The 57,671-nt window shown below is 54.7% G+C and carries 48 protein-coding genes and 1 pseudogene (2 of these 49 cut by a window edge); 43 read left to right on the forward strand and 6 right to left on the reverse strand.

The window, feature by feature from the left end; translation table 11 throughout:
- The 16 genes and pseudogenes from FRY98_RS12930 to FRY98_RS13000 form a co-directional block, all read left to right on the forward strand.
- On the forward strand, window positions 1–285 hold the final stretch of the coding sequence (locus FRY98_RS12930) for an ABC transporter permease (protein ID WP_148452324.1). 681 nt of this gene lie to the left of the window's left edge; only the last 285 of its 966 coding nucleotides appear in the window; the start codon falls outside the window, past its left edge; the stop codon is at window positions 283–285.
- Window positions 286–313: 28 nt separating this feature from the next.
- Window positions 314–1,201: a carbohydrate ABC transporter permease gene (locus FRY98_RS12935; RefSeq protein WP_148452326.1), complete on the forward strand. Its 888-nt coding sequence runs from the start codon at window positions 314–316 to the stop codon at window positions 1,199–1,201.
- 50 nt (window positions 1,202–1,251) lie between these two features.
- Window positions 1,252–2,973 (forward strand): extracellular solute-binding protein, encoded by a 1,722-nt coding sequence (locus FRY98_RS12940; protein ID WP_148452328.1) that lies wholly within the window; start codon window positions 1,252–1,254, stop codon window positions 2,971–2,973.
- Window positions 2,974–2,990: 17 nt separating this feature from the next.
- On the forward strand, window positions 2,991–4,412 hold the full coding sequence (locus tag FRY98_RS12945; protein WP_148452330.1) for a glycoside hydrolase family protein: 1,422 nt from the start codon (window positions 2,991–2,993) through the stop codon (window positions 4,410–4,412).
- Window positions 4,413–4,536: 124 nt separating this feature from the next.
- Window positions 4,537–6,354 (forward strand): ABC transporter substrate-binding protein, encoded by a 1,818-nt coding sequence (locus FRY98_RS12950; protein WP_148452332.1) that lies wholly within the window; start codon window positions 4,537–4,539, stop codon window positions 6,352–6,354.
- A 779-nt stretch (window positions 6,355–7,133) separates the two neighbouring features.
- Window positions 7,134–7,682: a TetR/AcrR family transcriptional regulator gene (locus FRY98_RS12955; protein ID WP_412066985.1), complete on the forward strand. Its 549-nt coding sequence runs from the start codon at window positions 7,134–7,136 to the stop codon at window positions 7,680–7,682.
- Window positions 7,683–7,726: 44 nt separating this feature from the next.
- Window positions 7,727–8,107, forward strand: a complete 381-nt coding sequence (locus tag FRY98_RS12960; RefSeq protein ID WP_148452334.1) for a VOC family protein — start codon at window positions 7,727–7,729, stop codon at window positions 8,105–8,107.
- Window positions 8,108–8,322: 215 nt separating this feature from the next.
- Window positions 8,323–9,771, forward strand: a complete 1,449-nt coding sequence (locus tag FRY98_RS12965; protein ID WP_249043398.1) for an ABC transporter substrate-binding protein — start codon at window positions 8,323–8,325, stop codon at window positions 9,769–9,771.
- Window positions 9,772–9,849: 78 nt separating this feature from the next.
- The gene (locus tag FRY98_RS12970) at window positions 9,850–10,809 is read left to right on the forward strand and encodes a carbohydrate ABC transporter permease (protein WP_148452336.1); all 960 of its coding nucleotides are present in this window, start codon (window positions 9,850–9,852) and stop codon (window positions 10,807–10,809) included.
- Window positions 10,806–11,639 (forward strand): carbohydrate ABC transporter permease, encoded by an 834-nt coding sequence (locus tag FRY98_RS12975; RefSeq protein WP_148452338.1) that lies wholly within the window; start codon window positions 10,806–10,808, stop codon window positions 11,637–11,639. The genes FRY98_RS12970 and FRY98_RS12975 overlap by 4 nt, the downstream gene beginning before the upstream one ends.
- A 105-nt stretch (window positions 11,640–11,744) precedes the next feature.
- The gene (locus tag FRY98_RS12980) at window positions 11,745–13,343 is read left to right on the forward strand and encodes a response regulator (RefSeq protein WP_170287082.1); all 1,599 of its coding nucleotides are present in this window, start codon (window positions 11,745–11,747) and stop codon (window positions 13,341–13,343) included.
- Window positions 13,340–15,226, forward strand: a complete 1,887-nt coding sequence (locus tag FRY98_RS12985; RefSeq protein ID WP_148452342.1) for a cache domain-containing sensor histidine kinase — start codon at window positions 13,340–13,342, stop codon at window positions 15,224–15,226. Before FRY98_RS12980 ends, FRY98_RS12985 begins: the two co-directional genes overlap by 4 nt.
- A 68-nt stretch (window positions 15,227–15,294) precedes the next feature.
- Window positions 15,295–18,009: pseudogene (locus FRY98_RS12990) on the forward strand (DUF5695 domain-containing protein); the annotation flags it as partial.
- A 72-nt stretch (window positions 18,010–18,081) separates the two neighbouring features.
- On the forward strand, window positions 18,082–18,453 hold the full coding sequence (locus FRY98_RS29295; RefSeq protein ID WP_338114598.1) for a discoidin domain-containing protein: 372 nt from the start codon (window positions 18,082–18,084) through the stop codon (window positions 18,451–18,453).
- Window positions 18,454–18,973: 520 nt separating this feature from the next.
- Window positions 18,974–20,503 carry an ABC-F family ATP-binding cassette domain-containing protein gene (locus tag FRY98_RS12995; RefSeq protein WP_148452344.1) on the forward strand — a complete coding sequence of 510 codons (1,530 nt, stop codon included), beginning with the start codon at window positions 18,974–18,976 and terminating at the stop codon, window positions 20,501–20,503.
- Window positions 20,504–21,093: 590 nt separating this feature from the next.
- Window positions 21,094–21,243, forward strand: a complete 150-nt coding sequence (locus tag FRY98_RS13000; RefSeq protein ID WP_211373285.1) for an aspartyl-phosphate phosphatase Spo0E family protein — start codon at window positions 21,094–21,096, stop codon at window positions 21,241–21,243.
- A gap of 73 nt (window positions 21,244–21,316) precedes the next feature.
- Here the strand turns inward: FRY98_RS13000 and FRY98_RS13005 are convergent, their stop codons facing one another.
- From FRY98_RS13005 to FRY98_RS13015, 3 genes are all read right to left on the reverse strand, one after another.
- Window positions 21,317–22,495 carry a MalY/PatB family protein gene (locus tag FRY98_RS13005; RefSeq protein WP_148452348.1) on the reverse strand — a complete coding sequence of 393 codons (1,179 nt, stop codon included), beginning with the start codon at window positions 22,493–22,495 and terminating at the stop codon, window positions 21,317–21,319.
- 82 nt (window positions 22,496–22,577) lie between these two features.
- Window positions 22,578–23,141: a beta-class carbonic anhydrase gene (locus FRY98_RS13010; RefSeq protein ID WP_148452350.1), complete on the reverse strand. Its 564-nt coding sequence runs from the start codon at window positions 23,139–23,141 to the stop codon at window positions 22,578–22,580.
- Window positions 23,142–23,172: 31 nt separating this feature from the next.
- Complete coding sequence (locus FRY98_RS13015) at window positions 23,173–23,502, reverse strand: iron-sulfur cluster biosynthesis family protein (protein WP_148452352.1); 330 nt, start codon at window positions 23,500–23,502, stop codon at window positions 23,173–23,175.
- A gap of 133 nt (window positions 23,503–23,635) precedes the next feature.
- Here FRY98_RS13015 and FRY98_RS13020 point away from each other — a divergent pair, with 133 nt between their 5' ends.
- Complete coding sequence (locus FRY98_RS13020) at window positions 23,636–25,153, forward strand: carboxypeptidase M32 (RefSeq protein WP_148452354.1); 1,518 nt, start codon at window positions 23,636–23,638, stop codon at window positions 25,151–25,153.
- Between the two features lie 57 nt (window positions 25,154–25,210).
- On the opposite strand, the gene FRY98_RS13025 is transcribed toward FRY98_RS13020, so the two are convergent.
- Window positions 25,211–25,441, reverse strand: coding sequence for a hypothetical protein (locus FRY98_RS13025; RefSeq protein ID WP_148452356.1), 231 nt, complete (start codon window positions 25,439–25,441; stop codon window positions 25,211–25,213).
- 43 nt (window positions 25,442–25,484) lie between these two features.
- Between FRY98_RS13025 and FRY98_RS13030 the strand changes: the two genes are divergently transcribed.
- The 20 genes from FRY98_RS13030 (at window position 25,485) to glnA (ending at window position 50,716) form a co-directional block, all read left to right on the forward strand.
- Window positions 25,485–27,104, forward strand: coding sequence for a sensor domain-containing diguanylate cyclase (locus FRY98_RS13030; protein WP_148452358.1), 1,620 nt, complete (start codon window positions 25,485–25,487; stop codon window positions 27,102–27,104).
- Between the two features lie 172 nt (window positions 27,105–27,276).
- Window positions 27,277–28,269 (forward strand): ABC transporter substrate-binding protein, encoded by a 993-nt coding sequence (locus FRY98_RS13035; protein WP_148452360.1) that lies wholly within the window; start codon window positions 27,277–27,279, stop codon window positions 28,267–28,269.
- Window positions 28,270–28,307: 38 nt separating this feature from the next.
- Window positions 28,308–29,093, forward strand: a complete 786-nt coding sequence (locus tag FRY98_RS13040) for an ABC transporter ATP-binding protein (protein WP_148452362.1) — start codon at window positions 28,308–28,310, stop codon at window positions 29,091–29,093.
- Between the two features lie 15 nt (window positions 29,094–29,108).
- Window positions 29,109–29,936, forward strand: coding sequence for an ABC transporter permease (locus FRY98_RS13045; protein ID WP_148452736.1), 828 nt, complete (start codon window positions 29,109–29,111; stop codon window positions 29,934–29,936).
- 158 nt (window positions 29,937–30,094) lie between these two features.
- Window positions 30,095–31,087 carry an aromatic acid exporter family protein gene (locus FRY98_RS13050; RefSeq protein WP_148452365.1) on the forward strand — a complete coding sequence of 331 codons (993 nt, stop codon included), beginning with the start codon at window positions 30,095–30,097 and terminating at the stop codon, window positions 31,085–31,087.
- A gap of 166 nt (window positions 31,088–31,253) precedes the next feature.
- A complete protein-coding gene (cotE, locus tag FRY98_RS13055) occupies window positions 31,254–31,799 on the forward strand; it encodes an outer spore coat protein CotE (protein ID WP_148452367.1) in 546 nt (181 codons plus the stop codon).
- Between the two features lie 190 nt (window positions 31,800–31,989).
- On the forward strand, window positions 31,990–33,411 hold the full coding sequence (locus tag FRY98_RS13060) for a putative amidoligase domain-containing protein (RefSeq protein WP_148452369.1): 1,422 nt from the start codon (window positions 31,990–31,992) through the stop codon (window positions 33,409–33,411).
- Window positions 33,412–33,468: 57 nt separating this feature from the next.
- Complete coding sequence (gene mutS, locus FRY98_RS13065) at window positions 33,469–36,231, forward strand: DNA mismatch repair protein MutS (RefSeq protein ID WP_148452371.1); 2,763 nt, start codon at window positions 33,469–33,471, stop codon at window positions 36,229–36,231.
- Between the two features lie 594 nt (window positions 36,232–36,825).
- Window positions 36,826–38,865 (forward strand): DNA mismatch repair endonuclease MutL, encoded by a 2,040-nt coding sequence (mutL, locus tag FRY98_RS13070; protein WP_148452373.1) that lies wholly within the window; start codon window positions 36,826–36,828, stop codon window positions 38,863–38,865.
- A 17-nt stretch (window positions 38,866–38,882) separates the two neighbouring features.
- Complete coding sequence (locus FRY98_RS13075; protein ID WP_148452376.1) at window positions 38,883–39,665, forward strand: class I SAM-dependent methyltransferase; 783 nt, start codon at window positions 38,883–38,885, stop codon at window positions 39,663–39,665.
- Entirely contained in the window at window positions 39,652–40,626 is a 975-nt protein-coding gene (miaA, locus tag FRY98_RS13080; RefSeq protein ID WP_148452378.1) for a tRNA (adenosine(37)-N6)-dimethylallyltransferase MiaA, read from the forward strand. Before FRY98_RS13075 ends, miaA begins: the two co-directional genes overlap by 14 nt.
- 25 nt (window positions 40,627–40,651) lie before the next feature.
- Window positions 40,652–40,891 carry an RNA chaperone Hfq gene (gene hfq / locus FRY98_RS13085; RefSeq protein ID WP_148452380.1) on the forward strand — a complete coding sequence of 80 codons (240 nt, stop codon included), beginning with the start codon at window positions 40,652–40,654 and terminating at the stop codon, window positions 40,889–40,891.
- 156 nt (window positions 40,892–41,047) lie between these two features.
- Entirely contained in the window at window positions 41,048–43,717 is a 2,670-nt protein-coding gene (locus tag FRY98_RS13090; RefSeq protein WP_148452382.1) for a transglycosylase domain-containing protein, read from the forward strand.
- 138 nt (window positions 43,718–43,855) lie between these two features.
- Window positions 43,856–44,431: a ribonuclease FAU-1 family protein gene (locus FRY98_RS13095; RefSeq protein ID WP_148452384.1), complete on the forward strand. Its 576-nt coding sequence runs from the start codon at window positions 43,856–43,858 to the stop codon at window positions 44,429–44,431.
- Window positions 44,418–45,092: a YdcF family protein gene (locus FRY98_RS13100; RefSeq protein WP_225038435.1), complete on the forward strand. Its 675-nt coding sequence runs from the start codon at window positions 44,418–44,420 to the stop codon at window positions 45,090–45,092. The genes FRY98_RS13095 and FRY98_RS13100 overlap by 14 nt, the downstream gene beginning before the upstream one ends.
- Before the next feature lie 168 nt (window positions 45,093–45,260).
- Complete coding sequence (locus tag FRY98_RS13105; RefSeq protein WP_148452386.1) at window positions 45,261–46,238, forward strand: AAA family ATPase; 978 nt, start codon at window positions 45,261–45,263, stop codon at window positions 46,236–46,238.
- Between the two features lie 13 nt (window positions 46,239–46,251).
- The gene (gene hflX, locus FRY98_RS13110) at window positions 46,252–47,565 is read left to right on the forward strand and encodes a GTPase HflX (protein WP_148452388.1); all 1,314 of its coding nucleotides are present in this window, start codon (window positions 46,252–46,254) and stop codon (window positions 47,563–47,565) included.
- 29 nt (window positions 47,566–47,594) lie between these two features.
- On the forward strand, window positions 47,595–48,848 hold the full coding sequence (locus tag FRY98_RS13115) for a methionine gamma-lyase family protein (protein WP_148452390.1): 1,254 nt from the start codon (window positions 47,595–47,597) through the stop codon (window positions 48,846–48,848).
- Between the two features lie 110 nt (window positions 48,849–48,958).
- A complete protein-coding gene (locus FRY98_RS13120; RefSeq protein WP_148452392.1) occupies window positions 48,959–49,369 on the forward strand; it encodes a MerR family transcriptional regulator in 411 nt (136 codons plus the stop codon).
- An 18-nt stretch (window positions 49,370–49,387) separates the two neighbouring features.
- Complete coding sequence (gene glnA, locus FRY98_RS13125; RefSeq protein WP_148452394.1) at window positions 49,388–50,716, forward strand: type I glutamate--ammonia ligase; 1,329 nt, start codon at window positions 49,388–49,390, stop codon at window positions 50,714–50,716.
- An 864-nt stretch (window positions 50,717–51,580) separates the two neighbouring features.
- Here glnA and lexA read toward each other — a convergent pair.
- Window positions 51,581–52,207 (reverse strand): transcriptional repressor LexA, encoded by a 627-nt coding sequence (gene lexA / locus FRY98_RS13130; protein ID WP_148452396.1) that lies wholly within the window; start codon window positions 52,205–52,207, stop codon window positions 51,581–51,583.
- 185 nt (window positions 52,208–52,392) lie between these two features.
- On the opposite strand from lexA, the gene FRY98_RS13135 reads away from it, so the two are divergent.
- The 5 genes from FRY98_RS13135 (at window position 52,393) to FRY98_RS13155 (ending at window position 55,028) form a co-directional block, all read left to right on the forward strand.
- Window positions 52,393–52,752 (forward strand): LysM peptidoglycan-binding domain-containing protein, encoded by a 360-nt coding sequence (locus tag FRY98_RS13135; protein WP_148452399.1) that lies wholly within the window; start codon window positions 52,393–52,395, stop codon window positions 52,750–52,752.
- Window positions 52,753–52,952: 200 nt separating this feature from the next.
- Complete coding sequence (locus tag FRY98_RS13140) at window positions 52,953–53,126, forward strand: DUF896 domain-containing protein (protein ID WP_148452401.1); 174 nt, start codon at window positions 52,953–52,955, stop codon at window positions 53,124–53,126.
- A gap of 52 nt (window positions 53,127–53,178) precedes the next feature.
- Complete coding sequence (locus FRY98_RS13145) at window positions 53,179–53,712, forward strand: hypothetical protein (RefSeq protein WP_148452407.1); 534 nt, start codon at window positions 53,179–53,181, stop codon at window positions 53,710–53,712.
- A 60-nt stretch (window positions 53,713–53,772) separates the two neighbouring features.
- Window positions 53,773–54,567, forward strand: coding sequence for an HAD family hydrolase (locus tag FRY98_RS13150; protein ID WP_148452410.1), 795 nt, complete (start codon window positions 53,773–53,775; stop codon window positions 54,565–54,567).
- Window positions 54,568–54,605: 38 nt separating this feature from the next.
- Window positions 54,606–55,028: a FixH family protein gene (locus FRY98_RS13155; protein ID WP_148452412.1), complete on the forward strand. Its 423-nt coding sequence runs from the start codon at window positions 54,606–54,608 to the stop codon at window positions 55,026–55,028.
- A gap of 68 nt (window positions 55,029–55,096) precedes the next feature.
- Here FRY98_RS13155 and FRY98_RS13160 read toward each other — a convergent pair whose 3' ends face one another.
- Window positions 55,097–55,636 carry a 1,2-dihydroxy-3-keto-5-methylthiopentene dioxygenase gene (locus FRY98_RS13160; protein ID WP_148452414.1) on the reverse strand — a complete coding sequence of 180 codons (540 nt, stop codon included), beginning with the start codon at window positions 55,634–55,636 and terminating at the stop codon, window positions 55,097–55,099.
- Window positions 55,637–55,828: 192 nt separating this feature from the next.
- Here FRY98_RS13160 and metH point away from each other — a divergent pair, with 192 nt between their 5' ends.
- Window positions 55,829–57,671 carry the 5' portion of a methionine synthase gene (gene metH, locus FRY98_RS13165; protein ID WP_148452417.1) on the forward strand. 1,595 nt of this gene lie beyond the right edge of the window, so 1,843 of the gene's 3,438 nt are visible here — the first part of the coding sequence; its start codon is at window positions 55,829–55,831; its stop codon lies beyond the right edge, outside the window.

A 57,671-nucleotide genomic window follows, 5' to 3' on the forward strand; every position in this document is an offset into this window, starting at 1 on the left:
CTGCACGTCACGCTGCCCGCCCTGGCGCCGGTCATGCTGCTGCTGATGGTGCTCGGTATCGGTAATGTGCTGCAGGCCGGCTTTGACCAGGTATATAACTTGTACAGTCCGCAGGTCTACAGCACGGGAGATATAATCGACACACTCGTGTACCGCATCGGGATCGTGGACGTGCAGTTCGGCCCTGCCACCGCCGTCGGCTTTTTCAAATCGGTCGTGTCCTTCGTGTTGATCGTGATCGGCTATAAGCTGGCCAACAAATGGGCAGGATACAAGGTTTTCTAGCCGCTTATACGAAAGGGGGGTTACGGCTATGGAAAATTCCGCATCCAGAAAAGCATTTGTGGTTTTTAACGCTCTGCTCTTGTCGTTTATGGCCTTTATCTGTCTGCTGCCGATTCTGAATTTGATCGCGGTCTCGTTCAGCTCTCGCTCGGTGGTCGAGGCCAATCAGGTCGGACTTTGGCCAAAAGGCTTTAATACCAGCTCGTTTCAATACATTTTTGCAAATCCGCAATTTTTCAAATCGCTGTGGATTACAGTGGAACGAACCTTCCTGGGCTGGGCCATGGAACTTGTGCTGACGATTCTGGTCGCCTACCCTCTGTCCAAGTCCAAAAGGGTGTTTCGCCTTAGAGGGTTCTATGTTTGGTTTTTCATGGTGACCATGGTGTTCAACGGAGGCCTGATTCCCACGTACCTCGTGGTCAACGAGCTTCATCTGGTCAATTCCGTTTGGGCGCTGATTTTGCCGGAAGCGGTGGCGATGTTCAATGTCCTGCTGATGCTGAATTTCTTCCGGACGATTCCCGGCGAGTTGGAGGAGGCGGCTCTGATCGACGGAGCCGGGTGGCTGGTTACGATGGTAAGGGTCTATTTGCCGCTCAGTCTGCCTTCATTGGCAACGATCACGCTCTTCATCCTCGTCCGCCATTGGAACAGCTGGTTCGACGGGCTGATTTTCATGAACATGCCGGACCGTTATCCGCTGATGACCTTTTTGCAAACGATGGTCCTGAACCTGGATCTGTCGCAGCTTTCGTCGACGGCGCTCGCGAACAATCCGCAGCTTTTGGAAATCACCGGCAGGTCGCTGCGATCGGCGATGATTCTGGCCTGCACGCTGCCGATTTTGCTGGTCTACCCGTTCTTGCAGAGATTTTTCGTCAAGGGGATGCTTTTGGGGAGCGTGAAGGGCTAGAAAGCCAGTATTTCGTGTCATAACCACATTTGATCAAGGGGGAGAGAAATTTGAAAAAACGGAAAACGAGAGCGCTGAGAGGGTCACTGATTGCCATGCTCGTTCTGACGATGGCCGCCATGTCGGCATGCGGAGGCGCGACAAAGTCGGGCCAGCCGGAGCAGCCCGATACCGGGGCCGTTTCAACGCCGGCAAACGACGGTCCATTGGTGAAGTACGAGCCGGCCATCGAGCTGTCCGCGATGAAGAATCTGTACGGGGATGAGAGATACCTTCCCGGCGACGATCTGAACAACAATGTTTGGACCCGGGCCTACGAGAACGAACTGGGCATCAAAATCAATTATCAATGGGCGGTAGCCGGCGAAGGCTTCCAGCAAAAGGTGACGATGGCGGTGGCCTCCGACGATCTGCCCGAGCTGATGACGCTTCCGGCAAAGGATTACTTTACACTTGCCAAGGCGGGCAAACTGGCCGACTTGACGCCGTATTTTGACAAATACGCTTCGGACACGTTAAAGGCCACCTTAAACGCGGACGGCGGAAATCAGATGAAGACCGCTTACGTGGACGGCAAGCTTTACGGGATTCCGCAGACGGGCGGCTTTGACGCCACGGCAGACATGATCTGGATTCGCCAGGACTGGCTCGAAAAGCTGAATCTCCCGGTTCCCAAAACGTTGGATGATGTCGTAAAGATCGCCAAAGCGTTCCGTAATGAAGACCCTGACGGCAACGGGATCAAAGACACGTTCGGCATCGGTTTTCAGAAGGATCTGGTCAGTTCGACCGGCAGCTTTGAAGGCTTCTTCGCCGCCTATCATGCTTACGGCAAGGCTTGGATTCGGGGCGAAGACGGGGTGATTTCCTACGGGGCTATCAAGCCGGGGATGAAAGAGGCTCTGGCGAAGCTGAGGGAGCTGTTTGCGGAGGATCTGATTGACGTGGAGTTCGGCGTCAAAGATTGGAAGAAGGTCGGCGAAGATATCGCGGCCGGGAAGGTCGGCCTGTTCTATGGACGGGAAGGATTGCCGTGGATGAGCGCCAAGGACGCCATCGTGAACAATCCGCAGGCCGATTGGATTTGCGTACCGATCGTTTCGGCCGACGGCCAGCCGGCCAAGCCCGTTACGACCGTGACGATGGAGCGTTATTTTGCCGTACGTGCCGATGTGAAGCATCCGGAAGCGCTCTTGAAAATCATCAACCTGTTCCAGGACAAAATCAACAATCCGAAAACGACCATGGAAACGCTGAATACGTTTGGCGTGGATCCGAAAAGCGGGATTAATTTCGCCGCTTACGCCTTCGGCGGACTCGATCCGTCCGAGGATAAACCGAATAAATACTTCAAGCAAATCAACGACGTGCTGCAGGGCAAGGAGAAGGTGGAAAACATCCATCCGGAAGCGATCCGTTACTACAACACGATCAAAAATTATATGGACAACGGGATGGATAAGGGAGCCGATCCGCTGGGCTGGAACTACTATAAATTCCTCGGTCCCGATAGCTCCTGGAAGGTGATCGGCTATTACCGCGACAACCAATTGCTCGAACGGTCGGCCTGGTTCGGCTTGCCGACGGCGACGATGGGCCAGAAGGGCGCCACGCTGGACAAGTTGCAGGAGGAGACGTTCATCAAGATCATCACCGGCAGCGCTCCGGTCTCCGACTTCGATGCGTTCGTAGAAAATTGGAAGAAGCTAGGCGGTGACCAGATTACCAAGGAAGTGAATGAATGGTACAACGCTACTTTTGAAGCCAAATAGGAGGAGGCCAGCTATCGATGAAACAGGGAAGCAGACACCGATTTTATTTGCACGAGGCCGAGCGCGAGAATATGCCGGGGCCGGATACATGCGGCGACTTTATGCCGTTCTACCATCAGGGAATCTTTCACTTGTACTATTTGCACAAGTACTGCGTTTATGAAGTGCTCACGACCGATTTCGTTCATTACGGAGAGCCGCGGATGGCGATCCCTTGCGGAAGTCCGGAGGATCAGGATTGGCATATCGGCACGGGGAGCGTCGTGGAACGCGAAGGAGTTTTTCATTTTTACTATACGGGATTCAACGAGAGCTACCGGGACACGCCGGGCAAGCATGAACAAGTGCTGATGCGGGCCATCAGCACCGATCTCATCCATTGGGAGAAGGACGCCTCGTTTCACGTGGCGCCTGACACGGAGCATTACGGCGGGTTGCATTGGAGAGATCCCCAAGTGTTCTGGAACGATCAGGAGCAGGAATATTGGATGGCCGTGACGGCGACCGAGAAGGACGCGGATCACAACCGCGGCGGGTGCACCCATATTATGAAATCTTCCGATTTGGCGAACTGGCGTGCCGGAACGGCGATCTATGCTCCGGGAAGCTTTGCTACGCATGAATGCCACGATATATTCAGGATGGGCGATTGGTGGTACATGGTCTTCTCCAATTATACGCGCTGGTGGGAGACGCGTTATCGGATGGCTCAAAGTCCGAAGGGGCCGTGGATCACGCCGGCGGTCGATGATATGTTTGACGGCCGGGGCTTTTACGCCGCGAAAACGGTCTCGGACGGAAAAAAACGCTATCTGGTCGGCTGGCAGGCCTTCCGCACCGGTATGGACGATAGGAAGCCGTACCAGTGGGGAGGAAGCACTCTGGTGCACGAATTGGTACAGCGTCCGGACGGCACACTCGGCGTAAAGCCGGTACAAGCTTTGGAGGATTCGTACCGTAAAGCGCTGCCTCAAGCAACCGTGGCCCGCCGCGGGACTTGGACGGTTGAAAACGGGATACGCGGCCGTGAACCTTTCGGTTTCGGCTGGGTTGAAGTGGCAAGAATGACCGAAGCTTGTCTGGTTAGAGCGAAGCTAAGCTGGACACCGGAGACCCTCGCTTGCGGGCTCATGCTGCATACCGAGGGAGAGCGGCTTGAGAAATGGTGCCAGGTTCGGCTGGAGCCTTCAAGGAACAGGGTGATTTTTGACCGCTCCAACAAGTTTGATGGGGATCAGCAGTTTGTCGAAGAAAGGTATGTTCCGTTAGCGGGTGAGCATGAGGCGGAAATTAAGGTAATCACAAGCGGAAATATTGTGGTCCTTTATGTCAACGATACGGCGTTGGCCGCCCGAGCTTACGATTACCAACCCGGAGGGCTGGGGCTCTTCGTCGAGCACGGGGAAGCGGTCTTCACGGAGCTGGACATCATGGAATAGCGCAGACTGAGGGAAGGGACCGGGCGTAGGTATTTACGTCCGGTTTTCTGCGTTCCTCTGAAGGCTGTCTTGGCGACTTTTTCTACCCGATCCGGTACAATATCGGATAGAGGTGGTTTTTTCGATGCTCTCAACCAACGACTATTATTTTCTCAAATTAAGGCAGGTCTATCGCCACTGCCCCAATCATCAAGAGATTCCGGTGTCCTCCCAGGAACTGGCCGGAATTTTTGTTTGTACGCCCCGCAACGTCAAGCTTATTGTGAACAAGCTGGTCGAAGACGGATTGCTGGATTTCAGACCGGGGAGGGGGCGCGGGAATACGTCGAAGCTGATTTTTTACCGGGAATTCGATTCATTTCTGCTGTTGAAAACCGAGGCGCTTCTGAAGGAACAGGCGATCGGCGAAGCTCTTGAGCTGGTGAAGGAATTTGGTGAAGGGACGGAAGCCGATCGTTTTCTGGTAGGCTGGGTGAACTCTTTTTTCGGCTACAAAAAACTTCAAGCCCCCCATCAGGAAGCCCAAGACGCGCTCGTTATCCCGATTTACCGGACGATCACGACGCTGGATCCCACTCGGGTGATCTTTGACTCGGATGCGCATCTGATTATGCAAGCGTTCGATACTTTGGTGAAATACGACGCGGAGCGCGAAGCCTTCTCGGGTGCTTTGGCGCATGCCTGGGAAACCAATGGATCGTATACCGAATGGCTTTTTCATTTGCGAAAAGGCGTCGTTTTCCACAATGGCCGGCCTCTAACGGCCGAAGCGGTGAAGCAATCCTTCGCCAGATTGTTCGATTCTCCGCACCGCTGGGTGGTGGACGACATTGACGTGATGGAAGTGAAGTCGAGGCATGCTCTGCTGTTTCGGCTGAAACGCCCCAATGCCTTGTTTCTGCATTTTGTCGCTTTCACTCCCGCGTCGGTGGTGGATACATCCGGGATTTCCGATGGCTTTGTGAGATTTTCGGTGGGAACGGGACCCTTTGTCCTCGAAAAAATAACACCGGACCACTGTATTCTGTCCGCCTTCGATGCTTACTACGGTTACCGGCCCCATTTGGACCGGATCGAGGTGGTCCGGGTCTCGGAATATTTCAAGGAGAGTTTGGACGGATCGGGGCAGTTGTTTATGAATTTGGGGGAAGGGCAGCTGCCTCCGTTTCCCACCCGGTTGGGCCAGTCGGAAGCCCGGTATTCCGGAACGAATGTGCTGACGCTGAACATGCGCAAGAAAGGCCCGCTTCAGAACAAGTCGTTTCGCCGGGTTCTCGACCGGATGATCGACCGCGAGGCACTGTTGGCGTTGGGGGGAATCCGGCATGAGATCGCCTGCGGCTTTCCTTTTAGCGAGACGGCGGGCAGGGCGCGGAATGTGAACGCGAGTACCTTGTCGTCCGCGGCAGATTGGGGACAAGAGCTGCGGGACGCGGGATACCTGGGGGAAACGCTGGTGCTTACGACTTATCAACGGCATGAGCCGGATGCCGTATGCATTCGCGAGACCTTACTCCGCTATGGGGTGCGGATTCAGCTGCAAATTTTGGATTGGGCCGACGTCCCGAATCCGGAAATCCTCCGGCGAACCGATATGCTTCTTTTTGAAGCGACACCGCACGAAGGCGTGATTTCGCTGTTTGACCTGTTTTTGTTCGAATGGGGGTTCATCTATCCGTTCCTTGATCCCGAGCACAGGCACAGGCTGGAGGACTACGTCAACCGCCTCAAAAACGAAGAGGACCCGGCGGCGCGTTTCCGTGAGTACAAGGAGATGGAGCAGTACTTTGCGGATGAAGGGGCCATGCTGTTCCTCGTACATAAAATCATCGATATTACGTACGATTCCTCGCTGGAAGGCGTGGCGTTCACTTCGCGGGGCTGGGCGGACTTCCGGGAGCTTTGGTATAGGCACGAACAGGTGCAGAACGAGCAGGCGTAAGGCGCGGACAGGAGTAAAGTGTAGGCAGGGGTAAGGCGTGAACAGGAGTAAAGCGGGCGGGTGTAGAGCAGGCAGGTTTAGTATGAACTGGGGGAAAGATGAGCAGGAGGAAAGAAGGACAGGAGAGCGGTGTGAACAGGAGTAAAGCGCGGGCAGGGGTAGTCGAAGTGGGGGAAAGATGAACAGGAAGAAAGACGGACAGGAGACCGGTGTGAACAGGAGTAAAGTACGGATAGGTTTGTAAAGCGTGAAAAGGGTGCAAGGTTTGATCTGATCAGGCGTAAAGCACGAACAGGTGTAAGGGTGGCGGGGTGAAAAAGGGCGGACTTGAACCGAGAGCTGACATAAGAAGCGCACTGGAACGAAAAAGATGCAAATCTGCAGGAATTTTTTGATTTGAACGGTCGGGAACAGCAAATTCCTGCAAATCTGCAACAATTTCCGGGACTATTCGCCGATTTGGCTCGTCCTGCCGAAAAAACCTGCAGATTTGCAGGTTTTTTTAATTTTCGCCCGAAACGCGGGAAAAAGCCTGCAGATTTGCAGGAATTTTTAAAGCCAGCCAATTGCGGCAGAACATCGTGGAAGAATATATTGACAATTGGGTACAGATCATATAGTTTAATGATAGTGAGTACTAACAAACGTTGATGGCAGACAAATACGACATCCAACAAACCAACCAAACAAACAAAAGGAAGGAGGAAGGAGGAAGGAGGAAGGAGGAAGGATCCACTTTGCCAACCAAATCATCTGTTAACAAAACGAAAGACAAATTAATGACCCAGGCCATAGAGCTGATGGCCGAGAAAGGGTACAAGGGCGTGTCGACGAAGGAAATCGCCGCAGCCGCCGGGCTTAGCGAGATGACCCTGTTCCGGAATTTCGGCAGCAAGATGAAGCTGCTGGAAAGCGCAATTGACCGTTACCATTATTCCGTCGAGATGTCGAAAATTTTTGAAGAGAACATTCAGTGGGACCTGAAAGCGGACCTGGTGATGATCGGCCGGATGTATCATGAAATGATGGATCGAAACCGCAAGTTGTTTCTGATTGTTTTAAGGGACGAGGAATTGAAGGACATACGCGAAAACGCACAGAAGCATCCTTTGACGCTGCTAGAGCTCCTTAAGAATTATTTTCAGGAGATGCAGCATAAAGGGAAGATGATTCCAACGGATGCGGAGGCCCAGGCTATTCACTTTATGTGGATGAACTATGGAGCGTTTATGTCCAGGCTGTTAGGGGGGCCGTCGATGTCCCGGTTCTCTATTTCGGCTTTTATCGAGTCCAGCACGGATTTGTTTGTCAGGGGTTTAAAGCCGTAGCATATGGTTTGCTATAACCAACGAAATAAGGAGAGGATTCCGAAATGAACAAATACAGTCATATCGACCTGCGGGTCACCAGTTGGGAGGCGGCTTCCCATTTTTACGAAAGCCTGCTGCCCGAGTTGGGATTTACGCAAACTTATCATAGTGCTGATTGGAAGGTGTTCGCCGGGGAGGGCGTGCTTCCGGACGTACCTTATTTTGCCATTACCGAGGACCCTGAGCATCAGCCGAACGGGAATCTGATCGGCTTTTGGGCGAGCGGTCGTGAGGAAGTGGACCAGATCGCCGAGTTGGTTACACGGAGCGGCGGGACGATCAATGCCGGTCCGCAGCTTTTTCCGATCAGTCCGACCTACTACGCCGTCTATTTCGAAGATCCTTGCGGAAACAAATACGAGATGGTGCACCGATTGAATTAAATTGGCTTTAAGAACAGCAAACGGCAGCCAGGCTTATAGCCCGACTGCCGTTTTTTGCTGCGAGCGGTCAACGAAGGCCAGCATGAATCTAAGAAATGTCCACCAATCTGAAAATTTTACAATTTTTCAAATAAAGCGTTTACATTATAATGAAGCCAGCTTAAGCGAATCGAAAAGAACAATGAATCCAGGTAAAACAAAAGGGAGGAACAAACATGGTCATGAAGAGGAATTGGTTTCTTCTATTAAGCTCATGGCTTCTGATCATCGCTGTGGCTTTATCGGGCTGCGGCGGAGCAAACGGCGGCAGCGGGACGACCCCGGCCGCGACGAACGGAGCGCAGGAGTCCGGCGGCGGCGGAAAGGATGCACCCGTTTCGGGAGCGGATGACAAGGAACCGGTCACGTTGAAATACACGTTCTGGGGGAGCCCGCAGGAGAAGAAAGCGGTGGAGGAGGCGACGAAAAAGTTCACCGAGAAATACCCCTGGATCACCGTCAATGCCGTTCATATTCCCGAAAGCGATTATGACGCCAAAATTACGGCGATGGTCGCGGCCAATGAAACGCCGGATGCCGGTTATGTCCATGGCGAGCTTGGGGAAGCGTGGCAGAAGGAAGGGAAGTTCATCAACTTCAACGACATGTTCGCCAAGGACCCGGAGTTAAAGAAAGAAGACTTCCTCGACTATATCTGGTTTAACGGGGACGACCCGAACTACACTTGGGGAATCAGCACGGCCGGCGAAACGTTCGGGCTATTTTACAACAAGGACCTGTTCGAGGCGGCCGGAGTAGAGACGCCGCCGGCCAAGGCGGAGGAAGCCTGGACCTGGGATGAGTTCGTGGAGGCCGCGAAAAAGCTGACAATCGACAAGAACGGGAAGAACGCGTCCGAACCGGGCTTCGACAAGGACAACATCAAGCAGTTCGGCGTCTCGTTCGAGAACTGGTACGGACCGGTCATGGCGCATATCGTCAACAACGAAGGCGATCTCGTCTCCGCGGACGGGACTAAGTTTGCGCTCGACCAGCCGGAGGCGGTGGAGGCGATCCAGAAGTTGGCGGATCTGATCAACGTCCATCACGTCGCGCCGAATCCGGTGCAGGCCAAGTCGATCCCGTCCCAGGCGGTCGCCCTGCAGTCCAGATTGGTGGCGATGAGCATGCACGGCCAATGGATCAACCTGGACCTCGGTGCCGCGAAAGTGAACTATGACGTCGGCGTTCTGCCGAAAATGAAGCGGAGCGTGGCCATGGGCATCAGCGGTGTGAGCGCGATGTTTAAAGCCACCAAACATCCGGAGGAAACGTGGCTTTTGACCAAGTTTCTCGCCGACCCGTCCGGGGCGCTGAATCTGTATCGGGATGGGCTCTGGATGCCGACGCTCAAAAAGTGGTACACCGATCCCGAGCTGGTGGCCCAGTGGGCGGAGAACAACCCGGCGCACCCGGCGGGCTTCAAGGACGCGTTTATGAACAATCTGCTGAACAACAGCACCCCTTCGCCGGTCTACTATGTAAAAAACTTCGGCAAGGTCAGCTCCCTGGCCTTCTCCGCCCTGGATCCGGTATGGCTCGGCAAGCAGAGTGCGGAACAGGCGATGAAGGAGGCGGCCGCCAAGATTCAGCCGGAGATTCAGGGACGATACGATAAAAAGTAGATGGAGCAAGCCGGACCGGCGCGCTGCACGCCATATCACGATATGCGCGCCGGTTCTTCGGCGGAAGGAGATAAACCGATGAAAACGTTGGCTGATGCGCAACACACGATCACACCCGCCCCTGCCCCCTCGGAAGGGATCCGAAAACGCAAACGAACCGAGCTGAAATACGGGCTGCTGTTCGCTTCGCCCGTGCTGCTTGGCTACCTCGCCTTCGTGCTCGGGCCCCTGGTCATCACCTTCGCTCTCGGGTTTACCGAGTACAGTATGGTCGGCACCCCGAAGTTCGTCGGGCTCGACAATTTTACGAGGCTGTTTACGGGCAAAGAGCCGCTCTTTTACGACGCCGTCGTCAGCACGTTTTACTACGTGATGGTCAGCGTTCCGCTCGGCATCGGCTTTTCGTTCGTGCTCGCCTTGCTGCTGAACAGCAAGATCAAGGGGAGGGCTTTTTTCCGCGGCTTGTTCTATTTACCCGTCATCATCCCGCTCGCCGCATCCTCAGTGATTTGGCTCTGGATGCTTCAGCCCGACTTCGGCGTCGTCAACTATGTGCTGGGCCTGTTCGGAGTCCCGAAAATCCCCTGGCTGTCCTCGGACTCGACGGTGATTCCGACCCTGATCCTGTTCAGCTTGTGGCTGACGGGGAACACGATGGTCATCTTCCTCGCCGGTCTGCAAAATATCCCCTCGCATTTGTACGAAGCGATCGAAGTGGACGGAGGAAATACGCTGCACAAAATTTGGTACATTACGCTGCCGATGAGCTCGTCGATTATTTTTTTCAATACCGTGATCGGGTTCGTCAACGCCTTTCAGACGTTCGTGCAGCCGGCGGTGATGACGCAGGGCGGCCCCAATAACGCGAGCTATCTGATCGTTTACTACCTGTTCAAGGAAGGATTTCAGTTTACGAAATTCGGCACGGCCAGTGCGGCCGCGTTCCTGCTGTTCCTGATCATTCTGCTGTGCACGGCGGTTCTGTTCAAATTTTCGGATTCACTCGTTTATTATGAAGGGCAGGAGAGAGGAAAATGAAGCTGCGCGCGTTTGCCAGACGTCTGGCGTTATACGTGATTTTGTCCCTGGGCGGTCTGCTGTTTGTATTCCCCTTCTATTGGATGCTGCGGACCGCGTTCATGGGGATGGACGGACTGTTTCAGATTCCGCCCGCGTTTGTCCCGAAGTCGTTCGAACTCGATAACTTTGTGGAGGCGCTGTCCAGCAATCCGTTCGGCCGATACTTCTGGAACAGCACGGTCGTCACGGTGCTCTCCATCGCGGGAGTCGTCCTGTCCAGTTCGCTGTGCGCCTACAGTTTTTCGCGGATTTCATGGACCGGGCGGGACAAGGTGTTCGGTTTTATTCTGACCGGGCTTATGCTGCCTTTCTTTGTCGTGATGATTCCGCATTTTCTCGGATGGAAGTTTCTGCATCTGACCGATACGCTGGTTCCGCTCATCGCACCGGCCTGGTTCGGCGGCGGCGTGTTCAACATCTTCCTGCTCAGGCAGTTCTTCCTGACGATTCCCCGCGACATGGATGAGGCGGCAAAAATGGACGGTGCGGGTCATTTCCGGATCTACTGGAACATCATTATGCCGATCAGCAAACAGTCGCTCATCGTCATCGGGATGCTGACCTTTCTGGCCAACTGGAACGATTACCTGGCTCCCATGGTGTTCATTTCTTCGGAAAAAAATTACACCCTGATGCTCGGTTTGACCCTATTCCAGGGGACTTACTCGGCCCAGTGGCATCTCATGATGGCGGCGACCGCGATCATCGTGCTGCCTTCCTTGATCGTGTTTCTCATCGGCCAGCGGTATTTCGTAGAGGGCATCGCGATGAGCGGCGTCAAGGGATGAGTGAAGGTTGACCCCTCACCGCTTTATAATGATTAAGCAGTCGTCATAATCCTGTCCGTTTCGCACCGTTCTTTCTATATAATGGGGCTAAAAGGAGGGAGTAGGATGATGCATGTTCTGTTGGTGGACGACGAACCCGGTCATGTTCTCGGTTTCAGCAAGCTGCTGCAAAGGCTGAAGCCGGACGTCGCCGTCAGTTCGGCACGAACCGGGGAAGAGGCGCTGCGGCTTTGCGAAGCCCGGATCTTCGATCTGATCTTCACGGACATTCAAATGCCGCGAATGAACGGGCTTGAATTTATGGAACGGTTGGAACCGGGCCAGCGGGGGAAGGTCGTTGTGCTGAGCGGGTACGATTTTTTTGAATACGCCAGGAAAGCGCTTACGTTCGGCGCGTTCGATTATTTGCTGAAGCCGGTCGACGCCGGAAGGCTGGAAGAGGTGTTCCGCCGGGCGGAGGCGCTGAATGAGCGGGAGCGGCTTGAGCGGATGAGGCAGCAGGAGCTGGCGGCGAGGATCGACCGCATGGAGCCGGCCTACAGCGGGAAGCTGCTCCAAGCTTGGGCGGATGGAAGTCTGGAGGCCGAGCGGATGACGGAGCTCCGCGCGCTGCTCCCTTTTACTGGCCAGGGCGCGGCCTTATCGATCCGGAGCCGGTCAAAGTTCGGCCGGGTTGAGGCGGGCGAACTGCAGTCCCTCCTCGGACGGCGGGGAGGACAAAGCTTTTGCTTTGTCAGCGAGCAGGACGAGCGGGAAGTGATTTGCCTGCTCGGCGGCGATTCGCCGTCGGCGGCTTGCGAGACGGAGGCGGCGGAAGTGGAGGCCGTGATCGACGAGCTGGCGGGACGCCATGGCTCGGGAAGCCTGGCCGCCGGGATCGGAAGCCGGCGGGAGAGCTTGCTCGCGGAGGCGCATCTCAGTTTGCGCGAAGCCCGGCTTGCCTTGCTGGAGCGGTTTTATGAGGAGCGGATAAAGGTGTTCCCCGCCGGAAAATCACGCCTGGACGACAGCCGGCACCCGGTCGTGCCGACGGCCGCCGAGTCGGCCCTGGCGGAAGCGCTGCGGGCCGGCAACGAGGCGGCGTTGAAGGCGGCGCTGCATGCGTGTTTTGACCACTGGCGGCGCCCTCCTTTTCCGCTGCCGCACCGGCTGCGGGCCAAGTGCAAGCTCCTCCTGATCAAGCTGCTGGAAGGCCACGAGGTGCTTAGGGAGAGCGGGACCCATGAACATTTCCTTTGGGAAATTGACGAGGTTTGCGACCAGGCTTCGGGTTTTGCGCAGCTTGAGGAAGGCTGTCTGGAGGTGCTGCGGAAGGCCGTCCGTACGGTGGCGACGTGGAAAGAGGATCGGCGAAACCGGCTCGTCCAGCAGTGTCTGGATTTTATCGATGAGCGGTATGCGCACGATATTTCGCTGGAATCCACGGCGGAACGGTTTGGGCTTAGCCCGGGATATTTCAGCCAATATTTCAAAAACAAGCTGAACATCAATTTTACGGCCTACCTCACCCAGGTCCGGCTCAGCAAAGCCAAAACCTTTCTGGAGCGGGAGAACAAGCGGATCTACCAGGTGGCCGAGGCGGTCGGATATTCGGACGTGAAATACTTTAACCGCGTCTTCAAAAAAGAGTTCGGCATGACGCCGGAGGAATACCGCAAAACGCTCCGGCTGCTGCAAGGAAAGCGGGGCCGGTCGCCGGAATGATGCCGTTCTTCCGCCGGTTCGCCCGGCTAAAATTTCGCACCAAGCTGATCGTCTACTATGTTCTCCTGATCACCCTCCCTATGATCCTGATCAGCTACGCCTATTACCGGACCAGTTCGGACATTATTCTCAAAAATGCCAGCGACAGCATGCGGGAGGTCGTGAAGAAGAACAATCAGTACAACGACATTGTCCTCAACCGGATCAAGGATCAATCGCTATCCCTTCTGGCGGACCCGGATTTGTTCCGGCTCTTCGACAGACCCCGGCCCACGGATCTGCTGGAGCTTCTTCGGATGGACCGGGAGGTGTCCGAAATTTTGAACAAATATTATGCCTCGGAGCCGGGAATCGGCAGCGTACAGCTGGTGACCAGCTATTACAGCTTCGGCGGCATGGCTTCGTCGACGTCCCGTCCGACGTTCGTTTCCGTAAGGCCCGAGAAGCTTCACGCTTCAGGGGTGTATCAGCAGGCCGCGCGGGCGGACGGCAGGCTGATCTGGGTCCCGACCTACGATTTCGCCAAGCAGTTCGATCAGCAGGAGCTGGCGGACATGGATCCCGGGTACAGGTACGTGTTTTCGGCGGCCCAACTGCTCAAAAGTTCCATCGTGCAAAACGGAGTCGTCCACAGTTGGGGAGAACGCACCGAGAATCCGCTGCTGCTCATCAACTTTAACGAGAGCTTCTTCCGTTCCTCCCAGGTAAGCGGAAGTGCCATCGAGGGCGCAACGATGTACGTCGTCTCGGAACGGGGCGACATCGTGGCTCATCCGGACGGCGGGAAAATTGCCCGTACGGAAGCCGCGGATTGGCTGAAGGCCGCGGTGCGGACCGGGACGGGAACGTTGGTTTCGCGCGTGAATGGGGAGAAGGTGCTGATCTGCTACGATACCTCCGAAATCACGGGCTGGCTCAGTGTCCTGGTTGTCCCCTACGGCAGGTTGATCAGCGATTTGCCGCTGATTCACACCTACAGTTTGTATATCGCGGCCGTATTAATCGGGGTTTCCGTGGCGGTGGCGTACATGATTTCGGGCCGGCTTACGAAACCGATCAAGAAGCTGCTGGTGGCGATCCAGTTGACCGGCAGCGGCGTGTTTTCCACCAAAATTCCCGAGCAGGACGATGTCGAGTTCGGCATTTTAATCCGGAAATTCAACCAGATGAACGAGAAGATCAGCGACCTGATCGATGAAAACTACAAAACCCAGCTTCGGGAGAAGGAAGCGGAAATCATGGCGCTCAACCTGCAGTTGAATCCGCATTTTCTCTACAATACGTTGAACGTCATCAACTGGATGGCGCTGGAACGGAACGAAACCGCGATCAGCCAAATGCTGGTCAGCCTGTCGACCATGCTTCAATATACGGTCAAAAACAAACAGGAACTGGTGAGTTTTGGCGATGATCTGATCTGGCTCAAAAGCTATCTGCACATTATGGAGATGCGGTACTTCGGCGTGTTTGAAACCCGGTACGAGCTGGACGAGATCCCGCTGGACTGCCGGGTGCCGAAAATGTTCCTTCAGCCGGTGGTCGAGAACGCCATCATCCATGGTTTTTCCTCCGTTTCGAACGGAGGCTTGCTGCGCATCGCCGGGCGGGATGCAGGGGACCGCCTGGAATTTATCGTGGAGGACAACGGCAGGGGGATGGAAGCGGAAGCGCTGGAATCGCTCTGGCGTCCTGAAGCGGCCGGGGTGGGCCTGAAGAACGTGAATAACCGGATCAAATTGTTGTATGGCGAATCCTACGGGATGCAGGCTTTTTCGATTCCCGGGGGAGGGACGCGGATGAAAATAACGCTGCCGAAACAAAGCGGGATGGAAAGGCTGCCGGAACCCGGAAAGGAGGTGATGCGGAGGTTGGGCGAGCGATAGAAACGAAGGATCGGATAAAGGGAGAGGGCTGTTCTGGTAAATTGCGATTAGATGAGGAGGAGCGGCGCATGAGAGGACACGGCTTAGGATTGGCTAAACCTTTGAAGGTACTATTCGGGGTAGTTGTCGCCAGTACGCTGGCTTTCGTTATCCCCCAAGCGGCTTCCGCCTACACGCTCTCCAATGGCGACTTCCGGGTGACGACCGGGGAGCATGGCGAGATCACGAACCTGCAAATCGTCGGGGATCGTTTTCCTACGAATTACGTGATGAACGCATCCAACGCCCCGCAGCAAAACACGCCGGACCATCAGTGGCTGGGTGAATTAATGTTTAAGTACCGGCTGAACAACGGCGCCTGGACGACCGCCTGGACCAACCGGTCCGCCGACGGACGGACGCAGAGCCAGAACGGCAACACGGTCAACGTGACGTATCAGAATTCCAGCCATCCCGAAGGGATACGCAATTTTAAAGTCGAGCAATCCTACGCTTTGAACGGGGATCATTTGCGCTGGGCGATCAAGGTGACGAACACGAGCGGCCGGACGCTGGAAATCGGCGATTTCGGCTTGCCGCTTCCTTTTAACGAGTATTGGTCCGGAGGCAACAATGAACAAATTTACGAGTCCCGGGTCGTGACCCATTCCAACGTGGCGAACAACAATTCTTACATCACCGTGCAGCGCCCGAGCGGTATCGGCGACACCTTGCTGATGGTTCCCGATTCCACAACCGGCGCCGGATTTGAATATATGGACAACTGGCGGGTCGAGGAGCATCCCGGAAGCAAATGGGCCGCCGATCAAGGGGGCTGGTCCGAGGGTTTGACCGTGTTTTATATTCACTCCAACGTCATCAAAAGTACAAACCGCGGTTACCTGCCGAATACCAGCCTGATTTTGAAACCGGGCGAGAGCAAAACGTACGCCTTCAAGTTTTTTAAGGCCGCAAACGAGCAGGCGGTGAAGGATCGGCTGTACGAGGAAGGCCTGATCGACTTCACGGTGGTTCCCGGCATGATTGTGCCGACGGATCAAACCGCCAAGTTCAGCTTGCGGACGAAAAAGCCGATTCGCTCGGTTCAGGCGCAGCATCCTGCGCAAACGACGCTTGAGCCGATCGGTACGGAACCTGGAGGCCATCATTTGTACTCCCTGCGTCTCGGTAAACTCGGGACGAACGACATCACGGTCCACTACGGCGACGGCGAGAAAACGGTGCTGCAGTTCTACGCCATCGAGCCGATTGCCGATGCGCTGCAGCGCCATGCGACGTTTATGGTGGAGCATCAGCAGTGGAATGTTCCCGGAGACCTGCGCGACAAGGTGTTTGACGACTGGATGATGCAGACGAACTCGAAAAGAAATGTTTTTAACGGGTATTGGGGATGGGGCGATGATTGGGGGCTCACGCACGGGCAGTTCCTGGCCGAGAAAAACGTGCAGAAACCGGTCGCCTCGGAAATTATCGCCGTGGATGAGTATCTGGAGACCGCGATCTGGACCCATCTGATGAACGGCCACCACGAGGATTATTTGATTCACGATTTCCTGATGCCTGAGCCGAACACGACGCCGACCTACCGGGGTTACGCTTATCCGCATGTGTACAACACGTATTTCAGCATGTACAAAATCGCGAAGCTGTACCCGGATCTGGTGGAATACCAACACCCCCGGTCCACGTACTTGCTTCGGGCCTACAATATTTTCAAGGCGCTGTATGAAGGACCGGTCGCCTACAATTGGAATACCGGGCTCATGGGCGAACTGTCGACGCCGGACATCATCAAGGCGCTGCAGGACGAAGGCTACACGGCGGAAGCCAACGATCTGAAGAACAAAATGGCCACGAAATACAACAATTTCAAGAATACGACATATCCTTACGGATCGGAGTACAACTACGACAATACCGGCGAGGAGTCGGTTTATACGTTGGCCAAGATGTACAACAATCTTTCGATGATGGAAAAAATCAACACGAAGGTGCGGGCGACGCGCGGTCATATGCCGCTGTGGTATTTCTACTCCGTCCCCGTGACGATTACGGGCGAGCCTTGGTGGAACTTCCAATATACGGTCGCGCTGCAGGGCTACGCGATGGACGATTGGGTCCGTAACCATTCCAAGCAGCCCGAAGTGGAGCAGCGTTTGACCTACGCCTCGAAGATCGGCAATGTCAGCGCGATCAACTCCGGGCAAATCAGCTCCGATCCGGCCGATATCGGCGCGGTGGCGTGGACCTACCAGATGACCAAAGGCAATCATGGGGCCCTTGGCGTCGGAGGCGGGCCGCTCTTTAACGGTTGGCGGGGGATGTCCGGGGAAGCCGATCTCGGCTTGTGGGGCGCGATCCAAATTTTGAGCGCCGACGTGGCGGTCGACCCGCTTTTCGGGGTGTACGGCTACGGCGCGGAGGTGACGGATGAGGGTAGCCGGTACGTGGTCGTTCCGAAAGACGGCGTCTTCCAGAAGCTGAATCTGATCACCGAGAAGTTCGGCATGGTCATGGAGCGGGATAAGTACACAGAGGCAGCGGTTTCGAAGGCGAAGGACGGTATCCGGTTTACGCTCGCGAGCGCAACGCCGGGGACGGCGCATACGACGCATGTCACATTTACCGGTCTCGCGCCGGGCTCCTACGATATTCTGATCAACGGCACCAAGGCGGGGACGGTGAGTTCGGTCGGCGGTAAACCGGCCGTGGCCGCGCTGTCGATCGGCGAGGCCGCCCGGTACGAGATCGAGCTTCAACAAGGCGACGGACCCGGGGAGCCGGAGCAGGTTGATCTGGCCCTGTCGGCGACGGCATCCGCCTCCTATGTATCCCCGTGGGAAAGCCTTGCCGGACTGAACGACGGCTATGAGCCGGTCCATTCGGCCGACCGCGGCCACCCCGTTTACGGAAACTGGGACAATCCGGGGACGACGCAATGGGTCCAATACGATTGGAACGAGAACGTGACGATCGACCGGGTGGACGTGTATTGGTTCGACGACGATGCCGGGATCGACCTGCCGGCGTCTTACTCGATCCAATACTGGAACGGGTCGGCCTGGGCGGAGGTCGGCAATGGATCGGGTTACGGGCTGCTGCCCGACCGGTACAACACGACCACCTTCGCGCCGGTAACGACGAACCGGATCCGCTTAAACGTGAAGGCCAAAGAGGACTTCTCCACGGGCATCCAAAGCTGGCGGGTTTACGGACCTCAGCTGTAACCTCATAGAACCGGGGCCTTTCCGGGTTGGAAGGGCCCCGGTTATTTTTGTTTCAGGGACGATTGCAGCATATCGCAAGAGGCCGATCCTCCCAGAGAGCGAGGCGGCCCCTTTTCTAAACCGGATACCTGTGGTAAAATATAGGCGTATTTTTGGAAAAGCAGGTGTTAAACGATGTATATTCGTCTTGTCAAACTGGTTAGGGAACTCCGCTCCGTACAACTGTTCACGATGAAGCATTGTGCGGAGCTTAATCGGGGAATCGTCTAGATTCCATATTCATCGGGTTATAGCTTAGCGTTTAAAAGCGTGCGGATCGATACGCTTATTTAAATGCGGCTACAATCCGAGTGAATGATTGATTAAAGGGCCATGGACAATGCTTTTGTCCGTGGCCCTTGTGTTTGGTTCAAGGCTGTGCCATTCGCGGCAGCCAACCCAAAAGAGCAGAGGGCCGGCGTCTTGTTGACGCGGTTCCTCCGCTCTTTTTTATTTTGTTAGGGAAGAGAGGAAATACGTAATGAGTTTATTGGAAGTTTACGATTTGACGCACCGGTTTACGGACAAAACGCTATACCGAAATGCCGGATTGCAGCTGTTCAAGGGGGAGCATATGGGCATCGTCGGCCAGAATGGAGCGGGTAAAAGCACGTTGATCGACATTTTGACCGGGGCGCTGATCCCGGATTCCGGCACGGTGAAATGGCAGCCGGGTCTTAAGGTGGGGCATCTGGACCAGCACGCCGAGATCCGGGGATCGGACACGATTCGGGCCTATTTGCAAACGGCTTTTGCCGAGTTATACGCCTTGGAGAGCCGATTGAACGAGCTCTATGCGGAGATGGCCGCCTCTGGCGAATACGACAAGCTGGAGCAGGCGGCCAAGGTTCAGGAGAAGCTGGAGTCGGGAGACTTTTATCACGTGGACAGCCGGATAGACAAGGTGGCTCAGGGACTCGGCATTCAGGCTATGGGGCTTGACCGGCCGATCCGGGAACTGAGCGGGGGGCAAAGAGCGAGGGTGATCCTGGCCAAGCTGCTGCTGGAGGAGCCGGATGTGCTGCTGTTGGACGAACCGACCAATTTTCTGGACCAGGAGCATGTGGACTGGTTGGCCGGGTTTTTGGCCGGTTTTGACAGCGCGTTTATCCTTGTCTCCCATGACTATCATTTCTTGGATAAAGTCACAACCTGCATTTGTGACATCGAGTTTGAATCGATCCGGAAATATACGGGCAAATACAGCGATTTCGTCCGTCAGAAGGAGCATCTGCGGAAGGATTACTTACGGCAGTATCACGCGCAGCAGAAGATGATCGAAAAAACCGAGGCCTATATCCGCAAAAATATCGCCGGAGTCAACAGCCGCATAGCCCAAGGGCGGCGCAAACAATTGGAGCGCGTGGAACGGCTGGCCCCGCCGGCTTTCGCCCATAAGCCTTCTTTCTTCTTCAAGGAAATTCCGCTTACGGGGGAACTGGCCCTTTCGGTGAAGGGGCTGCAAATCGGCTATGACCGGCCGCTGCTGCCCGGGCTGAGTTTTTCGGTGGGAGGTGGAGAAAAGGTGGGGATTACCGGCTTCAACGGGATCGGGAAATCCACGCTGCTCAACACGCTGATCGGACGCATTCCCGCGATCGGCGGACAATTTCGGTTTGCGGAGAGCGTGCGGATCGGGTATTTTGAGCAGGAACTGGTTTGGGAGGATCTTGAAACTACGCCGATTCGCCATATCGCGGAGCATTACCCGCGAATGCCGGAGAAAGAAATCCGGCGCAGTCTGGCGCAATGCGGATTAAACGCGACGCTCGCCGCCCAGGCGATCGGCACGCTCAGCGGTGGGGAGCAGTCCAAGGTCAAGCTGTGCCGACTGGTGCTTTCGCCGTGCAATTTCCTGATTTTGGATGAGCCGACCAATCATTTGGACGCTGAGACCAAGGAGGCTTTAATGGCGGCTCTTACCGGGTTTAAAGGCAGCGTGCTGATCGTATCGCATGAGCATCCTTTCTACCGGGGATGGGTGGACCGGGTGATGAAGATCGAAGGTTAAAGTTAAGGCTGCCTAGTCAGGCGGCCTTATTCTTTCGGCTTGGTCTTATACACGCAATCTTTATTCGGTCTGGACTATTAGCCATCCAATATATCGTGAACGCAGACAGGGGATCGGATATGTCTCCTGAACCACTGCCGGGTATATAGAATTCCTGCGTATATGCATGTTTTTTTCTTGCTCAGACCGAAAATTTTAAAATTCCTGCGATTCTGCAAGAATTTTCGACGAAACCGGCTCGATTCGCTTAAATCGTTAGAAATACCTGCAGATTTGCATCTTTTTTCGCATCCGCTCGTAAAACGGCCTAAATACCTGCAGATTTACATCTTTTTGGAGTTCGAAGTGCGCTAGTGAAGTGAATTTGGAAGGTGTGAAGCAGCCTTGCGGTTACATTTCCGGAGCATCATGCGTGTCTTTTAAATTTTACATAAAATCTCTTTTCAGGAGGTTATTTGGGCGAATCTGTCGAAAGAAAGTAATACCACTTTGGGTTGGTGCGGACAATGCCGGGGTGGGATCCGCAATAACGGTCGCCAGTGCACAGCGGACGTATCACATAGATATTTGAATTTACAGGAGTGTTCGCTTTGGAGTTGATCCGCAAAATTGAAGAACTCCGGTCTGAATTGAATAAACTCGCTGTGTATAAACGCCTGGCCGACCGGGAATTGGTCAGTCTGAGTCAGAAGCTTGACCGGCTGCTGAATGAGTTTCAAAAGGACCAGCAAGCGAAATAAGCAGGCAAAGGGAGTCCGCGTTTTGCGGCTCCCTGCTTCATGGATAAAGTGCCGTTGCAGCTAGCCCGGATCACTATTCGCCGCGATTCTTGACGGCGGAAGAGAAACGGTCGAGCGCTTCCTTCAGGAGATCCTGCGGACAGGCCAGGTTGATTCGCAGGAAGCCTTCGCCGTTCCTGCCGTACAGCGAGCCCTCGTTGAAAGCGATTTTGGCTTCCTTGTACATGAGTCGTTTAAGTTCCGCGGAAGAGAGACTCAGCTTCCGGCAATCCACCCACAGCAGGTAGGTGCCTTCGGACGGGACCGGGGTCAGCTCGGGAAGGTGCTCGTCCAAATACCGGACGGCAAACTCCTGGTTCGCTTTTACATAGCCGAGCAGCGCGTCCAGCCAATCCTCGCTTTCGTTGTACGCCGCCATCGTGGCGGACGGGCCGAAAAAGTTGACGGATCCGATGCCCAAAGCCTCGATCATCCGATCGAACTTTCGTTTTAGCTCCCGGTTGGAAATGACGGTAAACGAGGTTTGCAGCCCCGGGATGTTAAAGGTTTTGGAAGGGGCCAGACAGGTGACCGTTCTTTCGGCAAAAGCTTCGGAAAGGGAAGCGAAAGGAAAGTGACGATGCTCCGGCAATACCAAATCGCAATGAATCTCGTCGGCGACGACTTTGACATCGTATTTCACGCAAAGATCGCCGAGACGTACCAGTTCTTCCTTCGTCCAAACCCGGCCGCCCGGATTTTGCGGGCTGCACAGCAGCAGCAGCTTGGCGCCATCCTTCATCAGCTCTTCCAGCCGGTCGTAATCCATCTCATACCGGTTTTCCTTCAACAGCAGCGGGCTCTCCGCCAGTTTTCGTCCGTTCTTCAGAATCACGTCGTAAAAAGGGTTATAGACCGGGGACTGCAGAATCACCGCGTCTCCAGGTTCGGTTAGCGACTGTACGGCGATGCTGAGTGAAGGAACAACGCCGGGAGAATCGGTCAACCATGCGGCATCGATGTCCCAATGGTGTCGTCGCCGGAACCAGCCCGTAATCGCCTGCACATATTCTTCGGTTCGGATCGTGTACCCGTAGATCGCTTGGGCGGCTCGTTCGTTTACCGCGCGTACGATCGCCGGGGCGCATTTGAAATCCATATCGGCTACCCACAAGGGAAGGACTTCGGGATCCCCGAACAGATTCTCCCCCTGGTCCCATTTATAAGACAGCGTCCCCCGGCGCAGGGTGCGTTCGTTGAAGTCATGACTCATCGGTTGCATACATCCTTTCGAAGGTTGGTAAAAAAGGACGCGAACCAGACTCTGGTCCGCGCCAAACCGTAAATGATGTTTGTTATGAGTTGTAACCGTCCACGACAAGCTCAAGCTCTCCGGTAGTGGAGTCGATGAGCATGCCGTGAACCGGTACTTGGGGGGGAAGCAGTGGATGATTTTTCACAATCTCCACAGTATGAATTACCCCTTCTTTTTCGTTATTAAACCCGCGAAGCCATTTTCTAAGTTTGATCCCCGAGTTCTCCAGCGTGCTCAGCACGTCCTGGGAAATGCCGCGTTCCTTCATGGAATCGATCATGCGCTCGGAATTCAGCGCGGCCATCCCGCACCCCGTGTGGCCTATAATGTAGACCTCCTGGGCTTTTAGCTCGTAAATGGCCACGAGCAGACTCCGCATGACGCTCCCGAACGGCTGGGAAATGACGGCGCCCGCGTTTTTGATGATCTTGGCGTCGCCGTTGCGCAAGTTCATGGCTCTGGGAAGGAGCTCGACCAGCCGGGTGTCCATGCAGGTGACAATGACCATTTTTTTCTCCGGAAACTTGTCCGTAATATAGGCCTCATAATCTTTGTTAGCTACGAATGTGCGATTGTACTCCAGAATGGATTGAAGCTGACTCATCGCTGATCTTCCTCCTTTGCGAGTGTGAATTTTACGGTAGTCGGCGGTCTATGAGCCGGAGGTTCGACTTATAAAACTGCGAGACGCCGTCCAAGCGGAAGGTTCCCCCGCTTTCCTCGGCGGTCAGCATCAGCCGCTCCTCAAAAAACACGGCCTGCATCCGGTCGATGGAAAAGGGAAAGGCGTCATTTTCCATGGGCATGTCATAAGGTCCGGGCTCATCGGCGATCTGCAGACTGGGGACGCCGCTCATCCCGCAGCCGCAATTCTCCGTATCGTAGACCAAGCGCATCAAGCCGGGCCGGTCGCCGATCGCCTCACGAATCATATGTTCCGCACGGGGATCCAGTTCAATTCTCATCGCGACACCTCCTACTTCTTTTCTGAAAAAATGTGAAAAACCCAAAAAGACCGTCTTAAAATTTGATTATACGTTTTGTAAAAAGTATCATCAAGAGGGATGGAAAAATTAGAGGATAGAGGTGGGATCCATTATGAAGCAGCAAACGGCAGATACATGGAAATCCTTTCTAGAGCTCCTGCGTAAAATCAAAAGCTATCATGAAGCGGTCGCGCTGATGCATTGGGATCTGCGGACCGGAGCGCCGCGGAAGGGAGCGGAAGTCCGTTCGGAGACGATCGGTGTGCTTTCGACGGAAGCATTCAAGCTGCAAACCTCTCGGGAGATGGGCGAGTATTTGAGCTACCTGCATCACGACACCGTCCTCGGGGAGCTGGATGAAACCGGGCGCCGGTTGGTGAAGCTGGTGAAAGAGGAGTACGATCGCAATGTTAAAATTCCCCCGGACAAGTTCAAAGAATACGCGGAACTTACGGCTCATGCCGAGACGCTCTGGGAAGATTTCAAGGAGAACGGGGATTTTGCCGGCTTCGAACCCTATTTGACCCGGATCGTCGCGCTTACCCAGGAGTTCATCGATTATTGGGGTCCGAAGGAAACGCGTTACGACACTTTGCTGGATATGTACGAGCCCGATTTGACCGTGAAAAAGCTGGATCAAGTCTTCGGTGAGCTGCGCGACAGGCTGGTTCCATTGGTGGATAAAATCACGGCCGCGCCGCATAAACCGCAGGCTCCGTTCTTGAATCAGCTGTACGATAAAGCTCAGCAGGAGAAATACGGGAAATTTCTGCTCGAACAGATCGGATACGATTTCGAGGCCGGACGGCTGGACGAGTCGGTGCATCCTTTTGAAATTACGCTGAATCAGGGAGACGTCCGGATCACCACGAACTACTTGCAGGATGATGTGACGAGCTCGATCTTCAGCGTGCTTCACGAGGGCGGTCACGCGCTGTACGAGCAAAATATCGGTAAGGAGTTGAACGGAACGCCGCTGAGCGAGGGAACGTCCATGGGGATTCATGAATCCCAGTCGCGGTTTTGGGAAAATTTCGTCGGGCGCAGCCGGGCTTTCTGGGAACGGTACTACGGCGACCTCCAGCAGCATTTCCCGGACCATTTGAAGGATGTCACGCTCGATGACTTCTATCGGGCCGTGAACCGGGTGGAAAATTCGCTGATCCGTATCGAGGCCGACGAGCTCACATACAACCTTCATATCATCATTCGCTATGAAATCGAGAAGATGATCTTTAACGAAAACCTTCCGATTAGCGAGCTGCCTAAAGTATGGAATGAGAAGTATAAAACCTATCTGGGACTCACGCCTCCGAATGACGGCCTCGGCGTCCTGCAGGACGTGCACTGGTCCGGCGGAAGCTTCGGATATTTCCCGTCCTATGCGCTCGGGAATATGTACGCGGCGCAAATTGCCCACACGCTCAAGAAGGAGCTGCCGCAATTTGAAGGGTTTGTGAAGGAAGGGAACTTCAAACCGATCAAGGAATGGCTGACCGACAAAATCTACAAGCACGGAAAAGCGTTGAAGCCGGCTGAAATCATCAAGAGCGTGACCGGGGAGGACTTAAACCCCGATTATCTGGCCGACTATCTGGAAGAGAAGTACAAAGAGATCTACGGACACTAACTAAGGGAGCCGCCCGCGTCAGTATAGATGACCGGGCGGCTTTTTGGCACGAACCGGTCATGGGTTCCCGTACCGTGAGGTAAAAAAGCGCTCATGCAGCCGGTAATATCCGTAAACCAGCGCTAAAGCCAAAATATAGGAAAGCGTTGTCCAGCCGACGTTCCAACCTTTTCCGTAACGAAGGGTGCCCAGGGCGACCAAAATAAGCTCCATGCCGGTGAGTAAAACGGAAGACAAAACCACCGCGAGCGCGTGGGCAACGCGCGTATGTCTGATCCAGTACAGCATCAGGCACGCGGTTACCGGATAGATCCCGGGGAGAAACTAAAAGATGAATTCACTACTTAACAAGCCGCAGAGTCTGCCGCACCAAAGGGAAAAAAGGATCAGTCTGACCGCAGTCTTTATCGGATTTGTAAGTCTCTCGGTTCTGCTGACGCTGACGATTTCCATCATCTCATCCACACAGGCGCAAAAAAAATCCCTGATCCACAATACGCTGGCCCTGAATTTTACCACCGCGGTTCAGATGAGTAAAACCATGGATTCGCTTTTTCAATTTATGCAGTCCGGTTTAACCCATGCAGCCGGCAACTTTAACGAATCTTGGGAAACGCTGCCCCAAGAAGATATGGAGTCGAGAACGGATCTGATCCGGAACAGCGGCGGCTATTTCAACTCCATCGTATTGGTGGATGAGGAAGGTAAGGTTCGAGCCACTTCCCCGAGTTCGATAGGGACCACGGGTTCGCGCATTACCTCCCAGGCAGGACGAACCGCCCTAAAGTCGAAGAAAGCTTTTATCTCGGAAGTCTATATGACTTCTGTCACAAAACGCATCATTGTATTTATCAGCGAGCCCCTATTTGACCAGAACGGGAATTACCAAGGCTTTATCGGCGGCAGCATTTATCTGCAGGACAAGAACGTCCTGAACCAAATTTTTGGAGGACAGTTTGAAAAGAACGGGACCTCTTACTTTTATATCGTGGACTCCAAGGGACAACTGTTGTATCACCCCGACAAAAACAGGATCGGCAAGGATATCAGCGCGAATCCGGTCGTCCAACAACTGATGAAAGGGAAGGGCGGGATGCAGCAGTACGTGAATTTGGACAAAGTGGATTCATTGGCGGGGTATACCCCCATTCCGTCTTCGGGGTGGGGAATCGTCGTGGTTTCGCCGACCAAGATCATTAATGATCAACTGTTACGTCACGTTCTTCAGCTTCTTCTGTATATGCTGGTCCCGCTTGCTGTTCTGATTTTTATTGTCGTCTGGACCGCGCGGCAAATCGTCAATCCGTTCGTTTCCCTCGCCAATGTGGTACGGAATTTTGAACAAGGAGGGTCGGTTCCGTCCAAGCCGCGCGTCCACTGGAATCGGGAAGCGGATTTGCTGACGGATACGGTCGTGAGGGCCCTCCACAATTTTCGGCGGCAGAGCGAACAGTTGACCCATGAGGCGATGACCGATCCCCTGACCGGATTGATGAACCGCAGGACGTTCGAGGACACGATCCGCCGCTGGATCGATCAGCGGGTGCCTTTTGCCATTCTGGTTCTGGATATCGATAAATTCAAAGTCATCAACGACACATACGGACACCAGACGGGGGACGTTGTTTTGAAGCAGGTGGCCGGCATCATACAGGCGGGGGTAACCCCGCAGGACGTCAGCTCCCGTTTCGGCGGCGAGGAATTTGTCGTGTTATTGCGTAATCTCGAGCCATCCGAAGCTTTTCTGAAAGCGGAAGAGATTCGAAAATCGGTCGAACAGGCCGTTCTCATCATTGATCACCCCGTCACCCTCTCCATCGGGGTGGCCCTATACCCACAGCACTCTTCAACGGCCACGGAGATCTTTCATCTGGCGGATAACGCCCTGTACCTGGCCAAAGAAGGCGGTCGCAACCGGACGGTGATGATTCAGGAGCAGGAGAGGGCCTGACGATCGGGGGGATTTAAATTAGCCGCATCCTTGTTAGGATGCGGTTTTTTGCCGCGGGCCGATCTATCAGGGCTGGAGCCGGGATCAGGCTAGGCCCCATAACCATTTGCTTGACCTTCGCATACACTACACCAGAGATATGATCCTAGTATGAAGGAAAGAGGTGATAGAGATGAAGGGGAAACGATACGCCATGCTGGCCATGGCGCTTGTCATGCTCTTCGCGGGAGCTTTGGCCGGCTGCGGCGGCAAGGAGAATACGGTCAAGATCGGAGAGGTGACCCGCTCCGTTTTCTACGCTCCACAGTATGTGGCGCTGGAAAAAGGTTTTTTTGAGGAGGAAGGGCTGAAGGTGGAGCTCCAGACGACGGCGGGCGGTGACAAAACGATGACGGCCCTGCTGTCGGGAGCGATTGATGTGGCTCTGGTTGGAGCGGAAACCTCCATTTACGTATATCAACAGGGAGCAGAGGATCCGGTCATCAACTTCGCCCAGCTTACCCAGACGGACGGGACTTTCCTCGTTTCCCGGGAGGCGGCGCCCGGCTTTGACTGGAACGATTTGAAAGGGAGCGTTTTTCTCGGCCAGCGCAAGGGCGGAATGCCGCAAATGGCGGGCGAATTCACCTTGAAAAAACACGGTATCGATCCCCACTCGGATCTGGAGCTGATTCAAAATATCGAGTTTGCCAATATCGCCGCGGCCTTTGCCTCCGGTACGGGGCAGTACGTACAGTTGTTCGAGCCCCAGGCCTCGATCTTCGAGCGGGAGGGAAAAGGGCATGTCATCGCCTCCTTCGGTACGGAGAGCGGCCGGCTCCCTTATACCGTATACATGACGAAGCAAAGCTATATCGCCCAAAATAAAGAGCTCGTCCAAAAATTTGCGAATGCGATCCAAAAGGCGCAGACCTGGGTGCAGGAGCATTCCCCGGAAGAAACGGCAAAAACGATCGCGCCTTATTTCAAAGACACGGATCAGGAAATATTGGCGAGCTCCGTAAAACGGTACTTGGAGCAGGGCTCGTATGCCGAATCTCCCCGGTTGGAGGAAGCGGCCTGGAATAATCTGCTGGATGTGATGGAAAGCGCGGGAGAATTGAAGCAGCGGGTGGAACTCGGTGAACTGGCCGATAACTCTTTTGCGGAGTCCGCGGGCAAGTAAACCCGGAAATCTCCGACGGGAAAGGAGCGTGAGACTTAGTGAGTCAAGTCCCTGTCGTTGAATTGAAAGACCTGGATCTGGTGTATGTGACGGACCGTGAGGCCGTGCTTGCTCTGGAGGGAATGAACCTGTCGGTCATGCCCGGCGAGTTCATCAGCCTGGTCGGTCCCAGCGGATGCGGCAAAACCACGCTTCTGTCCGTGATCGCCGGCTTGTTCCCTCCGTCTAGAGGGGAGGTTCTGCTGCACGGCAAGCCGGTAGCCGGGCCGTCCCCCGAGGTCGGGTACATGCTGCAGCAGGACTATTTGTTCCCCTGGCGCACCATTTTGAGCAACGCCTTGCTCGGGCTGGAATTAACGGGGCGGCTGTCGGAGGACAGCCAAGCCTTCGTCCTTGAACTGCTCGAAGGGATGGGGCTCGGGGGCACGGCGGATCGGTATCCCCATCAGCTATCCGGCGGGATGCGGCAGCGCGTGGCCCTGGTAAGAACATTGGCCACGAATCCCGATCTGCTCTTGCTGGATGAGCCGTTCTCCGCTTTGGATTATCAGACGAAGCTCCAACTGGAGGATTTAGTGGTGGACACCTTGCGGCAGCGGGGAAAGACGGGCATACTGGTCACCCACGACCTGTCCGAAGCCATTGCGGTCAGCGATCGGGTCATCGTGCTTGCCGCGCGGCCGGGAAGAATCCGCAGCACCTATGTGATTCCTGAGACCATCCGCGGGGCCCAGCCGTTCTATGCCCGTGAGGAAGCCGGCTTTAACGAGCTGTTCCACGAAATTTGGCGGGACCTCGAATCGCTTGAAGGAAAGGGGGAATAGCGATTGGATGAGGCGATGTCCAAAGGGAAGGCCGGCCCCAAATCCGCGTGGATCGAGGAGAAGTGGCGGGAGCATCTGAGGATTAAACGCCGGGGGAGCCGGCTGGTGTTGGCCACCCAGCTATTGCTGCTGGCCGTCCTGATCGGATTGTGGGAACTGGCCGGAAGGCTGGGATGGGTCGATGTTCTGATTTTCAGCTATCCTTCGAAAGTCGGCGGGCAGATCTTGAAGGACGTCCTTAACGGGGAGCTGTGGCCGCATCTGGCCGCCACGGTGGGAGAAACCGCGGTCGGTTTTCTTCTCGGTACGCTGGTCGGTACGCTGCTGGCGGTTTTGATTTGGTGGTCGCCTTTTTTGTCCCGGGTGCTCGACCCTTACATGGTCGTGTTCAACAGTATGCCTAAAGTCGCCCTCGGTCCGATTTTTATCGTTCTGTTCGGAGCCGGTTTTACGGCGATTGTCATTACGACGCTGTCCATCACCGTGATCGTCACTACGCTCGTGGTTTATAACAGCTTTAATGAAGTGGACGGCAATTACATCAAGGTGATTCGGACGTTTGGCGGAAATCGGCGGGATGTATTCATGAAGGCGATCTTGCCGGCTTCCTTTCCCGCGATCGTGTCCACGTTAAAGGTCAATGTCGGAATGGCGTGGGTAGGCGTGATCGTCGGAGAATTTCTGGTCGCCAAAATCGGGCTGGGTTATTTGATCGTTTACGGGTTCCAAGTGTTCAACTTCACCTTGGTGCTGGCGAGCCTGGTCATTATCGCGGTTGTCGCCACGGGGATGTATCAGCTTGTCGTATATGTGGAGCGGATCTTGCTCAAGGAACGCCGTTAATCTCCACTCTCGTCCAAATAAGCCGAAGCGATGAGCTTCGGCCTTTTGCTTTAAGTAATTTATCGGCGCGCATTGTGGGACGACAGGAAATCAAGTACGATAGGATGAAGAAATGAGCGTTTGTTTCTCTATACATATGAAAATGATAGGGTGGTTTCATGGGATTTCGCGTCATCAAAACGGCAATTGCCACACTAATCGCTATCATCGTCGCGGATTTGGCCGGAGTGGAGGGGGCGTTGTCCGCCGGGCTATTGGCCATCCTGGGGGTGGATGTCACCCGGAAGCGGAGCATCGCCACCGTAAGTTCCCGTTTTTTTGCGTCGATTCTCGGACTGCTGTTGGCTTTCGGACTTTTTTATATTTTCGGATTCCATATCTGGGTGCTTGTCGTCTACATTCTGATCGCATTCCCGCTGATTACGAGGGCCCATTTTAAAGAAGGCATCGTCACCAGTTCCGTTGTCGTCTTCCGCGTTTTCGGCGGAGAGGAATTGAGCGCTCATGTCATGCTGACCCAAATCGAACTGCTTGTGATCGGACTTGGAGCGGCCATGGTGGTCAATCTGGCTTATATGCCCAAAGCGGAGGACAAGCTGATCGAAATCCGCAGGCAGGTCGACGGGCTGTTTTCGGTGATCTTCCGTCATCTAGCCCAGTCTTTGCGCGATCCCTATCATCTTTGGGACGGGAAGGAAATCATCGAAGCGGGCCAACGGATCGATGAAGGTCTGGCGTCCGCCAAGCGGGCCCTTGAGAATCAATTGATTTCCGCGAGCGACGCGTGGTCCGTATATTTTTATATGCGCAAGGAGCAGCTTGGCCGAATCGAAAGCATGCTGGAGCTGGTTTCCTTTGTGTATCAGCGGATGCCCCAAGGAGAAATAACCGCCTTATTGTTCGATCGGCTGAGCCAGGACGTGTTGACCGAGGAATATACGGGACAAACGGAGCTTATGCTTGCGGAACTGGAGAAGGAATTCAGACGGATGGAGCTGCCGTCGACCCGTGAAGAATTCGAGATCCGATCCGCGATCCTGCAACTTTGCCGGGAACTGGCGTATTATTTGAATATCGCCAAGAAGGATAAAGCCCCCGCATCGCTCAAATCTTCGGGAAAAGGGAGCGGGGGATTGGCCGGGGAGAAATAAAAGAACAGGGGCGAAAATATGGAAGTTGCGCCAAATAAATAGTAAAAGAAGGAGCCCGGGGAAAGAGCCGGGCTTCTTTCACATATTTATTTCTCTTGGGCTATTCAACATTCGCCCAGTTCCTGCATACATATGTAGTGAATGATGTATGGAGGAGGTTTCAATCATGTCATTGAAATATCAAAGTAGAGAGATCATCACGAAAGCGATCTGCGGAAAAGGTCGTAAGTTCTCTACCGTAACACATACCGTGACTCCGCCACACAAACCGACGAGCATACTGGGGGCGTGGATTATCAACCACCAGTACGAAGCCGTCGCGGCGGGAGACGGAATTGAAGTTATTGGTACTTACGATATCAACATCTGGTACTCCTATGACAGAAATTCGCAGACCGAGGTTGCCAAGGAGACCGTGTCGTACGTGGAAAATGTGCCGCTCAGTTACCTGGATTCCAGACATCGGGCTTCAACAGTGGAGGTTACCGCGGAGGCAACGCAGGAACCGAGCACTGTTGAAGCCAGCGTATCGGGAGACGGGCGGGTGGCGATTCGCGTCGAGCGGGAATTCGCCGTCGAGCTTGTGGCCGAAACGAAGCTGAACGTTCTTGTCGTACCTGGCGGTGTGGACGGGGACAAAGATTACGATTTTGGATCCGAGCTCGGGGATTACGAAGATCTGGATCCGGACCTCCTCGACGACGAATTGTAAGAGGCTGTGGCTGTTTTAATCTTCCCGGCAATTTGAATATGCAGTTATGGTCTACTATATGCGGCAGGGGCGTCGTCGTCGAGGGCGGCTGCCCTCTTTTTGTTTTTTTTTGAGCGGGGTCCTTTGGGGCCTTATTTTGAGACGCAACCATTCTTTAAAAAGTAGTGCCGAGAAAAAAAGGGGCCGTGGTATGAAAACGAGGCATATGTTGAGAATCAAGTCGGCTAGCGGCGACTTCAGCCGCAAATTAACGCGCGCGTTATTGGAACAAGGCGGGGTCAATAAACTGCACAGGAAATCCAAAGCGGAGCTGCTATACGGGCCGCCGGAGAAGCCAGGCTTCCATCGTCCGGCAGAGGTGGAGGAATGGGAGCTGAATAGCGAGGCGGTTCGCTTCGCCTCGATCCCGCGGGACCGCGTCGAGGCCGCTTTGCGTTCGGCCGGGCTGCCGGCGGAATTCGCCGGGCACAAGGAACAAACCGGCGCGAGAAACGGTTTCGTGCGGCGCTATGCCGTCGCCGTGTTCAACCTGCGGGCTCTGACCGCGGTTCCGGTTCAGGCGCCGGGCACCATGCCTCTGCCGGGAGCCGGGGGGCAGCCGGATCCGGCTTCACCGCTATGGAGACGCCTGGAGAAGACGGCCGTCCGGGCTCTTTATACCTTTGGTCTCGATTTCGGGGAAGCGGTGATCCGGGCCGGGGAGGAAGGGTGCTATACGATAGAGAACTTGAACCCCTCGCCGACCTGTGGGGGGACAAGAGCCGTGGCTCTTTTCGCCGAAGCGATGGCCGGGCTGCTCCGGGAGCTGGAGGAGGCGGACGAGCGCATCTCCGAGCGTTTGATCGGGATGGATCCGGAGTTTTTGCTCTATAACGGCAAAACCAAAAAAGTGGTGCAGGCCTCCCGTTACCTGGGGCGGCAAGGCATCGCGGGCTGCGATATCCTCCGCTACCGGGGCCGGCGGCTCTTCCCGGTCGCCGAGCTGCGTCCCGAGCCGGGAAGGGAACCGCGGGACGCCGCCCGCGAGCTGCTGCGCGCCTTCCGTGCGGCGAAGTCCGCCATCACCGACGGCGAGCTGCTTTGGCTGGCCGGGGGGATGCCGCAGCGCGGCTTTCCCCTGGGCGGTCATCTGCATTTCAGCGGAGTCCCGCTGACCGGAGAACTCCTGCGCACGCTCGACAACTATCTCGCGCTGCCGACGGCGCTGCTCGAGGACAGCCGAAGTGCGGGGCGTCGCCCACAGTACGGTTTTTTGGGCGATTTCCGCCGAAAGGATTACGGCGGTTTCGAGTACCGCACGCTGCCCAGTTTTTTGATTTCGCCGCTGGTGGCGAAGGGCGTGCTCGGGCTGGCGGGCCTGATCCTCAAAGACTACCGGTTGCTGCGGAGACGGCCGCTGCATGAGGTGGCAGTACGAGAGGCGTTCTATCATGCGCGCAAGGAAGCGCTTCGCAAAGTGTGGCCCGAGCTTGCGAAAGATATCGCCGCGTCACCCGGGTATCCGGAGTACGCGGAATATATCGCCCCTTTTCTCGAGGCCGTCCGGTCCGGCAGGGTCTGGGACGAATCCGCGGATATCCGCCGGCCGTGGAAACTGCAAACCGACTCGTAAGCCTTCCTCCCTTTCTGGTATAATAGAAATCTATGAAAGGAAATTTGGAGGGTGCTCATGGCTACTTATACGCCGATGATTCAACAATATTTGAGTGTCAAAGCCCAGGCGCAGGACGCTTTTCTGTTCTTTCGGCTGGGGGATTTTTATGAGATGTTCTTTGACGACGCGCTGCTCGCTTCCAAGGAACTGGAAATCACGTTGACCGGCCGCGAAGGCGGCGTGGAGGAGAAAATTCCGATGTGCGGCGTGCCGTACCATTCGGCGGAGAACTACATACACCGTCTCATCGAAAAGGGCTACAAGGTCGCCATCTGCGAGCAGGTGGAGGACCCCGCCGCCGCCAAGGGCGTCGTCCGGCGGGAAATCGTACGCGTGGTCACGCCGGGTACGGTGATGGAAGGGAAGACCGTCGGCGAACGCGCCAACAACTATCTGATGTGCGTCACGGAACGGGACGGCCTGATGGCGGTGGCGTCCTGCGATCTTTCGACCGGCGAGCTGTACGTGACGTCGGCCCCGGCGAGCAAGGAATGGCTGCGCGATGAGGTGGGGATCTACGATCCTTCCGAAGTGATCGGAGATGAGGCGCTGCTGGACTGGATCCGCGAGCAGGCGGCTCCGCTCGGCAAGGCGATCGTGTTTACCCCTTGGGACAAGGGGAAAGATGAAGCCGGCCGCCAGCAGTTCGGCGAAGCCGCCTGGATCCGGCTGGAGAGCGAGCGCCGGGAATGCATCGCGCTGCTCGTCGGTTATCTGGCCGAAACGCAGAAACGTTCGCTCGGCCAGCTGACGAAAATTTCCGCCTACGAACCCGAGCAGTATATGATCTTGGACCCGTTCACCCGCCGCAACCTGGAATTGGTGGAAACGGTAAGGGAACGTTCGAAGAAAGGCTCGCTGCTCTGGCTGCTCGACCGGACGGAAACGTCGATGGGAGCGCGGCTGCTGCGGCGCTGGATCGACAAGCCGCTGTTGCAGCGCAGCCGGATCGAAGAGCGGCTGGAGGCGGTGGATGCCCTGTATAACGGGTTTATCCTGCGGGAAGACCTGCGCCAGTCGCTGCTGGAAATTTACGATCTGGAGCGGCTCACCGGCCGGATCGCCTTCGGCAGCGCCAACGGGCGCGATTTGATCGCGTTGAAAGCATCGCTGCGGCAGGTTCCGGCGATCAAAGAGCTTTGCGCGGCATCCCCATCCTCTACGCTCCGGGCCATCGCGGCGGATATGGACGATTGCGGCGATTTGGCCCAATTGATCGAAACGGCGATTGCGGACGAACCGCCGGTGTCGGTCCGGGACGGCGGAGTCATTAAGGGCGGTTTCCATGCCCGGCTGGACGAGCTGCGCCTGGCCGGCACGAACGGCAAGCGCTGGATTGCGGAGCTGGAGGCGGCGGAACGTCAGGCGACCGGCATCAAATCGCTGAAAATCGGCTACAACAAGGTGTTCGGCTACTATATCGAAGTGACGAAGTCCAACCTGTCGGCGCTGCCGGAAGGACGCTACGAACGGAAACAGACGCTGGCCAACGCCGAGCGGTTCGTAACGCCGGAACTGAAAGAGAAGGAAACGCTCATCCTGGAGGCCGAGGAACAGATGGCCGATCTCGAGTACCGGTTGTTTAACGAGATCCGTGAACAGATCGCCGCGGAGATCGAACGGCTGCAGCGTCTCGCCGAAAAGATCGCCGAGATCGATGTCCTCCGTTCCTTGGCGGTGGTCGCCTCCGAGGGCGGGTTTGTCAAACCCGTGCTTACCGACGGCTATAATCTCGTCGTGGAGCAGGGGCGCCATCCGGTGGTCGAATCCGTGATGAAGGATACGGCTTTCATTTCGAACGGCACGGAGCTGAAAAGAGAAGAGGCCAGCATCCTGCTCATTACCGGCCCGAACATGGCGGGCAAGAGCACATATATGCGGCAGGTTGCGCTCATTTCCATATTGGCGCAAATCGGCAGCTTCGTTCCGGCCGCCCGGGCGGAGATACCGCTGGTGGACCGGATCTTTACGCGAATCGGGGCGGCGGACGATCTGATCGGCGGACAGAGCACCTTTATGGTGGAAATGGCCGATATCCAAGTCATGACCGAAAAAGCGACCTCCCGCAGTCTGATCATTATCGACGAACTGGGCCGCGGGACTTCGACCAGCGAGGGAATGGCGATCGCGCAGGCCGTGATCGAGTACGTGCACGATCATATCGGCTGCAAGGCGCTCGTATCGACGCATTTCCACGAACTCGCGCACCTGGAGAACAGTTTGTCCGGCCTGCGCAATTATCGCATGGCCGTCCAGGAAAGCGGGGACAAGGTGCATTTTCTCCGGAAGCTCGTTCCGGGTGCGGCCGACACGAGCTACGGCATTTACTGCGCCCGGCTCGCGGGGCTGCCGGGCGGAATCATCGAGCGGGCTTACGGCTTGCTTCAAGGCTTTGAGCAAGCCGCCGCCGCCGTGACCGCGGGAAGCCTCGACGAGGTGCAAGCAGCGGCCGCCGCTGCAGGGGAGACCGTGGGGAACGTGGCGACGGTCCAAGCCGCGGAGGCGCAGAGTGAGGCGGTTCGACGCGTTGCGGAGGAGGCGCAGGCTCGAGCGGAGCAAGTCGGCGGTGATCTAGCGGAGAAATCCGAGGCCGGTGTCGTGCAGCTGTCGATTTTTGACGACGAGCCCCCGGCGAAAAAGCCGAAACCGGCTGCGGCGGAGGATGCCGGAATGCGTCAGATCGTGAATATGGTCAAGAATGCCGACCTGATGAACATGACGCCGCTCGAAGCGATGCAACTGGTGAATGAACTCAAGCAAAAGGCCAAGCATTTGTAACGAGTGCGGGCTGTCTATGCTAAGGGAAATAATAGCCGCTATTTCGTATCAAGGAACCTTTTTAAAAAGGTAACGGAAATCATAGCTGCTATTACGTAAAAACCGCCAGCTATGGTGTGTGAAAATCCAAAATAGGCGCTATGGCGTCTGTTAGAGAACGGATGAGGATTTTTTTCATGAAATAGCGGCTGCTGCGTCCGTTAAAAAGTCTAGTGCCCCTCCAGACATCGTAAATAGGAGAAAAATCGTATTGAACCCGTGAAGATCAAGGGGCCTGGCGCATTTTCCGACCCTTCCAACACCAAAAAGATGCAAATCTGCAGGTTTTTTAGGCTGGTCACCAGGGGGATTCGAAAAAAGATGCAAAATTGCAGGAATTTCTGACGATTTTGAAGAACCGAGTCGATTTCGCCGAAAATTGCTGCAGATCTGCAGGTATTTTGAAATTATTGTTCCATCCAGGAAAAAAACATGCACATATGCAGGAATTTTATGTTATCAAGGATGTCTGATGGGGCACTAAAAGTGCATCCCGTTAATCGGGAGCGATAAATATCGGGTAAATCGAGCAGCAGCGCAAGGGAGGGACGAGCTGTGGCAAAAATCACTATACTGGACGAGCATATCGCGAACCAGATCGCTGCGGGGGAAGTGGTCGAACGTCCGTCATCGGTCGTCAAGGAGTTGGTGGAGAACGCGGTGGACGCCGGCGCGAGCAAAATAGAGGTGCAGGTCGAAGAAGGGGGCCTTGAGCTGATCCGGGTCACGGATAACGGCTCGGGGATCGAGCCCGAGGACTGCGAAACCGCTTTTTACCGGCATGCCACGAGCAAGATTACGGCCGGGCGGGATCTTTTTCAAATCCGCAGTCTGGGCTTCCGGGGAGAAGCCTTGCCGAGTATCGCCGCGGTCGCCAAGGTCCGGCTGGTTTCCTCCAGCAACGACAGCGGATTGGGCCGGGTGATCGCGATCGAGGGCGGAACGCTCAAAGAAAATGAGGATACGGCCGCTCCCCAGGGTACGGAAATCACGGTTCGGGAATTATTTTACAATACCCCGGCAAGGCTGAAGTATATGAAGACGATCCAGACGGAGCTCGGCCACGTCTCCGACGTGATGTACCGTCAGGCGCTGGCGCATCCGGAGATCGCCTTTTCGCTCAAGCACAACGGGAACACCCTGCTGCAAACCCAGGGCGGCGGGGATCTTTTGCAGGTTATCGCTTCCATTTACGGCATCAATACGTCGAAATCGATGATTCCGATCGCGGCCGAAAACCTGGATTACCGCATTTCCGGGTTCATCGGGCTGCCGGAGCTGACCCGCTCCAACCGGAGCGCGATGTCCACGATCGTCAATGGACGCTTCATCCGCAATCAAGGGCTGCATCAAGCGATTCTGCGGGCCTATCATACCCTGCTGCCGATCAACCGTTATCCTTTGGTCGTCATTTCGCTGGATATGCACCCTTCCCTGGTCGATGTGAACGTGCACCCCGCCAAGCTCGAGGTACGTTTCAGCAAGGAAGCGGAGTTGAACGCGTTCGTGGAAGAGAGCATCCGCGCCGTGCTGTCCGAGCAAGTCCTTATCCCTCAGGTCGTCAAGCAGCAGCTCGGGAAGTCGGGCTCCGGCTCCGTGATCCAGGAGCAGTTTCACTTCCCGGCGGCCCGGCGGGAAGCGGCCGCAGCCCCGGCGGACGCCGGCGCAGGCAGCGCCGCCGGGGCCACGGCGAGCCCGGCGGCGAACGCGGCGAGCCCTGCCGCGCCCGAGGCGGGCTCGCGCAACGGCACGGGCGCCGGCGCGCCGCCGCAGCCGGGCGGTGCCTTCGCCGCGGGCGGCGCCTCCGCGCTGCGCGAGCAGGCGCCGGCCTACGGCAGCGCGGGCGCCGCACAAGCGCGCGCCGGCGCCACTGCGGCGCCGCCCGAGCCGCCGCGCCGGGTCCCGGACGCCGGCCAGCCCGGCGTCCGAGGCACCGCCCCGGCCGGCGGGCCTGCGGCCGCGGCGATGCCGGAGGCGCTCTACGGCGCTCCGGAACACGCGCCCGAGCTGCCGGCGTTTCCCGAGCTGTCCCTGATCGGACAGCATCACGGCACTTATCTGATCGCCCAGAATGAACAAGGGCTCTATCTAATCGATCAGCACGCCGCCCATGAGCGGGTGAATTACGAATATTACTATGAGAAATTCGGCAATCCGGCCGACGCTTCGCAAGAACTGCTTCTTCCGATTACGCTGGAATTTACGCCTGCCGAAAGCGAGAAACTGAAGGAACGTCTCTCGTGGTTCGAGCGGGCGGGCGTGATTCTGGAGCATTTCGGAGGCGGAACGTTTCGGGTCGTCTCCTGTCCGTACTGGTTCCCGGGAGGAGAGGAAGCCGAAATCGTCCGGGAGATGGCGGAATGGGTGCTCAGTGAACGGGCCATCGATTTGGCCAAGCTGCGCGAGAAATCTTCCATCCTCGTCTCCTGTAAAGCTTCCATCAAGGCGAACCAGAAGCTGACGACCGAAGAGGCGGATACGCTGCTGCAGCGGCTGGCCGCCTGCAAGCAGCCGTACACCTGCCCGCACGGCCGGCCGATCATTGTATCCTTTTCCAATTATGATTTGGAAAAATTGTTTAAACGGGTGATGTGAACGGAGGAACGAGAATTGTGATCATTACGACAGGAGATCATCCCGCGCGCGAAGCGGTGTCCAGGGCTGCCGCTCTCGCCGCCCTGGCGGAGGCGCCTTATATTCCGCGGAACCGGACGTCGCTTGCCAAGCTGTCCGCCCGTCACGGCGATCAGGACATCCTGGTCATTCTGGAAGGCGGGGCGCGGCTTTACCGGCCGGGACAGGAAGAAATGATGTTCCATCCCAGTATGGCGTTCGTCCGGGCCAAACGGCTGCTGAAAGGGGAGCGGGATCCGATGCTGGAGGCGGCCCGGGTTCGCCCGGGCGATACGATCATCGACTGCACGGCCGGTCTTGGCGCGGACGCGGCCGTGTTCGCCCTCGGCGCGGGACCCGAGGGAAGCGTCCTGGCACTGGAGGACTCGCTTCCGTTATGGAGTTTGCTGCACGAAGGTTTTGCCAACTACATATCCGGGGTAAAAGAATTTGACGAGGCTTTGCGCCGCATCACGGTCAAGCGGGCCGAGCACCTTGAAGTGCTGAGAGGGCTGCCCGACAAAAGCGCGGACGTCGTTTACTTCGACCCGATGTTTCGCGATCCGGTGCAGGAATCGTCGGCGATTTCGCCGCTTCGTGCCTATGCGAACAACGATAGCCTGGATGCCGAAGCTATTGTGCAGGCATGCCGGATCGCCCGCAGGACGGTGGTCCTGAAGGAGAAGAAAGGAAGCGGCGAATTCGAGCGTCTCGGTTTCGAAACGCAATCCCGCTCCCATACCAAAATTGCGTACGGAGTGATTTCGCTTGACAAGTCATAATAAACCCAAACTGCTGGTTCTGGTCGGCCCGACCGCCGTCGGCAAAACGAAACTGAGCATCGAGATCGCCAAGGCGTTCTCCTGTGAAATCATTTCCGGAGATTCTATGCAGGTGTACCGGGGGATGGATATCGGCACGGCCAAAATCCGTCCGGAGGAAATGGACGGCGTTCCTCACCATTTGATCGATGTGCTGGAACCGGACGAGGCTTTTTCCGTGGCGCGCTTTCAAGAGGAATGCCGATCGCTTATCCCGCAGATTCATGGCCGAGGACATCTGCCGTTTATCGTGGGGGGGACGGGGCTCTATGTCGAATCCGTCTGCTACGAATTCCAATTTACGGAAGCGGGGGCGGATGAGGCGTTTCGTGCGGAACAGCAGCGTTTGGCCGATGAACAGGGGCCCGAGGCCCTGCACGCCAAACTGGCGGCCATCGACCCCGAAACGGCGGGGAGGCTGCATCCGAACGATGTGCGCCGGGTGATTCGCGCGCTGGAAGTGTACCATCTGACCGGAGAGCCGTTATCGGCCAGTTTGGCGCGCCAGAGCAGGCAATCACCGTACGAGCTCTGCCTGGTCGGTTTGACAATGGACCGCCAAATGCTTTATAACCGTATTGAACAGCGTATTGACGAAATGATGGCTTCGGGGCTGGTCGATGAGGTGCAAAGTCTCCTGGACCGGGGATTTACTTCGGAGCTGGTATCGATGCAGGGGCTCGGGTATAAGGAGATCGCCGAGCACCTTGTGGACGGTGTTCCGCTGGACGTCGCGGTGGACAACCTGAAGCGGGATACCCGTCGGTTCGCGAAAAGACAGCTTTCCTGGTTCCGCCATATGAAAGACATATCTTGGGTGGATGTGGGTGACGGCACAAATTTTTCCGCGAATTTTGCAGCCGTACATGCTATAATAGCAGGAAAGTTTTCAGCTGATCTTGAATATAATTCTAAACACTAATTGATTCCTATTGGGGGTACGGCGAATGAACAAGTCCATTAACATCCAGGATACATGTCTGAATCAAATGCGTAAAGAGAGCATCCCGGTTACGGTCTTCCTGATCAACGGGTTCCAGATCAGAGGGACGATCAAAGCGTTTGATAACTATATCATCGTCATCGACAGCGACGGCCGTCAGCAAATGGTGTACAAGCATGCGATCTCCACGTTCCAGCCTCAGCGGAATGTATCGCTCATGCAGGATACCCAGAATGAGGGATAAGTCCGAATTGAAACTTTTTTGAATGCAGCACGTTTAATGGTATAGGAAATGAAGCGGAACAACCTGAAGATAGGTTGTTCTTTTCTTTCCGGGCCCAAACCGGCAAGGGTCCCATGATACAGAGAGATATGAGACGGGAAGAAGGGAGTCAAAACCATGTCTACCAACAGACCTTCCAGATTGGAACGGAGCAGCAAACCTTCTGCGAAATCGGAAACGAAGAAACCTGGCAAGAAGAAAAAGAAGATTACGCCCAAACGCTTGCTTTGGACCGCTTTTTTCACAATCGCCTTTGCCATATTCTGCGGGACTGCAGGCTTTATGTACATCACGGTCAGCGGTGAAAAGATCTTAAAGGAAAACGGAGACAAGCTGGTCATCTATGAAACGTCGAAAGTTTATGACCGTACCGGCAAGCTGATGGGCGAGTTGTCCATCGAAAAGAGCGAACCCGTGGATAAAGTTCCCGATTTGGTCAAAAAAGCGTTTATCGCTACCGAGGATAAGCGGTTTTATGAGCATAACGGGGTGGACTTCTGGTCCATCGGTCGCGCGGCGGTCAAGGACGTTATGGCCAGATCCCTCGTAGAGGGCGGCAGTACGATTACCCAGCAGCTCGCCAAAAACATGTTTCTGGACTTCGACAAGACGTTTTTCCGCAAAGCAACGGAGATGTCGATCGCAATGGCTTTGGAACGGCATAAATCAAAAGATGAGATCATTACGCTTTATCTCAACCGGATCTTTTTCGGACAAAGGGCCTACGGCATTAAAGCCGCTTCCCAGCGCTATTTCGGCAAAAGCAACCTGGAAGATTTAAAGTTGTGGGAAATAGCCACCCTTGCGGCCATCCCTAAGGGTCCGTCCAAGTACAATCCGGTCAGCAACCCGGAATTGTCGAAGCAGCGGCGCGCCGTGGTGCTTGACTTAATGTACCAGGAAGGCTATATCTCCGCCGAAGAGCGGGATGAGGCCAAGGCTGTGGATTACAATTATCAGCCACCGACCAAAAATGACAGCTATCAGGCCTTTAAAGATTACGTAATTAAAGAAGCCGAGGAAAAATTCGGTCTTACCGAAGACCAGTTGAACCGCGGTGGATACAAAATTTATACGACGATGGACGCCCAGGCGCAAAAAGCGGTTGAGAAGGCGTTCGCCAACGACGACTTTTTCGAAAAGAGCAAGGACGATCAGCAGGTTCAGGGGTCCATCGTCATCATGAACCATGAGAATGGCAGTCTGGTTGCGCTGCTCGGCGGACGGGACTATGAGCGGAAAGGCTTTAGCCGTCTGGACAGCCGGCGTCAGCCGGGATCCTCGTTTAAACCGATCGTTTCCTACGCACCGGCTCTGGAGAGCGGCAAGTTCACCCCAACTTCACTGCTCAGCAATGAGAAGCAGTGCTTTGGGGACTACTGTCCGAAGAACTTGCACGGATACTCCAAAACGATCGATATGACGACGGCCCTGACGAAATCGGAGAATATTCCGGCCGTCTGGCTCCTTAACGAAGTCGGGGTAGGAACCGGCGTCAAGTATGCCCAGGAGATGGGGATTAAGATGGACAAGAACGATCGCAACCTGGCGATCGCCTTGGGCGGTTTAACCCATGGGACGAATACGCTGGAGATGGCGGGGGCTTTTAGTGTGTTCGGCAACGGCGGGCAATACAACGAGCCTTACTCGATCAAATCGATCGTGGATCATGACGGTAAGGAAAGATACCGACATGATGCGAAGGCCAAAAAGGTGCTCAGTGAGCAAACGGCTTACTATATGACGCAAATGCTGCAAAATGTCGTTAACGACGGAACGGGGAAACGCGCCAGACTGAACCGGCCTGTAGCGGGTAAGACGGGGACGACCCAGCACGGGATCAAAGGCCTCCGAAGCAGCAAAAACCGGGACGTCTGGTTTGTGGGTTACACGCCGGAATGGACGGCGGCAATCTGGATGGGATACGATAAACCGGACAAAAACCACCTGCTGAACGGCAGCAGCGGTCAGGCGGCCGCGTTGTTCTCGGCGGTGATGAGCGAGGCGCTCGAAGGCGTACCGGTCAAGGATTTCCCGGTTCCGAAAAATTTGAAAAAGGAAGAACCGCCTAAACAGGAAGAAGAGACGGTAACGAAGCCTGCGAATCTCTCGGCGACGTATAGTCCGGAGACCGGGGTTGTTACGCTAAACTGGACCGGTGTCAGCACCGAGGGCGCGGTCTACCGGATTTACCGCCGCGAAGCCTCGCAATCCGATTTTTCTCTCTATATGGAAGCGACGGCTCCCGGTGCGGAGGATATCGGGGTAACGGCAGGCGGCAGCTACGAATACTACGTAAAAGCCTACGATGCGGTCAACAATGTCGAGAGCGATCCATCAAATATTGCTCAGATCATGATCGAAGCCGAGGAGCCGCCGATGGATGATCTCGATCCCGGACAGGGCGACATGGGAGGAAGCGACGGTTCCGGCAACGGATCGGTGGATCCGGGTAACGGGAACTCCAATCCCGATCAAGGAGGCAACTCCGGCCAAGGCCTTCCTCCGGCCGGGAATAACGGGGGCGGAGGCCAAGGCTCAGGAAACAACGGCAACGGTAACAACGGTCATGGTCATGGTCAAGGTAACGGTAACGGAGGGCATTCCGGGAACAATAGCGGGGGTGGCTCCGATAACGGTCAGGGAGAAACAACACCTGACGGTTCAGGGGACGGCTCTTCCGGATCGGTCGATCCGGGCTTTTCGCCGGATGAAGGCGGAGGCCATTCGACGGAAGGGATTACTGTCGACCCGACGGGTAACGCGGGTACGAACACCGGGCTGTAACTTTGGATTAGGCTGGACTTTCAGCGAAATTTGCTGAAGGGCCAGCCTTTTTTACGTATTATTTTAAAATTTCATTTTTGAGCCTGACTTTTAAATGTGATAAGCTGAATGTACATTGTGTTGAAAGGGATCTTACTTATGAAGCGAAAATTCGGAGACCGCGCGAATTGGCGCCGTGTGACGCAGCGGCAGTTCAAATCCAGGTATGTGAGCAGCGAGAAGTTTACCGGTTATGTCACGATGTACAGCATTTACGATTTGAAGGATCCGCTCTGGAAGACGTATGGAGGTCACACGTTTCGGATCGCCGATAAAGGATACACTTGGCTGCAGTATTATCCGAAGGGCGCGCATTACGTGGTGACGGCCATGTTTGACGATCAGGGCGAAATCGTGGAATGGTATATCGATGTGTGCAAAATCCAGGGGGTGACGGATCAGGGCGTACCCTGGTTTGATGACCTGTACTTGGATATCGTCGTATTAAAGAACGGTGAAGTCTTTCTATTGGATGAGGATGAGTTGGACGACGCGTTGACCCGGGGGTATATCACCGTGCGCGATTACGACATGGCGATGGAGACGGCCCGCGAGGTGCTGCACGCGATTCGGGAGCATCGCTTTCCGTATTTCTCCATGTCGCTTGAGCATTATCGCACCGGTTTCGTCCTGAACGACGTCCTGCGGCCGGGAGGGAACCATGACACGGTATAACGGTTATATGACGGGGATCGGCACGGGGACGGGGAAAAGGCGAAAACGGAAGCTCTGGATATGGCTGTTTTCGGTATGCGTTGCGGCTGGGATCTGCTGGGTGCTGTATTGTTTGGCCGAGATCGGCAGTGCGGAACGAAATCCGGCGGCCAACCGCGCGTATGGGGAACCGGCGGATGTCGGCATCGTGCTGGGCGCGTCGATGTGGGGAGAGTCGCCCAGCCCCGGGCTCAGGGAACGTTTGGAGCTTGCGTTAAGCGATTATAAGGCCGGCAAGTTTCGCGTGTTTATTTTGACGGGGGGACTGGATCGTCCGGATTATCCCTACACCGAGGCCGAGGGGATGGCCAATTATTTGGAAGCGAACGGCGTTCCCCGGTCGGATATGATCCTGGAGAATGAGGCGACGAGCACTTACGAAAATCTGAAGTTCAGCCAGGAGTTAATGAAAGAAAAGGGCTACGCTTCCGCGGTTATTCTTACGCATACGTATCACGGCAACCGTGCGCTGGAAATCGCCGAAACTTTGAATTACAGCAATCCGGGATTGTCGTTGACCGAAACGAAGGTGTTAAAGCCGGCCCAAACGACGCTGCGCGAAGTGCTGGCCTACACCAAGTGGAAGCTGGATCAGCTGCTGCTCGTCCTTGGCTGGAAATGAAACTGAAATTGGAAATGGAAATGGAAATGTAAAACTTCTAATAACGGAGCGGGAGAGAGAATACATTTAAGAAGAGTTTGCCGTCTCCCGGCGATAACGCTTGTTCATTCGTCAAAAAGATTCGCGTTTGTACGGATTTGAACAACTCCAATAAGAGGTGATCCATACATGTCAGGGCGTGTAATGGCGAGAAGCGGTTCTTCCGAGGAAAGACCTTCGAGACAAATCAATGTCATTCTCCGTAGCGCGGAGCCTCCGGTCGTCTCCCAAAGCTCCGGGGAAAGCGAGGCTGCGGCCGGAACCAAAAGTTTACCCCACCAAGGTCTTTTTGCCGACTTGCAAAAGGAAATGAACGGATTGGTCGGGCTCGAGCATGTCAAGGAATTGATGTATGAAATCTTTGCATTGCTGCAAATTGCGGCCATGCGTTCCGAAGCGGGGTTATTATCCGGAGCCCAGGTCTACCATATGGTATTTAAAGGGAACCCGGGAACCGGAAAGACGACCGTAGCCCGGATCGTCGCGAAGATGTTCCAGAAGATGGGCGTTCTGAGCAAAGGGCATCTGATCGAGGTGGAACGCGCGGATCTCGTAGGGGAATATATCGGCCACACCGCGCAGAAAACGCGGGACTTGGTCAAGAAAGCGCTCGGCGGGATTCTGTTTATCGACGAAGCTTACAGCCTGGCTCGCGGCGGCGAGAAGGATTTCGGCAAGGAAGCGATCGACACGCTGGTCAAGGCGATGGAGGACCAGAAGAATCAGTTTATTTTGATTTTGGCCGGATATTCTGAGGAGATGGATTTTTTCCTGGCCACGAATCCGGGTCTGCCTTCGCGCTTTCCGATCCAGCTTGATTTCCCGGACTACACGATCGATCAATTGATCCAAATCGCCGAGGGGATGGTCAAGGAGCGCGACTATATTTTGATGCCGCAGGCGATACTCAAATTACAGCAGCATTTGCTGCGCGAAAAATGCGAGAGCGAGCATTTGTTCAGCAACGCCAGGCATGTGCGCAATATCATAGAGCGTTCGATCCGCCAGCAGGCCGTGCGTTTGCTCAGTCAATATACCAGCGGTTCGCCGGGCAAGTTGGAGCTGATGACCATTCGCACGGAGGATTTAAAGCTGGATAAGAAATAAGGAGCCGTAGACGATGACAAAGACACCTTATGACACACTGACTCTGATGCCTGACCGGGCCATTGTGGTCAGCCTGATTACGCAGCGGACGAAGGGGGAAGGTACCGATCCGGACTATTCACTGGAGGAGCTCGTACAGCTTGCCGATACCGCGGGGGTAGAGGTGAAGGAACGGTTGGTGCAGCACCGGGAGAAGCCGGACCCGCGTTTCTTCCTCGGCAAGGGGAAAGTATTGGAGCTGCGCGGGCTTTTGCAGGAACATCAGGCCAATACGGCGATTTTCGATCAGGAGCTTTCCGGCGCGCAGGTGCGCAATCTCGAGGAGATGCTGGATGTCAAAATCATTGACCGGACCCAGCTGATCCTCGATATTTTTGCCCAACGCGCCAAAACGCGCGAAGGGATCATTCAGGTGGAGCTCGCCCAACTGACGTATTTGCTGCCGCGCCTTTCCGGGCACGGCAGAAATTTGTCGCGCCTGGGCGGCGGTATCGGCACGCGGGGGCCGGGCGAGAGCAAGCTGGAGACCGACCGGCGCCATATCCGCCGGAGGATCGGCGAGTTGAAGCGACAGCTTGCGGAAGTGACGCGGCACCGCAAATTGCATCGGACGCGGAGGCAGGAGAACGGCGTCGTTCAATTGGCGCTGGTAGGTTATACCAACGCGGGCAAATCGACGCTCCTCCGCGCTTTGACCGACGCCGATGTGCTGGTGGAGAACCGGCTGTTCGCCACCTTGGACCCGACCTCGCGGGTGATGAAGCTCCCGAGCGGCAAGGAGGTCGTCCTAACGGATACGGTCGGTTTTATTCAACATCTTCCGCATGATCTGGTCGCCGCTTTCCGCGCGACATTGGAAGAAGCGAATGAAGCCGATCTGATTTTGCATGTGGTGGACGCCTCATCCGCGGCGCGGTTGGAGCAAATGGCGGTGGTGGACCGGATTTTGGAGGAGTTGGGAGCCGGGAACAAGCCTCGGCTCGTCCTGTACAACAAAATTGACTTATGCGAGCCGGAGCAATTGGAGATGCTGCCGGCCGTGAAGGATGCGCTGAAAATCAGCGCCTTGAAGGAGAGCGACATGGACCGAATCCGGGAGTCGGTCCAGCAATTCCTCTCCGGGGGAATGCGTTCTTTCCGCATTCCCGCTTCCCGCGGCGATCTTACTCCCATTGTGTACAAAATCGGAGACGTGATCGCGCAGCAGTGCGAGCAAGAGGACATGGTTTACTCGGTGAATGTGAATCAGGAGGATTTTCTTAAATACGGTTATCTTCTCGCTCCTTACACCATCCCGGCACATGAGTGTCCGATAAATGAGAGGTAAAGTAACTTAAGGGGAGAGGTAAAGTCATCATGGCGGTATTCGCGGAAAAAATAGTTCAATGGATTGAAGCGGCAGAGCAACGGGTTGAGTTAAAATACCGGGAGATTGACCGGATCGTCGATCGCAATCAGTGGAAGGTTATCGAAGCGTTCCAGAAATATCAAGTGAGCGATTTTCATTTTTCCGGTTCGACCGGGTACGCTTATAACGACCGGGGGCGCGAGGTGCTGGACCTTGTCTACGCGGAAGTGTTCGGGGCCGAGGCGGCGCTGGTACGCCCGCATTTTGCGTCGGGAACGCATACGATCGCGACCGCGCTGTTCGGGATGCTGAGGCCGGGAGATGAGCTGCTTTATATCACCGGCCGTCCTTACGATACGCTGCACAAGGTCATCGGCAAACCGGGGGATGGGACGGGCTCCTTGCAGGATTTCGGGATCCGTTACGATGAAGCTGCTCTTCTGGCCGACGGATCGGTCGATTGGCAGGCCGTCGCCGCCAAGGTGAACGACAGGACCAAAGTTATCGGTATTCAGCGTTCCCGCGGGTATGACTGGAGAGACTCTTTTACGGTTGAGCAGATCGGCGAAATGGTCAGTAAGGTAAAAGAGCTGAAGCCGGACTGTCTCGTCTTTGTGGACAACTGCTACGGCGAGTTTACCGAGGAAGTGGAACCGACCCAGGTTGGGGCGGATCTGATCGCGGGTTCACTGATCAAAAATCCGGGGGGTGGACTGGCCGAAACGGGCGGATATATTTGCGGACGAGCCGAGCTGGTACAGCGGGCGGCTTACCGTCTGACGGCGCCGGGAATCGGCGCCGAGGTGGGCGCGATGCTGGGAACGACCCGGGGGATCTATCAAGGGCTGTTTCTCGCTCCCACCACGGTTGGACAAGCCTTGAAAGGCAGCGTCCTGGCGGCGGCGGTATTCGAACAGGCCGGCTTTGAAAGCCGGCCCGGCTGGAACGCCAAACGGACCGATCTGATTCAAGCCATCGCCTTCAGCGGTCCGGAGCAGCTGATCGCCTTTGTACAAGGGATCCAACGCGCCGCGGCCGTGGATGGTCACGTCGTTCCCGAAGCGTGGGATATGCCGGGGTACGAGCACCCGGTCATCATGGCGGCGGGAACCTTTATCCAGGGCGGAAGTCTGGAACTTTCGGCGGATGCTCCGATTCGCGAGCCCTATATCGCATATATGCAGGGCGGCTTGACCTACTCTCATGTGAAATTCGGTCTACTAACGGCACTGCAGACGATGTTGGAGCGGAATCTCATATAGTTGACATGCCATCCAAATATCTCTGTAAGTATTTCTAACATACCTATTGACATGTTAGGATAGTTGACATAGAATAGAGCCATGATTAATTTACTGGAAGGTTGAGAGCGATGAGTGACGAAATTCGCAGAAACATGGCCTTGTTTCCGATCGGTATCGTTATGAAGCTAACGGATTTAACGGCTAGGCAAATTCGTTATTACGAACAGCATCAACTGATCGTGCCCGCCCGGACATCAGGGAATCAACGGTTATTCTCCTTCAATGACGTCGAGCGGTTGCTTGAGATCAAAGGCTTGATCGACAAAGGCGTCAACATTGCCGGGATCAAGCAGGTCATGAATCCGATGAACAAGGATTCCGGTGAAGCAACGATCATCACGAAGGATACGGAAGAGAAGCGAAAGGAAATGACGGATTCACAGCTTTATCGTATGTTGAAACAGCAGCTCATCACAGGGAAAAGACCGGGTCAGGTTTCTTTGATCCAAGGGGAGCTGTCCCGCTTTTTCAAAATATAAACGTAGGGAGAGGTTATCTTGAGTTACTCAAAAGAAGACATTTTACGCATTGCCAAAGAAGAAAATGTTCGTTTTATCCGATTGCAATTTACCGACCTGTTGGGAACGATCAAGAACGTGGAAATTCCCGTCAGCCAATTGGAGAAGGCGCTTGATAACAAGATGATGTTCGACGGTTCGTCCATCGAAGGCTATGTGCGGATTGAAGAATCGGACATGTATCTCTTCCCTGACCTGGATACTTGGGTTATCTTCCCGTGGGTTGCCGAAGATCGCGTAGCCCGTTTGATTTGCGATGTATACATGCCTGACGGCACGCCGTTCGCCGGGGATCCTCGCGGCATTCTGAAGCGCGTGCTGAAGGAAGCCGAAGAGATGGGGTATACGTCGATGAACGTCGGCCCGGAACCGGAGTTCTTCCTGTTCAAAACCGACGAGAAGGGCAATCCAACGATGGAATTGAACGACCAAGGCGGTTATTTCGATTTGGCCCCTACGGATCTCGGGGAGAACTGCCGCCGCGAAATCGTTTTGACGCTGGAGGAAATGGGCTTTGAAATCGAAGCCTCTCACCATGAGGTGGCCCCGGGGCAGCACGAAATCGACTTTAAATATGCCGACGCCATCAAGGCGGCGGACCAAATTCAAACCTTTAAGCTCGTCGTCAAGACGATTGCGCGTCAGCATGGCCTGCATGCGACCTTTATGCCGAAGCCGTTATTCGGCGTGAACGGTTCCGGGATGCACTGTCACCAATCCTTGTTCAGAGGCGATGTCAATGCTTTCTACGACGAGAGCGATACGCTCGGCCTGAGCAAAGAAGCCCGTCATTACATGGCCGGGATCTTGAAGCATGCCCGCGCTTTTGCCGCCGTCACGAATCCGACCGTGAACTCGTATAAACGTCTGGTTCCGGGCTATGAAGCGCCGTGCTATGTGGCTTGGTCTTCCAGCAACCGCAGTCCGATGATCCGGATTCCGGCATCCCGCGGCCTCAGCACCCGTGTCGAAGTGCGGAACCCGGACCCTGCCGCTAACCCGTATCTGGCGCTGGCCGTTATGTTGAAGGCCGGTCTCGACGGCATCAAGAACGAACTGCCGCTCGTGGATCCGGTAGACCGGAACATCTATGTGATGTCCGAAGAAGAGCGCGTGGAAGAAGGCATTCCAAGCCTGCCGTCCGACTTGAAGGAAGCGCTCGGCGAATTGATTCGCAGCGAGATCATTACCGAGGCGCTCGGCGACCATGCCTTGACTCATTTCTATGAACTGAAAGAAATCGAGTGGGACATGTTCCGCACGCAAGTCCATCAATGGGAACGCGATCAGTACATGACATTATATTAATCGAGGAATCCCTTGGGGCCGTAGGCTTCAGGGGATTTTTTGTTAGGGAGCATTTGGCGGGGAGACGGTAAGGATTAGGGGTTGCCCCTATTTTGCCCCCCGTTCAGCCACACCCGTAAGCCAGCCGGACTTTGCATTTTTGTAGCCCGTAATAAAAACATCAGCATACATATAAATCTAGTGCCCTCATCAGATAACCTTGGTAACATAGAATTCCTGCATATCTGCATGTTTTTTTCTTGTTCGGAACATAAATTTAAAAATTCCTGCGATTCTGCAGGTATTTTGAACGAAACCGGCTCGTTTCTCTAAAATCGCTAGAAAAACATGCAGATTCGCATCTTTTTTCGCATTCCCTCGGGTATCGGCCATAAATACCTGCAGATTTGCATCTTTTTTAAGTTGGAAGGGGTGGAATGTTCACTAGGCAGGGGAGTGTACTGGATTTACTTATAGGCAGCTGATGTTAACGTCGTCGTCGTGTACTCGTTACTTCGAACGTAGGAGTTGTTTGAATACAACGTAATCCGTCCGCGTGCTAAACGGTTCCTTGTTGTTATTTTGTTTATTAATTGCTTATTTGGCGGACCAGATATGACGGGGGTTATCTCGCATCGTATTTAACTTCGCGACTGATGAAAATCAAGCTTTTGGGCATGCTAACGCCAAGGAGCTGATGCGATATGGTGTTCGCTTTGAAAAAATACCACCGGCGCAGACTTTGGCTGAAAAAGATCTGGCGGGAAGAACGTTCCGGCATGAAGCGGTATTTACCGCAAGACGATTTGACGACGGTCTAACCAGCCAACACTAAAAAAGGCTCCCCGGCTAAGGGAGCCTCTTCATCATACCATCTAGAATAAATTAGTGCAGGTCGCGGAATAATCCGACGACTTTGCCGAGAATAACCACATTCTTGAGCCGGATTGGTTCCATCGTCGAATTCTCGGGTTGTAGGCGGATATGGTCTCTCTCTTTGTAGAAAGTCTTCACCGTCGCCTCGTCATCTTCCGTCATCGCCACGACAATATCGCCGTTGTTGGCCGTCTGCTGCTTACGAACGATCACATAATCCCCGTTGTGAATCCCCGCCTCAATCATACTGTCTCCGACGACGGAAAGCATGAAGATTTCACCGTCCGAGGAGTATTGCTGAGGTAACGGGAAGTAATCTTCAATATTCTCGGTTGCCGTAATCGGCATGCCGGCGGTAACCTTGCCGACAACCGGAACCCGGGTCACGCTGTGGGCGAACATACCGAGCGAATCGGATTCTTCTTGTCCCAGCAGCTCGATGGCCCGCGGTTTGGTGGGATCCCGGCGGATAAATCCCTTCTTCTCCAAACGGTCCAGATGCCCGTGTACGGTAGAGCTGGAGGCAAGTCCGACCGCTTCGCCGATCTCGCGTACCGAAGGAGGGTAACCCTTCATTCGAACTTCGTTGCGTATAAATTCCAAAATAGCCTGTTGTCGGCTGGAAACCTTGGACATAACGATCATCAACCCCATTAGTAACGTTTGGAAAAATTATAACATAGAACTACCGTTCGTACAAACATAAGTTCTAAAGATGTCTATTAAATACGAACAATTGTTCTAAAAAACTATTGAATCAAACAAGTGTTCGTGTTATATTGATATCAGAAAACAAGAACATTTGTTTGGGAGTGATCGATATGCCAAGATATACTACATACCAAAGTATTTATAATAAGCCGGTTCCCCGCTCTTGGAGGGATGCCTTCGGTTTTTCTTCGGTGGAATGGACCCGGCGCATGATGAAGATTGTGTTTCTACTGATTTTGTTGACGATGACCGGTACGGGAGTGGTTTCCGCTTTTGCCGCTGCCAAAGACGGGGATTCTCATGTCAAGGAAACCGTCATTGTTACGCCGGGAGACACGCTATGGGAGATTGCGGTTGCTCATAAGCCGCGGGGGAAGGATACTCGTGTGTATGTAGAGGCTATTAAGCGGGCGAACGGATTAGCCGTGAGCGATATTCATCCTGGGGACATGCTCGTTATCCCGGATTGATTCCGATAGGCGTGGCTTGTTTAACGGCTTTCTAACCTTGTTTATATATAAGTCCTGTTTTGGTGACTATAGATGACTATATATATGAAGAAACTGAAAGAGCTTGGATTAAGGGCCGCCGCCTTGACAAGCTCTTTTTCTCATGTCAAAGTAAGAATTGTTGCCTTAAGAATAAGGATGACCAGACAGGAGGAAATAAAGTGGATATAGATACATTGGTAAAGCGAATCAATGAATTGGCCCGCAAAAACAAGACGGAAGGTCTGACGGAGGATGAAAAGCTGGAACGGGCACAGCTCCGGGAAACTTATTTGCAGAACATCCGGAACAATTTCCGCCAACAGCTGGAATCGATTGAAATCGTGGATAAATAATGCCGGCCGCAAGGCCTGGCTTACATAAACAATAGGTGTAGGAGGAAAGTTCATGGCTTCATTTGACAGGAAGGTTGAACGCAATCGGGTTCGTATGAACAAGAAAGGGAAGGGGCCTAGCCGGATCGGCGGCGGAGGGCAGGATCCCCGGTATTCGTTAGGGCCCAAAGGGGAAGGCGAGGTGTTTAGAGGAAGAAATATCCTGCTTCCGGGAGTTCTGGTTTTGCTGGCTCTCCTTTATGCGGTCGTGGGGCTGATCGGCAACGCTTCGGAAGTCAACTCGATGTTGTTCTGGGTCACCATTGTTCTTTATCTGATCTTGGCGTTGACGATTTTTCTCAGAAAGCCTTATTTGCGGATTCATAAAGGCTGGCTGTATACGTCCAAATTCAACAGAGACCGCGCGTTGGAAGCTAACAACATCAGTAAAATTAAGGTGGGCCGCGGGAAAATCACGATTATCCCGAAAAGCAAAGACGTCAATTGGGTGTTTTACCGTATGCGCAACCGTTTTGATACAGAGGCGATGGGGGAACGTTTGGAGCAGTATGCCAAACTGCATCATGTGTCCTTTGAGAAGGAATAGGGGATAGCGTAGATAAATATAACATCGGTTTTTCACAATTTTGGGGGAGCGTGTGAAGATATGTCCATTAAAGCGGTATGTTTTGATTTGGATGACACCTTGTTGTGGGATGAGCGCAGTATTAAAGAAGCGTTTGAAGCGACCTGCCTAAAAGCGGGTGAAGCGGCGGGGATTGATCCCGAAGCCCTGGAGGAATCGGTCCGCAAGGAAGCCAGAGCATTGTACGAATCCTATGAAACCTTTCCGTTCACCAAAATGATCGGGATCAATCCGTTTGAGGGATTGTGGGCGACCTTCTCGGCGGGGGAGCAGCCGGAATTCCGCCAGCTGGAACAACTCGCTCCCGTCTACCAAAAGGAGTCCTGGCGCCGCGGCCTAAAGGGGCTCGGTGTGGAGAACGAGGCGCTCGCCGGGGAATTGGCCGCGCAGTTCGGCAAGGAACGACGTTCCCGCCCTCATGTGTATGAAGAGACCTTCCGCATTCTCGACGAATTGAAGGGCAAGGTGAAACTGCTTCTGCTAACCAACGGTTGTCCTGCCCTTCAGCAGGAAAAGCTTGACGGTGTGCCGGAACTGTCGCCTTACTTTGATGAAGTTATCATTTCCGGATCCTTCGGGAAAGGAAAGCCCGATCCGGCGATTTTCCGCCACGCCCTGGAACTGCTGGGCGTGGAGCCGCAGGAAAGCTTGATGGTCGGCGACAAACTGACGACCGACATCTGCGGCGGACTGAGCGTGGGGATGGTCACGGTTTGGGTGAACCGGCATGGACGCAGCCGGACCGACGAAATTGTGCCGGACTACGAAATTAAACATTTGGCGGAACTGCATGACATCATCGCGAAATACGCTTGAGGTTTTTGAAAAGAATCGAGTGTAGGGAGGAAAGCGCCATGAACAAAAGGAATGGTGTTTGGATCATCACTTTGACCCTGCTGTTTGCGGTGTTATTAAGCGGATGCGGCAAGTCGAAGGGGACGGACCATCATGCGGCGGCCGATGCCGATGCGCTTGAACCGATTAAAGTGGAGCTTCAGATAAGTCCCGCTGAAGTGGCCGCAGGGGAGCCGGTCAAGTTCGAAGCCAAGGTCACCCATCAAGGTGAGAACGTGGACGATGCCAAAGAGGTTATGTTTGAATACTGGAAAGACAGCTCGCCGGAGGATGAACACAACAAGGAAGTCGTTGCCGGCTCGGGCGAAGGGATGTACGTATTGGAGAAGACATTCGAAGAACCGGGTACATACCATGTCATTTCCCATGTGACCGCTCGGGATCAGCATTCCATGCCATCGAAGGAATTTACGGTAAAATAGTCCGCTATAAAAACAGGCTGCTTCCATGACGGAAGCAGCCTTGTTTGCGTTTTTGTCAAGCGCTCGACTTACTTTTGAAAGGCAGGGTCTTCATAAGGGTGAGCGATCCATCCGTCTTCCTCGACAAAGAGACGGACGGCCACTACTTTACGTTCATCGGTCAGTGTAAAGAAGTGAGGCGTATTTTCCGGTACGGAAATCAAATCGCCCGGGACCAGATTGACATCAAAGTAACCGGTCTGCTCGTCTCCCTTGATAATGAACGTACCTGCCCCGGATACGATGGCCCGGATCTCGTCTTCCGAATGAGTATGAATCTGTTCGAATTTGGCCAACAGCTCTTCGATGTTCGGCGTCGCTTCCGAGAGGGTGATCACATCCCAGGTACGGTAACCACGGCGTGCGGCGAGATCTTGAATTTCGGACTGGTAGGCTTCCAGGACGGCCGCCTTTTGCTCGTCGGTCAGCGAGAAGTTCTCACGCAGTTCATGAGGGAGTTTTTCGGTATCCCAATGTTCGTAGATTACTTCATATTTGTTGAGGAAATCACGAACTTTTTCTTCACCGGAAATAATTTCGTTCGTTTTTCTTATTCTTATTTCGGCCATAGGATTACCCCGCTTTCTGTTGAGTTTGATTGAATTATAGCTGATCGAGCCGCCGTTGTCGACCTTTTCTTTTCATCTAAAAAGCTGGATTGATCAAGGGAGGGCGCGGGTTAGCAATTTTATGATCTCCCTTTCCTTAGACGCTTTAATCTGATAAACTAAAACTTAACGTTTTACGGGAGGGAACAGATCATGAGTAAACCAGGCTTGGAATCTTTAATAAAAGAACGAATATTGATCCTTGATGGAGCGATGGGAACCATGATCCAGCAAGTGGACCTCAAACCTGAAGATTTTGGAGGAGAGGAACTGGACGGTTGTAATGAAATATTGGTGCTTACCCGTCCGGATGTCATACAAACGATTCATGAACAGTATTTGGAAGCAGGAGCCGATCTGATCGAAACGAACACGTTCGGCGCCACTTCCGTCGTACTTGCTGAATATGATTTACAGGATCGTGCCCGTGAGATTAATTTGGCGGCCGCACGCCTGGCTATCGCCGCGGCCGAGAAATACAGCACCCCGGACAAGCCGCGATATGTCGTTGGTGCGATCGGTCCGACGACGAAGACGTTGTCGGTAACCGGCGGCGTTACTTTCGATGAATTAACGGCCAGCTACCAGGAACAAGCCGTCGCTTTGATCGACGCTGGGGTCGACGCGTTGATGCTGGAAACGTCGCAGGACACCCTGAACGTTAAAGCGGGGAGTATCGGGATAAAGCAGGCTTACGAGGCGACAGGCAAAAAACTGCCGCTGATGATCTCGGGAACGATTGAGCCGATGGGAACGACGCTGGCGGGCCAGAATATCGAGTCCTTCTATATTTCCCTGGAACATTTAAAACCGATATCGGTCGGGCTCAACTGCGCAACGGGTCCGGAATTTATGCGGGATCATATCCGCACGCTTGCGGAAATGGCCAAGGCGGGGGTCAGCTGCCACCCGAATGCCGGACTTCCGGATGAAAACGGAAACTACCATGAGTCGCCGGATTCGCTTGCCCAGAAGATGGCCGCTTTTGCGGAACAGGGCTGGCTCAATATCGCCGGCGGCTGCTGCGGGACGACACCGGCCCACATCGCGGCCCTTGCGGACAAAATGTCGCATTATCGTCCCCGCGATATCGAAGGGAGCCATCCGCCGGCGATTTCCGGGATTGAACCGGTCTATATCGAGTCGGCGAACCGGCCGTATATGGTCGGGGAGAGAACGAATGTTCTCGGTTCACGCAAGTTTAAGCGTTTGATCGTGGAAGGAAAATATGAGGAAGCGTCGGAAATCGCGCGTGCCCAGGTCAAAAACGGGGCACAGGTGATCGACGTTTGCGTGCAGGACCCCGACCGTGACGAAGCCGAGGATATCAAGTTGTTCCTGGAGCTGGTCGTCAAAAAGGTCAAAGTGCCGCTGATGATCGATACGACGGATCCGAAAGTGCTTGATTTGGCGCTCAGTTACTGCCAAGGCAAATCGATTATTAACTCCATTAACCTTGAAGACGGCGAGGAGAAGTTTGAAAAGGTGACTCCGCTGATTCATAAATATGGAGCCGCCGTCGTCGTAGGGACGATCGATGAGCGGGGTCAGGCGATCACGCGCGAAGACAAGTTGGAGGTGGCGAAACGGTCGCACGATCTGCTCGTGAACAAATACGGGCTGAATCCCGAGGATTTGATCTTCGACCCGCTTGTGTTCCCGGTCGGCACCGGCGATGAGCAATATATCGGTTCGGCTAAAGAGACGATCGAAGGGATTCGTCTGATTAAAGAGGCGCTGCCATTGTGCCATACGGTGCTTGGCGTCAGCAACGTGTCCTTCGGCCTGCCGGAAGCCGGACGCGAGGTCCTTAACTCCGTATTTTTATATGAATGCACCAAAGCAGGGCTGGACTACGCGATCGTAAACACCGAAAAGGTGGAACGCTATGCCTCCATTCCGGAAGAAGAGCGGCGGCTGGCCGAAGAGCTGATTTACAACACGAACGACGAGACCTTGGCCGCATTCGTCGCGGCTTTCCGCAACAAGAAAGTGG

It is taken from the genome of Paenibacillus faecis (assembly GCF_008084145.1).
In the GTDB taxonomy this organism is placed as follows: Bacteria; Bacillota; Bacilli; order Paenibacillales; family Paenibacillaceae; genus Fontibacillus; species Fontibacillus faecis.

Bases quoted from the DNA above. Each gene is read 5' to 3' on its own strand.
- FRY98_RS12935 (WP_148452326.1), top strand. From the start codon at position 314: ATGGAAAATTCCGCATCCAGAAAAGCATTTGTGGTTTTTAACGCTCTG.
- FRY98_RS12945 (WP_148452330.1), top strand. From the start codon at position 2,991: ATGAAACAGGGAAGCAGACACCGATTTTATTTGCACGAGGCCGAGCGC.
- FRY98_RS12950 (WP_148452332.1), top strand. From the start codon at position 4,537: ATGCTCTCAACCAACGACTATTATTTTCTCAAATTAAGGCAGGTCTAT.
- FRY98_RS12955 (WP_412066985.1), top strand. From the start codon at position 7,134: ATGACCCAGGCCATAGAGCTGATGGCCGAGAAAGGGTACAAGGGCGTG.
- FRY98_RS12960 (WP_148452334.1), top strand. From the start codon at position 7,727: ATGAACAAATACAGTCATATCGACCTGCGGGTCACCAGTTGGGAGGCG.
- FRY98_RS12965 (WP_249043398.1), top strand. From the start codon at position 8,323: ATGGTCATGAAGAGGAATTGGTTTCTTCTATTAAGCTCATGGCTTCTG.
- FRY98_RS12970 (WP_148452336.1), top strand. From the start codon at position 9,850: ATGAAAACGTTGGCTGATGCGCAACACACGATCACACCCGCCCCTGCC.
- FRY98_RS12975 (WP_148452338.1), top strand. From the start codon at position 10,806: ATGAAGCTGCGCGCGTTTGCCAGACGTCTGGCGTTATACGTGATTTTG.
- FRY98_RS12980 (WP_170287082.1), top strand. From the start codon at position 11,745: ATGATGCATGTTCTGTTGGTGGACGACGAACCCGGTCATGTTCTCGGT.
- FRY98_RS12985 (WP_148452342.1), top strand. From the start codon at position 13,340: ATGATGCCGTTCTTCCGCCGGTTCGCCCGGCTAAAATTTCGCACCAAG.
- FRY98_RS12995 (WP_148452344.1), top strand. From the start codon at position 18,974: ATGAGTTTATTGGAAGTTTACGATTTGACGCACCGGTTTACGGACAAA.
- FRY98_RS13005 (WP_148452348.1), bottom strand. From the start codon at position 22,495: ATGAGTCATGACTTCAACGAACGCACCCTGCGCCGGGGGACGCTGTCT.
- FRY98_RS13010 (WP_148452350.1), bottom strand. From the start codon at position 23,141: ATGAGTCAGCTTCAATCCATTCTGGAGTACAATCGCACATTCGTAGCT.
- FRY98_RS13015 (WP_148452352.1), bottom strand. From the start codon at position 23,502: ATGAGAATTGAACTGGATCCCCGTGCGGAACATATGATTCGTGAGGCG.
- FRY98_RS13020 (WP_148452354.1), top strand. From the start codon at position 23,636: ATGAAGCAGCAAACGGCAGATACATGGAAATCCTTTCTAGAGCTCCTG.
- FRY98_RS13025 (WP_148452356.1), bottom strand. From the start codon at position 25,441: ATGCTGTACTGGATCAGACATACGCGCGTTGCCCACGCGCTCGCGGTG.
- FRY98_RS13030 (WP_148452358.1), top strand. From the start codon at position 25,485: ATGAATTCACTACTTAACAAGCCGCAGAGTCTGCCGCACCAAAGGGAA.
- FRY98_RS13035 (WP_148452360.1), top strand. From the start codon at position 27,277: ATGAAGGGGAAACGATACGCCATGCTGGCCATGGCGCTTGTCATGCTC.
- FRY98_RS13045 (WP_148452736.1), top strand. From the start codon at position 29,109: ATGTCCAAAGGGAAGGCCGGCCCCAAATCCGCGTGGATCGAGGAGAAG.
- FRY98_RS13050 (WP_148452365.1), top strand. From the start codon at position 30,095: ATGGGATTTCGCGTCATCAAAACGGCAATTGCCACACTAATCGCTATC.
- cotE (WP_148452367.1), top strand. From the start codon at position 31,254: ATGTCATTGAAATATCAAAGTAGAGAGATCATCACGAAAGCGATCTGC.
- FRY98_RS13060 (WP_148452369.1), top strand. From the start codon at position 31,990: ATGAAAACGAGGCATATGTTGAGAATCAAGTCGGCTAGCGGCGACTTC.
- mutS (WP_148452371.1), top strand. From the start codon at position 33,469: ATGGCTACTTATACGCCGATGATTCAACAATATTTGAGTGTCAAAGCC.
- hfq (WP_148452380.1), top strand. From the start codon at position 40,652: ATGAACAAGTCCATTAACATCCAGGATACATGTCTGAATCAAATGCGT.
- FRY98_RS13090 (WP_148452382.1), top strand. From the start codon at position 41,048: ATGTCTACCAACAGACCTTCCAGATTGGAACGGAGCAGCAAACCTTCT.
- FRY98_RS13095 (WP_148452384.1), top strand. From the start codon at position 43,856: ATGAAGCGAAAATTCGGAGACCGCGCGAATTGGCGCCGTGTGACGCAG.
- FRY98_RS13100 (WP_225038435.1), top strand. From the start codon at position 44,418: ATGACACGGTATAACGGTTATATGACGGGGATCGGCACGGGGACGGGG.
- FRY98_RS13105 (WP_148452386.1), top strand. From the start codon at position 45,261: ATGTCAGGGCGTGTAATGGCGAGAAGCGGTTCTTCCGAGGAAAGACCT.
- hflX (WP_148452388.1), top strand. From the start codon at position 46,252: ATGACAAAGACACCTTATGACACACTGACTCTGATGCCTGACCGGGCC.
- FRY98_RS13115 (WP_148452390.1), top strand. From the start codon at position 47,595: ATGGCGGTATTCGCGGAAAAAATAGTTCAATGGATTGAAGCGGCAGAG.
- FRY98_RS13120 (WP_148452392.1), top strand. From the start codon at position 48,959: ATGAGTGACGAAATTCGCAGAAACATGGCCTTGTTTCCGATCGGTATC.
- lexA (WP_148452396.1), bottom strand. From the start codon at position 52,207: ATGTCCAAGGTTTCCAGCCGACAACAGGCTATTTTGGAATTTATACGC.
- FRY98_RS13135 (WP_148452399.1), top strand. From the start codon at position 52,393: ATGCCAAGATATACTACATACCAAAGTATTTATAATAAGCCGGTTCCC.
- FRY98_RS13145 (WP_148452407.1), top strand. From the start codon at position 53,179: ATGGCTTCATTTGACAGGAAGGTTGAACGCAATCGGGTTCGTATGAAC.
- FRY98_RS13150 (WP_148452410.1), top strand. From the start codon at position 53,773: ATGTCCATTAAAGCGGTATGTTTTGATTTGGATGACACCTTGTTGTGG.
- FRY98_RS13155 (WP_148452412.1), top strand. From the start codon at position 54,606: ATGAACAAAAGGAATGGTGTTTGGATCATCACTTTGACCCTGCTGTTT.
- FRY98_RS13160 (WP_148452414.1), bottom strand. From the start codon at position 55,636: ATGGCCGAAATAAGAATAAGAAAAACGAACGAAATTATTTCCGGTGAA.